Source organism: Pseudoalteromonas sp. T1lg122 (genome assembly GCF_002964825.1).
GTDB lineage: Bacteria > Pseudomonadota > Gammaproteobacteria > Enterobacterales > Alteromonadaceae > Pseudoalteromonas > Pseudoalteromonas gelatinilytica.
Map to the genome: position 1 here is coordinate 668,605 of NZ_PQCG01000007.1, position 43,863 is coordinate 712,467.

Annotated in this window: 36 protein-coding genes, 4 tRNA genes and 2 pseudogenes (1 of these 42 only partly in view); 10 read left to right on the forward strand and 32 right to left on the reverse strand. The window is 40.6% G+C overall.

The window, feature by feature from the left end:
• The 3 genes from C2M33_RS08470 to uspE form a co-directional block, all read left to right on the forward strand.
• Positions 1-103 carry the end of a sulfite exporter TauE/SafE family protein gene (locus tag C2M33_RS08470; RefSeq protein WP_105174249.1) on the forward strand. 569 nt of this gene lie to the left of the window's left edge, so the window shows 103 of its 672 coding nt (coding positions 570-672); the start codon falls outside the window, past its left edge; it ends in the stop codon at positions 101-103.
• 38 nt (positions 104-141) lie between these two features.
• The gene (locus C2M33_RS08475) at positions 142-876 is read left to right on the forward strand and encodes an FNR family transcription factor (RefSeq protein ID WP_063704804.1); all 735 of its coding nucleotides are present in this window, start codon (positions 142-144) and stop codon (positions 874-876) included.
• Positions 877-978: 102 nt separating this feature from the next.
• Positions 979-1,902, forward strand: a complete 924-nt coding sequence (gene uspE, locus C2M33_RS08480) for a universal stress protein UspE (RefSeq protein ID WP_105174250.1) — start codon at positions 979-981, stop codon at positions 1,900-1,902.
• 63 nt (positions 1,903-1,965) lie between these two features.
• Here uspE and ttcA read toward each other — a convergent pair whose 3' ends face one another.
• The 8 genes from ttcA to C2M33_RS08520 form a co-directional block, all read right to left on the reverse strand.
• Positions 1,966-2,859, reverse strand: a complete 894-nt coding sequence (gene ttcA, locus C2M33_RS08485) for a tRNA 2-thiocytidine(32) synthetase TtcA (RefSeq protein ID WP_054553048.1) — start codon at positions 2,857-2,859, stop codon at positions 1,966-1,968.
• 249 nt (positions 2,860-3,108) lie between these two features.
• Positions 3,109-3,522: a hypothetical protein gene (locus tag C2M33_RS08490; RefSeq protein ID WP_105174251.1), complete on the reverse strand. Its 414-nt coding sequence runs from the start codon at positions 3,520-3,522 to the stop codon at positions 3,109-3,111.
• Positions 3,523-3,543: 21 nt separating this feature from the next.
• The gene (locus tag C2M33_RS08495) at positions 3,544-4,059 is read right to left on the reverse strand and encodes a demethoxyubiquinone hydroxylase family protein (RefSeq protein WP_158685577.1); all 516 of its coding nucleotides are present in this window, start codon (positions 4,057-4,059) and stop codon (positions 3,544-3,546) included.
• A 1-nt stretch (position 4,060) separates the two neighbouring features.
• On the reverse strand, positions 4,061-4,483 hold the full coding sequence (locus C2M33_RS08500; protein WP_105174253.1) for a hypothetical protein: 423 nt from the start codon (positions 4,481-4,483) through the stop codon (positions 4,061-4,063).
• Between the two features lie 119 nt (positions 4,484-4,602).
• On the reverse strand, positions 4,603-4,914 hold the full coding sequence (locus C2M33_RS08505) for a hypothetical protein (protein WP_063704797.1): 312 nt from the start codon (positions 4,912-4,914) through the stop codon (positions 4,603-4,605).
• 11 nt (positions 4,915-4,925) lie between these two features.
• Positions 4,926-5,819, reverse strand: a complete 894-nt coding sequence (ppk2, locus tag C2M33_RS08510) for a polyphosphate kinase 2 (protein ID WP_082874071.1) — start codon at positions 5,817-5,819, stop codon at positions 4,926-4,928.
• A 496-nt stretch (positions 5,820-6,315) separates the two neighbouring features.
• Complete coding sequence (locus C2M33_RS08515; RefSeq protein WP_105174254.1) at positions 6,316-6,984, reverse strand: DUF2987 domain-containing protein; 669 nt, start codon at positions 6,982-6,984, stop codon at positions 6,316-6,318.
• Positions 6,977-7,795: a glucosaminidase domain-containing protein gene (locus C2M33_RS08520; RefSeq protein ID WP_063704793.1), complete on the reverse strand. Its 819-nt coding sequence runs from the start codon at positions 7,793-7,795 to the stop codon at positions 6,977-6,979. The genes C2M33_RS08515 and C2M33_RS08520 overlap by 8 nt, the downstream gene beginning before the upstream one ends.
• Before the next feature lie 214 nt (positions 7,796-8,009).
• Between C2M33_RS08520 and C2M33_RS08525 the strand changes: the two genes are divergently transcribed.
• Both C2M33_RS08525 and C2M33_RS08530 read left to right on the forward strand, forming a co-directional pair.
• Positions 8,010-9,305 (forward strand): anti-phage deoxyguanosine triphosphatase, encoded by a 1,296-nt coding sequence (locus C2M33_RS08525; RefSeq protein WP_105174255.1) that lies wholly within the window; start codon positions 8,010-8,012, stop codon positions 9,303-9,305.
• A 103-nt stretch (positions 9,306-9,408) separates the two neighbouring features.
• Positions 9,409-10,500 carry a DUF481 domain-containing protein gene (locus C2M33_RS08530; protein ID WP_082874070.1) on the forward strand — a complete coding sequence of 364 codons (1,092 nt, stop codon included), beginning with the start codon at positions 9,409-9,411 and terminating at the stop codon, positions 10,498-10,500.
• Positions 10,501-10,578: 78 nt separating this feature from the next.
• Here the strand turns inward: C2M33_RS08530 and C2M33_RS08535 are convergent, their stop codons facing one another.
• From C2M33_RS08535 to C2M33_RS08560, 6 genes and pseudogenes are all read right to left on the reverse strand, one after another.
• Positions 10,579-12,732 (reverse strand): prolyl oligopeptidase family serine peptidase, encoded by a 2,154-nt coding sequence (locus C2M33_RS08535; RefSeq protein ID WP_105174256.1) that lies wholly within the window; start codon positions 12,730-12,732, stop codon positions 10,579-10,581.
• 163 nt (positions 12,733-12,895) lie between these two features.
• Positions 12,896-13,897 (reverse strand): annotated as a pseudogene (locus tag C2M33_RS08540) (branched-chain amino acid aminotransferase); the annotation flags it as partial.
• Between the two features lie 178 nt (positions 13,898-14,075).
• Entirely contained in the window at positions 14,076-14,864 is a 789-nt protein-coding gene (locus C2M33_RS08545) for an SDR family oxidoreductase (protein WP_105174258.1), read from the reverse strand.
• Between the two features lie 21 nt (positions 14,865-14,885).
• On the reverse strand, positions 14,886-15,389 hold the full coding sequence (locus C2M33_RS08550; RefSeq protein WP_105174259.1) for an Mpo1 family 2-hydroxy fatty acid dioxygenase: 504 nt from the start codon (positions 15,387-15,389) through the stop codon (positions 14,886-14,888).
• A 104-nt stretch (positions 15,390-15,493) separates the two neighbouring features.
• Positions 15,494-15,898 carry a hypothetical protein gene (locus C2M33_RS08555; RefSeq protein WP_063704778.1) on the reverse strand — a complete coding sequence of 135 codons (405 nt, stop codon included), beginning with the start codon at positions 15,896-15,898 and terminating at the stop codon, positions 15,494-15,496.
• A 54-nt stretch (positions 15,899-15,952) separates the two neighbouring features.
• Positions 15,953-16,615 (reverse strand): Crp/Fnr family transcriptional regulator, encoded by a 663-nt coding sequence (locus tag C2M33_RS08560; protein ID WP_105174260.1) that lies wholly within the window; start codon positions 16,613-16,615, stop codon positions 15,953-15,955.
• Between the two features lie 56 nt (positions 16,616-16,671).
• Here C2M33_RS08560 and C2M33_RS08565 point away from each other — a divergent pair, with 56 nt between their 5' ends.
• Both C2M33_RS08565 and C2M33_RS08570 read left to right on the forward strand, forming a co-directional pair.
• Positions 16,672-17,961, forward strand: coding sequence for an amidohydrolase (locus C2M33_RS08565; RefSeq protein WP_105174261.1), 1,290 nt, complete (start codon positions 16,672-16,674; stop codon positions 17,959-17,961).
• Positions 17,962-18,087: 126 nt separating this feature from the next.
• Positions 18,088-18,717, forward strand: a complete 630-nt coding sequence (locus tag C2M33_RS08570; protein WP_063704772.1) for a trimeric intracellular cation channel family protein — start codon at positions 18,088-18,090, stop codon at positions 18,715-18,717.
• Here C2M33_RS08570 and C2M33_RS08575 read toward each other — a convergent pair.
• The 8 genes and pseudogenes from C2M33_RS08575 to C2M33_RS08610 all read right to left on the reverse strand — a co-directional run bounded on the left by C2M33_RS08575 (position 18,714) and on the right by C2M33_RS08610 (position 34,152).
• Complete coding sequence (locus tag C2M33_RS08575; protein ID WP_105174262.1) at positions 18,714-19,169, reverse strand: GNAT family N-acetyltransferase; 456 nt, start codon at positions 19,167-19,169, stop codon at positions 18,714-18,716. The two genes, C2M33_RS08570 and C2M33_RS08575, sit on opposite strands and share 4 nt — an antisense overlap.
• Positions 19,156-21,191, reverse strand: a pseudogene (recD, locus tag C2M33_RS08580) (exodeoxyribonuclease V subunit alpha). The gene C2M33_RS08575 and the pseudogene recD overlap by 14 nt, the downstream one beginning before the upstream one ends.
• Before the next feature lie 44 nt (positions 21,192-21,235).
• Positions 21,236-24,811 carry an exodeoxyribonuclease V subunit beta gene (recB, locus tag C2M33_RS08585; RefSeq protein WP_105174263.1) on the reverse strand — a complete coding sequence of 1,192 codons (3,576 nt, stop codon included), beginning with the start codon at positions 24,809-24,811 and terminating at the stop codon, positions 21,236-21,238.
• Positions 24,798-28,142, reverse strand: a complete 3,345-nt coding sequence (gene recC, locus C2M33_RS08590; protein ID WP_105174264.1) for an exodeoxyribonuclease V subunit gamma — start codon at positions 28,140-28,142, stop codon at positions 24,798-24,800. The genes recB and recC overlap by 14 nt, the downstream gene beginning before the upstream one ends.
• 153 nt (positions 28,143-28,295) lie before the next feature.
• Positions 28,296-29,357 (reverse strand): alkaline phosphatase D family protein, encoded by a 1,062-nt coding sequence (locus C2M33_RS08595; RefSeq protein WP_105174265.1) that lies wholly within the window; start codon positions 29,355-29,357, stop codon positions 28,296-28,298.
• On the reverse strand, positions 29,354-30,481 hold the full coding sequence (locus C2M33_RS08600; RefSeq protein ID WP_105174266.1) for an alkaline phosphatase family protein: 1,128 nt from the start codon (positions 30,479-30,481) through the stop codon (positions 29,354-29,356). Before C2M33_RS08600 ends, C2M33_RS08595 begins: the two co-directional genes overlap by 4 nt.
• A gap of 57 nt (positions 30,482-30,538) precedes the next feature.
• Positions 30,539-32,896: a TonB-dependent receptor domain-containing protein gene (locus C2M33_RS08605; protein WP_063704758.1), complete on the reverse strand. Its 2,358-nt coding sequence runs from the start codon at positions 32,894-32,896 to the stop codon at positions 30,539-30,541.
• Positions 32,897-33,108: 212 nt separating this feature from the next.
• Complete coding sequence (locus C2M33_RS08610) at positions 33,109-34,152, reverse strand: alkene reductase (RefSeq protein ID WP_105174267.1); 1,044 nt, start codon at positions 34,150-34,152, stop codon at positions 33,109-33,111.
• A gap of 331 nt (positions 34,153-34,483) precedes the next feature.
• Between C2M33_RS08610 and C2M33_RS08615 the strand changes: the two genes are divergently transcribed.
• Together C2M33_RS08615 and C2M33_RS08620 are read left to right on the forward strand one after the other, a co-directional pair.
• Positions 34,484-35,065, forward strand: a complete 582-nt coding sequence (locus C2M33_RS08615; protein WP_105174268.1) for a TetR/AcrR family transcriptional regulator — start codon at positions 34,484-34,486, stop codon at positions 35,063-35,065.
• Positions 35,066-35,150: 85 nt separating this feature from the next.
• Complete coding sequence (locus C2M33_RS08620; protein WP_063704751.1) at positions 35,151-35,549, forward strand: DUF2750 domain-containing protein; 399 nt, start codon at positions 35,151-35,153, stop codon at positions 35,547-35,549.
• A 28-nt stretch (positions 35,550-35,577) separates the two neighbouring features.
• On the opposite strand, the gene C2M33_RS08625 is transcribed toward C2M33_RS08620, so the two are convergent.
• Positions 35,578-36,462 (reverse strand): AraC family transcriptional regulator, encoded by an 885-nt coding sequence (locus C2M33_RS08625; RefSeq protein ID WP_105174269.1) that lies wholly within the window; start codon positions 36,460-36,462, stop codon positions 35,578-35,580.
• Positions 36,463-36,691: 229 nt separating this feature from the next.
• Between C2M33_RS08625 and C2M33_RS08630 the strand changes: the two genes are divergently transcribed.
• Entirely contained in the window at positions 36,692-37,216 is a 525-nt protein-coding gene (locus C2M33_RS08630; protein WP_063704746.1) for a carboxymuconolactone decarboxylase family protein, read from the forward strand.
• Between the two features lie 163 nt (positions 37,217-37,379).
• Here C2M33_RS08630 and C2M33_RS08635 read toward each other — a convergent pair whose 3' ends face one another.
• The 9 genes from C2M33_RS08635 to C2M33_RS08675 all read right to left on the reverse strand — a co-directional run bounded on the left by C2M33_RS08635 (position 37,380) and on the right by C2M33_RS08675 (position 43,851).
• Positions 37,380-37,952 (reverse strand): uracil phosphoribosyltransferase, encoded by a 573-nt coding sequence (locus C2M33_RS08635; RefSeq protein WP_105174270.1) that lies wholly within the window; start codon positions 37,950-37,952, stop codon positions 37,380-37,382.
• A 1-nt stretch (position 37,953) separates the two neighbouring features.
• Complete coding sequence (locus C2M33_RS08640) at positions 37,954-39,219, reverse strand: hypothetical protein (protein WP_105174271.1); 1,266 nt, start codon at positions 39,217-39,219, stop codon at positions 37,954-37,956.
• Positions 39,182-40,129: a radical SAM protein gene (locus C2M33_RS08645; RefSeq protein WP_105174272.1), complete on the reverse strand. Its 948-nt coding sequence runs from the start codon at positions 40,127-40,129 to the stop codon at positions 39,182-39,184. The genes C2M33_RS08640 and C2M33_RS08645 overlap by 38 nt, the downstream gene beginning before the upstream one ends.
• Positions 40,126-41,352 (reverse strand): ankyrin repeat domain-containing protein, encoded by a 1,227-nt coding sequence (locus C2M33_RS08650; RefSeq protein ID WP_105174273.1) that lies wholly within the window; start codon positions 41,350-41,352, stop codon positions 40,126-40,128. Before C2M33_RS08650 ends, C2M33_RS08645 begins: the two co-directional genes overlap by 4 nt.
• 758 nt (positions 41,353-42,110) lie before the next feature.
• A tRNA-Ser gene (locus C2M33_RS08655) sits at positions 42,111-42,198 on the reverse strand.
• A 146-nt stretch (positions 42,199-42,344) separates the two neighbouring features.
• Entirely contained in the window at positions 42,345-43,385 is a 1,041-nt protein-coding gene (gene nadA, locus C2M33_RS08660) for a quinolinate synthase NadA (RefSeq protein WP_054561293.1), read from the reverse strand.
• Between the two features lie 129 nt (positions 43,386-43,514).
• Positions 43,515-43,590, reverse strand: a tRNA-Lys gene (locus C2M33_RS08665).
• Positions 43,591-43,643: 53 nt separating this feature from the next.
• Positions 43,644-43,719, reverse strand: a tRNA-Lys gene (locus C2M33_RS08670).
• A 56-nt stretch (positions 43,720-43,775) separates the two neighbouring features.
• Positions 43,776-43,851: transfer RNA gene (locus C2M33_RS08675), tRNA-Lys, on the reverse strand.
• Between the last annotated feature and the right edge of the window lie 12 nt (positions 43,852-43,863).

The window sequence follows — 43,863 nt, forward strand, 5'->3', positions numbered from 1 at the left end:
CACTATTTTCAACCATGTTTGGACTAGGGTTATTCTAGGCAGCGTAATAATATGGTACGGTATATACTTATTAATTATAGCAACCGATAAGCTAGTTCATTAATCTTACGTGTTGTTAACTTATTTGAATGGATTTGATGTATGGACTTCTCACAAAACAAGTCAAAAGGCTTATGCACAATTAGCTGTAATAATTGCAGTATCAGCCAGCTATGTTTGCCATTTTCATTAAACGGTCAAGAAATGGATCGTCTCGATGAAATCATCGAACGTAAGAAACCACTGCATAAAGGTGATTATTTATTTGAGTCTGGCGAAAGCTTAAATGCTATTTATGCGGTACGCTCTGGTTCGTTTAAGTCTTATACTTTATCAGAACAAGGTGATGAACAAATAACTGGTTTTCATCTAGCGGGTGATTTAGTTGGTTTCGATGCTATTAACAAAATGGCTCATCAAAGTTTCTCACAAGCCCTTGAAACTTCAATGGTATGTGAAATTCCATTCGACACATTAGACGAATTAGCAGGTAAATTACCTAAGCTACGCCAACAAATTATGCGTTTAATGAGTAATGAAATTAACTATGACCAAGAAATGTTATTGTTACTCAATAAAAAGTCAGCTGAAGAGCGTCTAGCTAGTTTTATTTATAATCTTGCAGAGCGTTTTGGTGAACGTGGTTTTTCGCGTAAAGAATTCCGTTTAACCATGACACGTGGTGAAATAGGTAACTATTTAGGTCTGACAGTTGAAACAATTAGCCGCCTTTTAAGCCGCTTCCAAAAAGCAGGTTTAATCAAGGTAGAAGGTAAATTTATCACCATTTTGGACCAACAAGCGCTTGCTGCGACAGCGGCGATTAAATGTAAATAGAGTTTGATTTAACGCAACTTTCTATTGTTTGCCCCTTTAACTGTTCTAAATTTAGGTTACACTCAAAGTACTACTTTTTGCGGAACAGTTAAGGAGCAGCACATGGACGCAATTAAACGAATTTTAGCAGTTATAGACCCAACCAAAGAGCAGCAACATAGTTTAAGTCGCTCAATTGATCTAGCCAAAAAATCTGGCGCGACCATCACCGCTTTCCTCAGTATCTACGACTTCTCTTATGAAATGACCACAATGCTTTCTGCTGATGAGCGTGAAGCAATGCGAGAAGCCGTTATAAAAGACCGCCAAGAATGGTTAAATGAGCAAATTGCACTTTACCCAGAGCTTACCATTGATAGCTGCGTGGTTTGGCATAATCGCCCTTACGAAGCCATTATCAATACCGTGATCAACGATGGTTTTGACCTAGTTGTCAAAGGCACTCATCAACACGATACGCTTAAATCAGTTATTTTCACCCCTACTGACTGGCACCTCATTCGCAAGTGCCCTGCTCCAGTTTTACTTGTTAAAGAGAAAGAGTGGCCGGCAAAAGGGAATATTTTAGCTGCAGTAAACGCAGTGAGTGAGAATGAACAACACCTTGAACTTAACAAGCGTATTATTAATGACGCTCGCTTCATTTGTGACTTGGCCAACGCAACGCTTAACCTTGTGAATGCTTACCCAGCAACACCTGTTAATATCGCGATTGAAATCCCTGAATTTAACCCAGGTGTTTATAACGAATCAGTTAAGAAGCATCACTATGAATCAACGCTCTCGTTAGCTGAAGGCTTTGCTATTGACCAAGCTCATTGCCATATTGAAGAAGGCTTACCAGAAGATGTTATTCCTGATGTTGCAGCGCGCTTAAACAGCGAATTAGTTGTAATTGGTACAGTTGGCCGTACTGGCTTAAGTGCTGCGCTTGTCGGTAACACTGCAGAGCACGTCATTGATAGCCTTGACTGCGATGTGTTAGCGTTAAAACCAGATGGCTATGTAAGCCCACTTGCTAAGTAACCTATTGAATAGAGATTAAAAAGCCCCAGTTTGGGGCTTTTTTTATATACAGTTTGGGGGTTTTTATATATTTGTTACATCAATAAATAATGATTCATCAATGTTTGTAGAAGAGACCACCGCCTCGCTAAAATCATAGCTTTCACGATTGCCTTCTCTATCAAGTGGTAAGTTTTCAAAATCAAATAAGTTTCTGTCTGCAAGCTGGCTTGGGCTGACATTCTGTAAAGACTTAAAGATACTTTCAACACGACCAGGGGTTTTCTTATCCCACTCTGTCAGCATAGCTTTGATTGATTGACGCTGCAGGTTTTCTTGTGAACCACATAAATTACAAGGAATGATTGGGAAATCTTTGTGTTCGGCGTATTTAATTAAATCTTTTTCACGGCAATAAGACAACGGACGAATGACCACGTTACGTTCATCATCAGAGCGTAATTTCGGTGGCATCGCTTTTAGTCGTGAACCATGGAACATATTTAAGAACATTGTCTCAACGATATCATCCATGTGATGACCAAGTGCTAGTTTTGTAGCACCAATTTTTTCTGCAAATGAATAAAGTGTGCCGCGACGAAGTCGTGAACACAGACCACAGGTAGTTTTGCCCTCTGGTACTTTTTCTTTTACAACTGAGTAAGTATCTTTATCAACGATGTAATACGGGATATTTAGCGTTTCAAAGTAATCAGGCAAGATATGCTCTGGAAAACCTGGCTGCTTCTGATCAAGGTTTACCGCAATCACTTCAAATTTAATTGGCGCTGCTTTTTGTAAATTAAGCAAAATATCTAGCATTGCAAAAGAATCTTTACCACCACTGATACATGCCATAACAACATCACCGTCTTCGATCATGTTGTAATCAGTAATCGCGGTACCAACATGCCTTCTTAGACGCTTTTGAAGTTTATTAAATTCAAGAGTTTCTTTTCTAGTATCAGTTTGATTCATTTGCTCTGCTCATACAGGCTTTACTAAGCCATGTTTCATAGTAAAAAGTTCGGCGTGGATTATACGGACTTTTTGAGCGAGTTGAAATGATTAGCGTGGGATAATTAAAGCGCTTCACTGAAGAAGATAGCACGTAAAGCAAAGCGCTTTGGGAATAAAGGTATCGATTCAGGATATATATTTATAACAGGCTAAACGATATTTTCTGGATATACTTCATAATTTGTAGAAAACAACATTTAGTCCAAATTAATCTAAAACGTTTGAAGCTGCTACTTCCGCCTCGATTATGGCTCTATGCGCTTTTAAACCAATATTTGTTGAATAAAAATCTGCTGCTATTTTAAGCTCTTGTGGTGATAATAAACTAAGAATTTTAAGCTTAAAAGCCATCTTGGCGGCACTCATGTCTGATGGCTCTGCCAATACAGCAGTCCCCATCGCATTTATCAAAAATTGCTTTTGACTTTCCGGTAAATCTTTTAGTGTATCTGCTAATATTTGCTTTGTATCGACCTCTACATTACCACCAAGGCCATTGAAAATTTCATCCATTTTCAATGCATTATAGAATCGCTCAAACTCTAGTTCCGCATTTGGCTCAGACTGAGCCGAACACACCATAAATGGCAAAGAAAACAAAATCAGCAAACAAAATCTCATTTATTTATCCTTTTTTTAGTTTTACAACTTAGTAGAGAGCCAAATAGCAAATTTGGTAGAGTGCTTAACGACTAATCTGATTGGTGAATAGTAAAGTGAACTTGAACCGTTTACTTTACCTAAGTTCTGGTGTTCTCTTTCATCTTTTTGAATACTTAATACCGCTTGATATGCACTTTTATTATTTTTCTCTAAATAGCTTAATTGCCATTCTAGATGATGAAGAACAGTTGATTCAACGGCTTCTGTACATACCCAAATTGCTTTGCGACCAAATAAAGCGGTAATCAAACCTAGACAATAACCACCCAAAGACCAAAACCAGATTGCGTAGCAATGTCTTACTTTATGTTCTTTTAGCCAACAATCAAAAGTTTCAAAATGCTCGATTTCATGACTTAGCATTTCTTTCAGCTGTACAGTGATATCTCGATATAAAAACTTAGCGACAAGTAACTGCGCGTTATAAATGCTTATCGCCCCGAATTCACCAGCATGATCAACACGTACAATTCTTGCGACTTCTTTCGAGATCACCTTAATTGCTCACTGTGCATTTATAACGGGAAGCTGTACAAGATAGGTCAGGCCAATCATCTCTGCCCCAGCAGTATTTATCATTTCTAAGTGGCTTAAGATGCCAAACAACTGGGTTGCCTTTTTTATCTAAGCGAGTTTCATTTTCAAGTTGCACTCGAATTAAATTTCTCTCTGTCGAAAGAATAGTATAAACAAAGGTTTTTCTTGCTTCAGTCTCAGAAATAAACCCTTGTTCGTCATAAGAAATTTCTAATGTTTTGTTATTAAAGGTTATAGTATGAAAATTAGCTTCACAAACTGGGCTATTTGTAGACTGCCATGAGCCTTGTAACTTAGTTTGCATTTCTTGGTTGATAGGTGAATAACTGCTACAAGCTGAACATAGCAGTAAAATAACAAAAAATGCCGGTATGATTCTCATAAATATGCTTTTAAGTCCCTGAAAAGTTTACGTTTAGCATAACGAGAATCGGAAAAATGTCCAGCAATAAGCTTAATACAAAAATAAAGGGCACATTAGCCTTGTGCCCTTTATTAACTTTAAGCGTTTTTAGTATCAGCCTTATTCTTTGCCATTCGTTTAGCACGTTTTATTGCCGATTTTTTCGATGCATTTTTCTGCGCGATTTTTAACACTTTAGCCTCTTTCAACTGCTTTTTAGCAGCTTTCAATCGCTTTTTTGCATTATCAGCGAGACTCTCTGCTTCATTGGCACACTTTACAGCTGCTTGTGCTTTAAGTGCTGCATCTTTTGCAAGTTCAGTGGTTCTAGCCACTTCTTTTTTGCTTTTTTCGATAATTTTTTCGAGCTTAGCAAGGCGCTTCTCAAATACTGACTCTGAATTTTGCATTGTACTCTCCTTTACTGACGCGTCGACATACGGGTAGGTTCAGTGACAATAAGCGAATCGACCCGATTGACTATGTCGTGATCTTTTTCTGGGTAATCCAAACAGCTTAAGAAATGACGCATACAGTTTATACGCCCGCGTTTTTTATCATCAGAGCGAATTTGTGTCCAAGGCGCATCTTTAGTATGGGTATGAAACATCATGGCATCTTTAGCGTCACTATAATCATGCCATTTAGCTAGTGATGCCATATCAACCGGGCTCAATTTCCATTGTTTTAGTGGGTCGTTTTGGCGCGATTTAAAGCGTCTAAATTGCTCTTCTCTACTGACCGAAAACCAATATTTAAATAACTTAATACCGCTATTCACCAACATACGTTCAAGTTGGGGTGTTTGGCGCATAAACTCTAAATATTCGTGGTCATCACAAAACCCCATTACCTTTTCTACTCCTGCACGGTTATACCAAGAACGATCAAATAGTATAATTTCCCCTTTGGTGGGTAGGTGGTTAATGTAACGCTGAAAATACCACTGATCACGCTCTCTTGCAGATGGCTTCTCTAAAGCCACTACGTGCGCCCCACGAGGGTTTAAGTGCTCCATAAAGCGCTTTATAGTGCCACCTTTCCCTGCCGCATCTCGCCCCTCAAATAGAATCACAATTTGCTGGTTGGTCTCTTTTACCCAGCCTTGCATTTTTAAAAGCTCAATTTGTAATTCATGCTTATGGCGCTCGTACTCAACCACCTCCATTTTACGCTTGTATGGGTAATGGCCATCGGCATTCCATTTTAAACTTGGGTTTTTAACATTTAAGTCAAAAATAACATCTTGCTTAGCTTTCGCTTTTGATAACTTTTGCGACTTAATTGAAACGGCTTCGACATCGACTGTCTGCATAACGACTCCTTTTTTACTATAACTACCTATATTTAGATTTCTATAGTTTTACTTTAAGTCAGTTATTACTTATGAGATTGATCTATATCTATCTTTTAAACACTTAAAAAGTTGTTTAGAAATAATTAGATAACACTTTTCTCCTAATTAAAATCAAGGTCGCACAACCAAAATCAAGCCCTTTTTCTATAGTAAAAAACAACCAGTAAAAATTCATATATTCATACTGTTTTTACATTTAAATACAAGCCGCTCTTTAAACTGCGCAGCAATACAAATGCTTAGCAAAAACATGAATTGAGAAAATAATCTAGGCAAGAGAAGTTGCTATTTAGAACGTGCTATTTACATTGAATTTTACAAATTTAGGCTAAGCCCAAAATACTAAGCTAAATATTGAAAAAAGAGACGTCTTCACTACTAATTAAAAACGAAAAAGAGACCTAAAAGGTCCCTTTTGAATAGTTATCAAAGCTGCGGTCAGATTTTTTACGCGCTATTTTACAATCCACGGTGTGGCGCTAATAAGCTTACCATGGCTGGGTAAAACACTTTTATCATCTTGCCACTCATCACTGACCTTCACTGAGCAACGCAGCGCTTTACAGCTAACTGCATTTGCTGAAACAGCATCTTGAGTATCAAATTTCAGCACAACACCTTGTTGTTCTGGTAACAAGAACCACATGAGTTTGCTTACAAAAAAGCCCGACAAATCAGATAATAACTCTTCAAACTCTTGATTGAGTGTATATAAGTTTGCTTTGCTAAGTTCAAAATCTGCCAAATCAGTTGCTTCAATTTGTAACTTTAATTGGCAATCATGTTTTGGATTTTCAGGTTGAACAACAATTACGGCTTTATCAGTATCTAGTTGCTTATCAAAAGGTAAAAGTAACTGAGCCTTTTCTGTGTATGTTAAGTCAAACTCTTGTTTTTCTGTAATAATTTTACCAGACTTAATTGTACACACTTCGTTAGTAGCAATATCAGATAAGTAAAAATTAACTTGAGCGTATTGGAACTCGCCTTTATTAACGACTTTTAAACGATCGTAAAAGCCATCATAGGCAACAACAAATTCAGTTGCGGCTGCCTTAGTTGCAACCGCACTTAGCGCAACCGCAATGGTTGCGGCTTTAAACCATGGAAGGAGTTTATTCATCAAAGTAAGCTCTGTTTTGATTTATCATTTTATTTAATTCTTCAATGTACGCTTCACGGCGCTCAGAATACGACAACAAACCTTGTGTAAGAATGGTCGCTTCAATTGGCTTTTGCTGACGACGTAAATCGGCACGAATTGATCGTAAATCTTTATAGGCCGCATGGGTATTAATATTTTTAAAATAAGAGCTTACCGCAGCACGTACCGACTTAAAAGCGGTCACTTCATGGGCTGCTTCGTTGGCACGACGTTTTGGGATCATGCCGCAGCCTTTTTTATAACACCACTGGCCGAAGAAATTTAAACCAATGCGTGCAAAACGAGAGGTACCCCATGCTGATTCATTCGCCGCCTGCATAAGCGCAAGCTCTTTTGGAATGATATCAACACGACGCAGCGCTTGAGTAAGCGATAAAGTGTCAATGGTGGCTGGCAACTTATAGCTGGTTAAGATTTTTTTAATATCTGATTGCTGTTTGCTAGTCAGTGGCTCATTGTATTCAAGCATCATGCGCGCAATTTCTAAGGTTGCGCGTTGCTGTAAAATTTTCTTGTTTTCAGCCTCGACATGAGGGCGAATAAAATCAAAAAATGCATGTTTCTTTTCTTTCACATCCGTAAATGCTGCAAAATCCGGCAGTTTTACGTTATGCAATGGCTTTTCTTTTTTGATTACGCGCTGGGTTCCTTTTGGCGTTGTCTGTGTTTGTTCAGACTCTTCTACGACTACGTCTTCTTTCATAAATGGCGATAATATTGCCCATGCAAAAAAAGCGGTCAGTAAAACTCGAAAAACGTACTTAAGCATGTATTCTCTCAAATAAACTACTACTCATGTGCGGTAACGTCACGCACATACAAAGGCGGAGTATACCAAAGCTGTGGATTTTTGGCGAATTTGCCCGAAGCACTCTACCCAAAGTTTATACAGAACCGAGTAAGAAACGGCCAATTTGCTCGCAATTTTCAAGCGCTTGCGTATACTTAAAGGCAACCAAACGTGAAATAGGAAGGTTATTTTTATGTGCCAATCTTGGCAAGCTCGTATTATTGACCAGCAAAAATATCGTCCAAACGATAATCGCTCAGCTTGGCAAGTTGACCGCTCTCGAATTATTCACGCCGCTGCATTTAGGCGTTTGCAAGCTAAAACCCAAATTATGGGTATTGGCTTGAATGATTTTTACCGAACCCGTCTTACTCACTCATTAGAAGTGGCCCAAATTGGCAGTGGTTTATTACGCCACTTGAAAAAGCAACACCCTGAATTTACGAATTTTCCGAGCGGTAGCTTACTCGAAACCTTGTGTCTTGCTCATGATATTGGCCACCCTCCTTTTGGTCATGGTGGTGAAATAGCATTACATTACATGATGCGTGAGCACGGTGGTTTTGAAGGAAACGCGCAAACACTCAGGATTGTCTCTAAGCTTGAGCCCTATTCAAATGGCTATGGCATGAATTTGACCAGACGCACCTTGCTGGGTTTTATTAAATATCCTGCCTTTATTGATGATTTGTGGCACTGCATTCCACCTCTAAGTGAACAACGTAGCTTTATTAAAGCCGATCATTGGCGCCCAGCTAAAGGCTTGTATAAAGATGATAAAGATGTTTTCGACTGGATCATTGAGCCACTGTCTAATAATGATAAAGCACTGTTAAGTAGTCATTATAAGGTTGATGAATTTAGAGCCAAAACCCACTACAAATCGATAGACTCAGCAATTATGGAATTAGCTGACGATATTGCGTATGCCGTTCACGATTTAGAAGACGCTATCGCCACCGAGGTTTTAACGTTAGCAGATTGGCAAAACCATGCCCTTGAGCAGCTACAAGAGCTTGACTCAGCGTGGCTAACGACCCATTTAAGCTCGATAACCGCCAGACTCTTCTCCCATCACGAGTACGAACGAAAAGATGCCATTGGTGAATTGGTTAACACCTTTATTATCAACGCTCAGTTAGTTGTACAAAACGCAGATTTCGAATCTAAAATATTACAATACACGGTCAGCCTACCTGATGAATTTGCCGAAATTCTAAATGTGCTAAAGCATTTTGTTTTTAAACGTTTAATTCGTGAGCCAAAGATGCAGCAAGTTGAATTTAAAGGGCAAAATCTACTGATAGAATTATTTAGTGCCTTTGCCAGCGACCCTATGCGGTTACTGCCTGAAACAACGCAAGAAATGTGGCTTAATGCGCACCAGCAAGGCGATAACGCAATGCGTATAATTTGTGATTATTTATCAGGGATGAGTGATGAATATGCTTATAAGACCTATCAGCGATTGTTTTTGCCATCTGCCTAACTAATTTTTGAACAGCACAGTGAGTTGTTCTAGAATTAAACAAGTTATTAGTAATAATAATGACACTTCTTTGAATGCATTTTATTTAACATGGACTGAAATAATGCTCAAAAAATACTTGCTTATTAGTACTGTTGTAGCAAGCTCATTTGCTTGCTACGGCGCAGAAACACTTCCTGATCCGCTACTTGAAGAGCGTAGCATAATCATAAAAGATGCCACCCATTTTGATTGGATACGACTTAACTCTGGCGAATGGCTCAAAGGTGAACTTGTCTCTTTGTACGACAAAGAAGTCGAGTTCGACAGTGATATACTCGACACATTGATGATTGACCGTGCCGATATTTATATGATCATCTCAGACCGCCATCATACTGTTCGTTTTAATGATGGTTCAGAGCTCAGCGGCACGCTCAATATTTCAGGCGGTTATGTGAAAGTCGGTGAACAAGAAGCTAAATATCGTTACCGTGATTTAGTTTCTATCGCACCTTCTGTTGAAAGCGAATTAAGCGCGTGGACTGTCAAAATAGCGCTGGGCGCTGATATATCAAAAGGCAATACTGACCAAACCGAATATTCAGCGCGTGCTGATATCAAGCGCCGTACGGCGTCTAGCCGTTTTCTCGCAGAGTTTTTAGGCTATCGCACCACCAGCGATGAACAAGTAACTAAAAATAACATTCGTGCTAACGGTACCTTCGACTGGTTTCAGACCCAAAAAATGTATTACCGTCCTATCTTCTTCGAGTACTACCGTGATCCGTTTCAAAATATCGCCAACAAATACACTGTCGGTGCCGGTGTTGGTTACTATGTGATGGATACCGATAAAACCGAATGGGACTTCTCAACAGGCCCTGCTTATCAAAAAACTGAGTTTGATACCGTCGCTAGCGGAGAAGAAAAATCCAATTCATCTTGGTCATATTTTATTGGCACTAATTACGAGCTTGAAGTCACCAAAAAAATTGATTTTACCCTTAACTATCGCTACCTAACTGCAAACAGTGACGCCGGTGGTGATTCTCAATATGCAATGGCCGCATTTGAATTTGAAATCACAGATGACATCGACTTTGATATGTCATTAGTATGGGATTACTTAGCCGACCCAATTGCCGATGAAAACGGGGTAGTACCTGAAAAAGAAGATTACAAAATGATTTTCGCACTGGGTATAGATTTATAAACATCTCGATTATTCGATACAAAAACGCCGAGCTAAGCTCGGCGTTTTTAATTCTAGTTAAGTTATATATACATAACCTTATAGCGATTTAACACCCATGTTGTATAGGGTAAAGCCATAAATATCAGCGTATTGATCGATGATCTTACTTGTAGGTGTTCCTGCACCGTGACCAGCATTTGTTTCAATGCGAATCAGATACGGGTTTTGTTTTGCACCTTTTTCTTGCAGCTCGGCTGCAAACTTAAATGAATGCGCAGGCACAACACGGTCATCATGATCCCCAGTTGTCACTAAGGTTGCTGGATAGCTAACACCCACTTTTACATTGTGCACAGGTGAGTAGCCTTTTAAGTAATCGAACATTTCTTTACTTTGTTCACTGGTGCCGTAGTCATACGCCCAACCAGCACCCGCTGTAAAGGTGTGGTAACGCAGCATATCTAAAACACCTACAGCAGGAAGCGCAACTTTAAATAGCTCAGGGCGCTGTGTCATAACCGCACCAACTAATAAGCCACCATTTGAGCCGCCACGTACCGCTAGGTAATCAGGTGAACTGTATTGTTTTTCATTTAAGTACTCAGCTGCTGCAATAAAGTCATCAAAAACATTTTGCTTTTTAAGCTGCGTACCATTTACATGCCACGCTTTACCGTACTCGCCACCACCACGAATATTAGCAACAGCATACACGCCACCGTGCTCAAGCCAAGCCGCAATTGTAGGGCTATAGCTTGGGGTTAAGCTTACGTTAAAGCCACCATAGCCATATAAAATAGTCGGATTTTTAGCGTTAAGTTCGGTGCCCTTTTTGTACGAAATAATCATCGGAACTTTGGTGCCATCTTTTGATGTATAGAAGACTTGTTCAGAGATATATTCTTCGCTATTAAATTTAGCGCCCGACTTGCGATACACATCAGACTTTCCTGACTCAACATCAAACGAGTAGGTATTGCCTGGTGTAGTGTAATTCGTAAATGAGTAATACAGTGTTTGTGCATCGTGCTTACCACTAAAGCCATATGCAGTACCTACACCTGGCAGGCTGATGTCACGCACCAATTTACCTGATTTATCATATTGTTTTACTTGCGAAATCGCATCAACCATATACTTAGCAAAGAAGTAGTCACCGCCTTTCGAAATGCTAAGTACATTGTCAGTTTCAGGGATTAAATCTTGCCAATTTTCTGGGGTAGGATCAGTGGCATCCACTGTCACTACACGCATATTGGGTGCGTTTAAGTTAGTCACCAAATACAGTTTCGAGCCGTCATTATCAATAATTGATGTATCTGAGTCAGTGTTATCTAAAATCGTCACTAACGTGCTGTCAGGCTTAGTTAAATCTTTGATAAACAGTTTATTACCTGAAGTTGAAGTACTTGCAGCGATAATTAGATAACGATTATCACGGGTCACTTCAGCACCAATATAACGATGTTTCTGTGCCTCTGTGCCGCCATAAATTAATTGGTCGTCAGCTTGTGCTGTACCTAACTTATGGTAGTAAACTTTATGTTGATCTGTTTTTGCAGACAGCTCACTGCCCTTTGGCTTATCGTAGCTCGAATAATAGAATCCTTCGTTGCCAAGCCAAGAGATACCACTGAATTTTACATCGACTAATGCTTCTTCAATCGGCTGTTTAGTCGCAGTATCAATAATGATAATTTTACGCCAGTCACTGCCACCTTCAGAGATTTGATAAGCCGCTAAAGTGCCGTCTTCAGTAAATGTTAAACCCGACATTGAAGTTGTGCCGTCACTACTGAACGTATTTGGATCTAAAAACACTTCAGCTTCTGAGTCGCCTTTTTTACGATAAACCACATACTGATTTTGTAGACCATCGTTTTTATAAAAGTAGGTGTACTCACCCTCTTTAAACGGCGCTGTCACTTTTTCGTAGTTCATCAGCTTTTCGAGCGTGGTTTTAAGCTCATCGCGATAAGGAATATTTTTTAGATAAGAAAACGTAACGTCATTTTCGGCTTTCACCCATTGTGCGGTTTCGTCGCTCATATCGTCTTCTAACCAACGATATGGGTCTGCTACTTGCTCACCGAAATATTCGTCAACAACATTGCCTTTTTTAGTTTCTGGATAATTCACAGCAGCTTTAACCTCTGCAGTTTTTACAGTTTGTTCTGTGTTTGTTGGGGTTGATTCACCACACCCCGCCAGTGCAACTACAATTGCACATGCAAGCGTTTTCTTGATCATAATAATTTTACTTTTTAGTTATTGTTAACAAATTGAAAGTAAAGTTAATACAAAAGAATGTCTAGCAATTTGCGGTTAAACACAGGGTCTGCTGTAAACCAATGTAAAAACAAAAAAGCCACGTTATTACGTGGCTCTTTATAACGATGTAATCGCTCAGCAATTATACTTTTGTTAACCAGCCATGAGTATCTGCTGATTTACCCCATTGAATATCATTCAATGCTTGGCGTAATTTCGCGACTTTCTCACCTGGTTCACCCGACCCCACTTTAAACTCTTGGTCGTTATGAATAAGCGTGCCAACCGACGTCAGTACCGCAGCGGTACCCGATAAGGCAGCTTCAGTACCCGGCTTAGCAGCTCTTTCTAGTAACTCAGACACAGTAAAGTTGCGCTCAGATACAGTCATACCTAAATCTTTCGCAATCGTTAAAATACTATTACGCGTCACACCGTGTAAGAATGTGCTATCAAGTGCTTTTGTGATGATTTCATCACCATCAATTAGAATGAAGTTTGCAGCACCCGTTTCTTGTACATCGCCACCTGGGCAGAATAAGATTTGATCTGCTTTATGTTCAGAGCGAGCCTGTAAAATTGGGCCTAATGCACTTGCGTAGTTACCACCACTTTTAACCATTCCCATGTGAGGTGCACAGCGCATGCCATCTTCTTCAAGTAATACACGTAGTGCTGTAGCACCACCAGCAAAGTAATCACCCACTGGCGAAAGTAATACATACAGTAGTGAACTCATTGACGGTGCAGCCGCTTTACCGATAGCCGCTTCTGTACCAATGTGCGTAGGACGAATATACATAGACCCAGGTGGTGCGGGTGTTTCGTCTGCATACTCTTTAACAATGTCTTTGATCATTTGCTCAAGCATGCTTTCGTCAAAGTCAGGTAAGTTAAGTAACTTAGAGCTTTGTTTCATACGCGCAATGTTAGCATCCATACGAAAGATATAGACCGAGCCATCTTCGTGACGAAAAGCTTTTAATCCTTCAAAACAGGTGCTTGAGTAATGTAATACGTGAGCACCCGCATGTAATTCGATTTTATCAGATGGGACCAGCGCGCTTTCACTCCATGAGTTATCAGCAAAACGTGCTTGGATCATTTGTGGCATAAATACAGTACCAAATGCGGCCATTGTTGTTCTCTCTTGTTTGGACTACTTTTACCCCATTGTATGCTAATCCATCCCCGTTTAACCATAGCAAACTAGTGCCTTTTATCGATTAAAGTGATAATAATCCGACCATTTGGTACAAAAAATGCGCAACCCAAGTTGCGCATTGTTTACTGAGAATCATTCACTAACAAATGATAATAAATTATCTGTAGTTCATTTTTGCTGTGAGGCGATTAAAAAAGCCCGGGAAAAAACGCTTAATAGTTGGTGCTAAACCACTTATCCCTTCACCTATAACAACTTCATCTTTCTCGGCTTCAATGGCTTTAATCATTTTTGCAGCCGCTTTTGCCACATCCATACCGTTTTCGATTGATTGTTCTGGTTTATTTTGCGGTTTACCTTGGCCATCTAATGAATTATGCGCAATCGCTGTTTTAATTGAACCCGGGCAAATAGTCAGGCAATTCACATTTTTATCGGCTAATTCTGCTCTTAAGCAATCCATAAAGCCAACAACCGCATATTTAGAGCCCGAATAACCAGTTCTGAACTTTGAACCGACTTTACCCGCCACACTGCTAATTGAGACCACCATGCCCATACCTTGGTTAACCATCTGGGGTACGACCGCCTTGGTTAAGGCAATTAAACCAAAGTAGTTTACTTCCATCAGTTGGCGATACACAGTGAATTCATTTTCTAAAAATAAACTGCGCTGCGACACTCCACCGTTATTGATAAGCACATCAATGCGGCCAATTCGCTCAATCACTGCGGGCATATCTTCAAGTAAGGATTCAGGTTTCGCCAAATCTAGGGCAACCACGTGATGATTGCCACCGAGCCGTTTATTCAGCTTATTGAGCTTATCTTCATTGCGGGCAGATAGTATTAGCGTTGCCCCTTTAGCTGCTAGTTGCTCACAAAGTGCCTCACCAATCCCAGAAGATGCCCCTGTAACCCAGACTGTTTTGCCATTTAATTGCATGTGTGTTCCTTATTATTGTTGTTATGCTTTGTTAGGCCCTGCATGTTGTTCAATATGATCAGCAATATCTTTATAAAAACCAAGCATAATCAAGAACTCTGCTAATACAAATAAAGGCCCTATTACCAAACCAATTAAATCGTCAACAAAGGCTGGCTTTTTACCTTCAAAATAGTGACCAATAAACTGAAACACCCAACCCACCACGAAACTGCCAATACTCACAGCGAGCCATAACTCTATTGAAAGCGACACCACAGGCTCAGCAGCAATGCTTAACGCACTTAAGCATACAGCCATAATTAACCCCATAGATAAGCTAAGCATTAAGTAATAAAGACAAGTGAATACAATCACCACGGTTGCCAAGGAGATAACAGCAGGCTCTGAGATAAGCGTGACGCGTTGCAATAAACAAATAATCGCAAACACAATTAATGGAATGCCAATAAAGTGAGTGTAAATATTGCGTTTAGAACGGTGATAAAGGGCATAATTTGTCAGTTGTTGTTTTAATGTTTTCATTATTTTTCCTGCCAAAACTGTGTTCAAAACTCAGATTAGCAGATAATTCACCGCCAAGAATGTCAACTATCCGACATTTACAGTAGCTAGCTTAAACTCACACATTAAACCAACGCATCAATAACTTTGCCTTTTTCAGCTTCTGGCTGCATATCCATGCGTTCGCGTCCTTTTTGATACTCTTCATCAAGCATCGCTTGCAGCTCATTCATTTTTTCTTGCAGTGCTTTGGTGTCGGCACCTTGTTGCTGCATTTGTTCGGCAAGTTTTTCTATTTGCGCTTTTATTTCGTCAATTTTCTCTTTATCAACCCCGAGTCGCTGATAAACCAAGGCTTCTTGCGCCTGTGCTAAAAAAGAACTGGGCTCAGACTGCTTTTGTAAAAGTTGGTGTGCTGAAGATGCAGGCGTATGCATGGCTTTCACATCATCAATGCGTGTTATTTGCGACAACTTAGCAGCAGCCGAAGCGTGATAAGGGTTATATTGATTATGAAATGTAATTGCCACAAGTTGTCTTCCATTTAAGCTTGATTACAACTTTGTAGCAATTATAGTTCCAAACTAGCATTGAGATTGCAATTTATCGATATCAACAATTTCAATCGATTGATATTTAAGATTAATAATTGAATCAGCTTGCAGAGATTGTAATATTTGATTGATGGTTTGCCGTGTTAAATAGGTCATATCGGCAAGTTGTTGCTGGGTAAGCGGCAAACAGCTTTGGTGTGACGATTGATAAAGCATGCATAAACGCTTACTCACCTTTTGCTTTGCTGTAAGGAGTGCGTGATCTTCTAATGAGTCAAACAGGTTTCGTACTTTATTGGTAAGAAGCAGCCCAAAGTCATGCCAATAAGCAGGATGTTCTTGTAAAAACTGGCTTAATGCCCGCTCAGGAACGTGTAAAAGCCGTACCGCAGTTTGAGCATACACATCGTGGGTACGTTGACCACCATCAAACAGAGCCACTTCACCAAACCACATTGCACTGGTTACAAAACTGAGCACCGCTTCTTTGCCTTGGCTATTAACCCCAGAAACTCTAAGCACGCCATTAATAACACAATACAGACCGGTATTTTCATCACCACGCAAAAACAATGCATCACCCGCATTTAAGGTGATTAATTTAGCATTTTTTACTAGCTTGTCCCTAAATATTTGTGTGCGATTTTTAAACCATTTGTCTTGGTTAATTACCGAAAGGTCTTGTTCATTCAAGTGTTTATACTTTACATTGATTAAATAATTAGTAATTAATAATAAAAGGATACGGGATGTTAAACAAACTACTTTCGACCAGCCTACTTCTCAGTGCTATTTCTACCCCTGCATTTGCTAGTGATATTAATTCTGAACTTAAATCTGCAAATAAAAGTGTCAGCGAAAAAGTCATTAAATGGCGCCGTCATTTGCATCAAAACCCAGAGCTTAGTAACCGTGAGTTTGAAACAGCTAAATACGTGGCTAAGCATTTACGTTCTCTAGGCCTTGAGGTTCAAACAGGTGTGGCACATACCGGTGTAGTTGCCAAACTTAAGGGGGGCAAAAAAGGTCCGCTTATTGCGCTACGTGCTGATATGGATGCATTACCTGTTAAAGAGCAAGTAGACTTACCTTTCGCGTCAACTCAAACAACAGAGTACAAAGGCAATACCGTTGGCGTAATGCATGCCTGTGGTCATGATAACCATGTGGCTATTTTAATGGCAGCCGCTGAGTCTTTAGTAAAAATTAAAGAAGAGCTCGCGGGTGATATTCTGTTTGTCTTCCAACCTGCTGAAGAAGGTGCACCAGATGGCGAAGAAGGCGGAGCAGAGCTTATGCTTAAAGAAGGCTTATTTAAAGAAAAGCCAGAAGCCGTATTTGGTTTACACGTAACCAGCTCTCTTAATACCGGACAAATTGGTTTTCGTGAAGGGCCACTAATGGCCAGCGCCGACAAATTTACTATCACAGTAAAAGGTCGCCAAACTCACGGTTCTCGCCCTTGGAATGGGGTTGACCCAATTGTGGCGTCATCACAAATTATTATGGCAACACAAACCATCGCTTCTCGCCAAGTTGATGTGACCAAAGCGCCTTCTGTGGTTTCATTTGGTGCCATTAATGGCGGTGTGCGTAACAACATCATCCCTGATGAAGTTGAAATGGTGGGCACAATTCGTACCTTTGACCAAGAAATGCGTGCTGACATAAAAAAACGTTTAGCTAAAACCGCTGAGATGGTAGCTGAATCAGGTGGCGCAGAAGCACATGTTCACATTGACCATGGTTACCCAGTAACAGTGAACGATGTTGAATTAACCAAGAAAATGACACCAACACTTGCTGGTGTAGTTGGTAAAGAAAACCTGATCACAACGCCACTTATCACAGGTGCCGAAGACTTTAGTTACTACGCCTTAGAAACACCAGGCATGTTCTTTTTCTTAGGTGTAACACCAAAAGGTCAAGATGCAGTTACAGCACCAAGTAACCATTCACCACATTTTTTTGCAGACGAAAAAGCTTTACAGCTTGGCGTAAATGCAATGACGCAATTAGTGGTTGATTACCTAAAATAAGCGGATTGAGATAATCACTAATCCTACTGGCGGGTGACATCCATTACCCGCCCTATTTTCTTTGCTGTTCAGCATCAATAAAGCTCATTTTGCTAGGGTTAACTTACTAACAGGTAAGGAAGCCCCATGACATCAGAATACTTTCATTTTTTAAGCATTATCGGTGTAGCGTTTTTTGCTATTTCTGGCACTTTACTGGGTCATGAAAAAAGTGTTGGTGGTTTTGGTGTGGTGGTCGTTGCCACAGTCACCGCCTTGGGTGGTGGCACACTTCGAGACATATTACTTAACAAACCGGTATTTTGGATAGCTCAGCCCGATTATTTGTACGCAACTTACATAGCCATATTCGCGTCTATTCTATCAATTCGTCACTTACCCGATTTAAGTAACACCACCATGCTATTAATGGATGCCGTAGGGATGGCTATTTTCAACATTATTGGTATCGAAAAGGCACTGATTGGCGGCGCAGATATGATTGTTGCCATCACCATGGGTATGACCACGGGTATTTTTGGCGGCCTGATGCGTGATGTGATCTGCCGTGAAGTGCCTCTGGTCATGGGCGAAGAACTCTATTCAACCGCTTGCTTATCTGGCGGGTTAACTTACGCGGCTTTATTCACCCTTGAGGTGAGTTATATTTGGTGCATTATTGGTGCATTTACTGTGACGGTATGTTTACGATTAGGCGCCATACACTTTGGCTGGCAACCTAATCTGTTTCGTAAAAGCAGCTTTAAACGCTCTTAGCAAGTCATATAAATACAGCCATCGAGTGGCATGTCAGCGGGGTACTGGGTTTGTATAAACCCCAGTTTTTCATAGGCTGTTTTAGCAAGGGTATTGTGGCTATACACAAACAACGACAAGCTATCACACTGCAACTGCTGTTTGCCCTGCTCTCCTAGTAAATTTATCAACACTTTCGCAAGACCTTTGCCTCGCTCACTTGGCGCGATAACTAGCCGTCCTAAATGGCAACGACCTTCACGTAGATAGTATTGACCAAACCCTAACATCTGGCCTTCGTCATTAACCAACGCGAAGGAATTCAGCGCATCTAGGTTTAAATCGTTTTTAAAGCTTTGCTTATCAAATGGGTAATTAAAAAATGGCCCAGACCAAATACGCAGTTCGGCCTCTGTGTTAAACCAACCCATTAACTCGTTGAGTTGATCACTCGTTACTTTAACTAGCTTCATGTTTTAACCTATCGTATAAACCTGATGCACGAGTAACGGATTTATTCATTGCCATAAGCAATACATTTTTATCTGCCACCAGCTCAAATGTGGTTTTCGCGCGGGTGATACCCGTGTAAACCAATTGCCTGTTAATGCCCTGATTAGCCTGTTTTATTGGCGGTAAATCATTGCGGTATAAGCAAATTCAGAGCCTTGCGACTTATGAATTGTCATGGCATACACTTTATCATGAGCAGGTAAACGGGCGGGCGAAAAGGCGCGAATATTTTCTTGTTCATCAACAAACATGGCTTTTAACTGACCTTGCTCATCATTCATTAAAATACCTATGTCGCCATTAAACAGCTTTAACTGATAGTCATTTTGGCTGATCATAATTGGCATACCCACGTAATGCCTTTGATATGGCGAAATTAAACCTTGTTGAGCCAGTGCTTTTTCAATACGCTGATTAAGGCTATTTACACCGTAATCACCCTCTCTGACGGCAGCCAGTAACTGATAATGCGCAAATGCTTTATGCACATTGGCAACACTTGCCCCTTGCTGGATAAGCTGCAAATAATCGTGATATTGCAACGCCGCTTGTTGCACAAAATACTCAATCGGTTTACTGATCACGCTGTAATTAAGTTTAAGGTCTTTAAAGCCACCTTGATTAATCGTTTGCTCAACGTAGCCCAGTAAGCCTGTGTTATTGGTATTTACAGCTTGTGCTAATTGACCAATGCCGCTGCTGCCATCAAAACGATAACTTTGCTGTAAAAACGCAATACAATCGTTAAGTACAAAATGACTGCTCGCCGCAGGTATCTCGCTCTGATTATTAAAACAAACGCGATTAAGCTGCGCTGCTCTTTCACTGCTGTAATCTGGCATTTTGCCAAGCTCTAAGCCTTGGCAGAGGTCGCTAAGAATACTGCCCGTATCAACCGAGGCTAATTGGTCTTTATCACCCAGTAAAATAAGTCTTGCATGGCTTGGAAGTGCCTCGATTAGTTTTGCCATAAGCGATAAATCTACCATCGATGCCTCATCAATGATCAGTACATCTAAATGCAGCGGATTACGCTTGTTATGGCGAAACTTATTGGTATGCGGAATAACGCCCAGTAAACGGTGAATCGTTTGCGCGCTCTCAGGAATAAGTGGCGCGATATTATCAGGGATCATACTAAGCTTTTGCTTTGCCCCTAAAATCGACTCGGTTAAACGCGCTGCCGCTTTACCTGTCGGTGCAACCAGCTTTATTGTTAGCGGTGCACTGGCATACAAAGATTGTAATATTGCTAGTAGCTTAGTTACTGTGGTGGTTTTACCGGTACCTGGGCCGCCAGTGATCACACTAAAGCCTTTTGTTGCGGCAATCGCACAGGCTACTTTTTGCCAGTTTAATGTTTTAATAGGATCGCTTGGGTTGGGTGTATGTTCACTGCTAGGAAAATACACCTCAAGTAGTGCTGTTAATGCGGCTTCATCAAGGGAGAGTTCTTTCGTTGCTAAATGATGTAAACGCGATGCCAGTGTGGTTTCGTACTCTGCCAATCGGGCAAAGTAAAGTTTATTCGCAAACAATAGCAGTGGTTTGTCGTCCCCGACACACTCAGCATTCATTAGTTTATTAACAGCCTCATTAAGGCCAAATTCCATATCAAACGGGGTTAAAACCTCAGGGGCTGCAATGCTGGCATCAGCTAGGCTTTGCTGTTTAATTTCAAACGGATTTTGCCAGTTTATATTCACGAGCTCTAAACAGCTGTGCTGACTTTGCTGCGCAGCCGCAAGTAATAAAATCAGGTAAAAAACCTCACTGTGCGCTGCTTTGTTATTCTCTATCAGTGTTTGTGAACCGGTTACAGTCTCTGTGCCAGTCAATAGCTCTGCGAGTTTCACATCAACTAAGCGAATACGTTTTGCCTCAAGTAAATAACTCAGTAACGGCTGTGTTTTAAGTTCTGTGGCAGGCAACACTAAATCGCTTTGGGCATGTTGTGCTGGTTGTTCTGGCTGCTTATTCATTGGCTCGTTTGGCTCATGGTCATCAAAGCCGAATGTCATTTGACTCATAGCATGGCTCCTTGTGCGAATAAGCTATCAAGCTCAGTTATTTGCTGTTTCGTAAGCTGATTAAAATACACCCCTTGCCCTTCGCTCATGCCACGTAAGAAGGTGTAGTAAACACCGCCTAAATGCGTATCGCTATCGTAATCTTGAATACGTTGTTTTAATAAGCGGTGCAATGCCACGGTATATATCAAATACTGCAAATGATACTGGTGACTGGTCATGGCTTGCTCTAGTTGCTCATGTTGGTAGTCAGCCGCACTATTGCCTAAAAAGTTCGATTTATAATCAAGAATATAATACTTACCCTGCCAACAAAATATTAAATCTATAAAGCCTTTTAGTAAGCCTTGCACCTCACTAAAATCAAGCTGCCCGGGTAAATTAAAGTGCTTTACCAACACTTGGTTAAGCTTATCACTTGAGAGTGATAACAGGGGTAAGTTAAATTCCATTTCGACCAAACAGGTCTCAGGTTCAAGTACTGATAAACTAAGCCCTTTATCGTTTAATGGGCAATTCAGTGCAGCAAGGATCCACTGCTCGGTCATTTCCTGCCAGCTATCGTCAATATGGTATTTTTCGAATAACGTTTTGATCACTTTATCTAGGGCGTGGTCGTCTTGCTCCATGGCTGGACGCTTTAACGCATAAGGGTCGGTAAAGTCTAATTGCTCAAATATTTCATGCAAACAACTACCCGGCTTTGCCCCTTTTGGGAAGCTGTAAGGTGTTAAAGCATTGGCATTTTGGGCTAAAAACTCATCTTTTTCGTGGTCTTCATCACTGCGGCCAAGCTCAATATGATCAGTATGCTTTTTCAACGTTAAGCTACTAAAGCTGGTTGAGCGCCAATCACGCTGAATGTCTGCTTTAACAGTATTAACTTGGTAGGCTTGCTCACTGTCTGCACCAGCAAATGTTAACTTTTCAAGCTCATCCGCTTCGCTAAACGCCTCATAGTGCATGTGCGAAGAGCCTTCACAAAATTGTTGTAGCAACGTGCGCCATTCATCGCCCGATTTAATCTCTAACCCTGCAAATAATACGTGGCCGATACTGGTACTTTGAATTCCAGGGCGAGCACTACGACCTTGGGCAATGTTATACATACCCACAGAGCAAAAATGCACGGCACGAGTCAATGCCACATAGAGCAAGCGTAAATCTTCAGCCAAGCGCTCTTGCTCTGCTTTTTGCATTGCGTCGTCACTTTTAGCAAGGTCATAAATCAGCTTACCGTCTTTATGATAAAGGGCTTCTTTGCTTTCCCGATAGCCACAGGCAAACGGCATGAATACAATCGGGTACTCTAAGCCTTTTGAGGCGTGCATAGTGACAATTTTCACCAAGTTAGCATCGCTTTCTAGGCGTACTTGCACCGCTTCACCATCTTGTTGACTAACTTTTTGCGCAAACCAACGCAACAATCGATGGGTTCCCTCAAGCTCAATTTGCTTTTGCTGTAAGATTTCCCCTAAATGGCGGAAATCGGTGAGCCAGCGCTCAACGTTGTAACCTAAGCCCTGCCAACGTGCTGCGAGCTGATTATGGCTTAATAAACGCTCGAGCATCGCCATAGCGCCCTGTTTATGCCAAATATGAGCAAGCTGAGCAAAAAAGTTTAAATGTTCTTGCCATGCACTTTCATTTTCGTGAAGCTCATAAATACGGTTGTAGCTTAAACAAAACAATGGCCCTGCTAGTACACCACGCAGTAATGATTCATCATACTGTCCATGCAAGGCCGTTAAAAAGTTCAGTAAATGATGACTAAGCTCTTGGTTAAAAACACTATCTCGCGATAAATACACACTGGCAATGGCGGCTTCTGCTAGTGCGTTTTTCATCAGCTGTGCTTCGTTTCGGTCACGCACTAGCACGCAGATATCGGCGGCAGTGAGAGGCTTTCCTGCAATAGTTGCAGCGCCTGCATCGGCTTGCTTGAGTAGCTCAGTAATTTTTTTCGTATACTGCAAAGCCAATGCCTGTTGAGCCCCCCCTTTGCTGGTTGGCTTGTTGTTCGCTTCGGCGTATTCATCAACAAAAACCGAAAATTCAAACGCACTTGGCATTTCACCGTTCATTAAAAACGCTTTGTCTTGCTGTTTTCCCTTCGCATTAACCTTTTGAAATGGGATTGCGTCGTTATAAATAAAGCTATTGTCATTTTTAGCAAATAAACGGTTTACGCTATCAACAACCCCTTCACTTGAGCGGTAGTTGGTATCTAGGGTGTATTGCTTATCATCTGAAACAGCTTGTTTTGCGCCAATATAAGTAAAAATATCTGCACCACGGAAACCATAAATAGCCTGTTTTGGATCACCTATCATGGCAAGCGTGGTGTTTTTAATGCCATAAATGCGGCTAAAAATACCATATTGAACTGGGTCGGTATCTTGGAATTCGTCAATCATGGCAACCGGAAACAATGCGGCAATTTTTTCACTTAATGCTTGGCCTTGCTCACTTAAAAGTGCCTGATGCAAGTTACTCAGTAAATCATCTGGAGTAATAACGCCTTGCTCTTGCTTGCGTTTAACTAATGCACTTGCCACCCATTTAGCAGCGTATTGCACTATCGCAATATTCAAACCGTTATTGATTAGGCTACTGAGAGTGGCCATTTCATCAAACTGAGCCTGCATTGCATGACTAAGTAAGCTGCCGTTTTTCTTATAATTCGCAGGGTTGCTTAAATTCTCTGTGCTCCACACTTCAAACGAGTATTTACTGGTACCAAATACAAAAAACAATTCGTCATTGTTTAGGTATTCTTCAAGCGCTGCAAGGCTGTTTTTATGTGCAGGTGTTTTAGACTTGCTCAGATCAGATGCTTTTAAAGCATTAATAAATTCACTCTCAACGCACGCCTTTTTAAATGCAGGTACTTTTGCCACAAAGTTGTCGCGCGCTTGCCATATATCGTCAAGGTCATACTCAGGGGTAATTGTTGCCCCTTGTTTGTTGAGTAAACTCACCACCTGTGAATACAGTGACGCCGGCACGGGGAAAATATCTGTAATTGCTTGCGTGCGCTCTTTTGATTGTGGGTAAACAAAGGCACGCCAAAAGTCATTAAGGGTTTCTTGAATAAGCTCACGCTCATCTAAAATAAACTCTAAGTTAAACGCCACGCCAGATTCAAAAGCATGTTGTTTCAGCATTCGCTGACAAAAGCCATGAATGGTGAATATAGCGGCTTCATCCATCGACTTTGCCGCAGCGTCTAGCAAATCAAATGCGGCGTGTTTGTCAGTTACCTCATTAATTACTTGCTCAATCAGCTCATCATCTGGCTTTTTACCAAGCAGTGCATCTCTGGCATCGATTATACGCGCCCGCACACGGTCTTTAATTTCTTGGGTTGCAGCCTCGGTGAAAGTCACCACCAGTATTTGCTCAACACTTAGAGGCGTATTTAATGCTTCATCTTCACCGGTCGCTTTTTGTAAGCCCAACAAATACCGTAAATACAAACCTGTGATGGTGTAGGTTTTGCCTGTACCGGCACTGGCTTCGATAAGGCTTTGCCCACACAGCGCCATACTCATTGGATTAAGCGTTTGCATGATCGGCCTCCTGTGCTAATTCAACAATTGGCGATAACAGCAGTTCGCTCCATTTTATAAACTCTTCTTCACAGTCTTTAAGGCTTTTTATGGTTAAGCGAATGTATGGGTTTTCACCTTCACCTATGCCTATGTATTGCGGCGCGAATTTATTGTTTGCTTTAACCATGTCTCTATCTGTTTTTATGTACTCGTAACCACTGACCGGAAAAAACGCCACTGGGCGAGTTAAAAGCGTTTCATAAAGCGAGAACCAATCGTTTAAATACTTACGGGCATCGTCTTCTGACAAGGGTGAAAAACTAATTTGCTTGTCTAAACCAAGAATGAGGGTTTCAACAGGTTGCCCCATTATTTGCGCCGCTAAATGATGCACAAAGCCACGAATTACATCTTTTGCTTTAATACTGGCGGTGCGATAAAACACCTGTTTTTGACCATAAATATGATTTAACCAACCTTCTAGTGTGGTATTGGCTATTTTAATATTTACTTCAACGGGTAATGCTTCATCACCTTGAATATGCGCTTTCACTTGCCCTGCAAGCGCATCAACTCGGTGCTGCATACTTTCAAACACAAGGTCGCCAACATGGGCTTGGGGTAATTCACCGCGCTGCATAATTTGCGCTTTATTAAGCGGTAGCTCTTGAATGCTCGCTTCGAGAATTTCATCGAGGTAAAAGTAGCGGCGTAATGCGTCTAAACTAAATGGCTCTTCATCTTTAGCAATATCGTTAAATTGCGGTAAGCGTAAACCCAAACTTTGCTGATAAAAGCTCTCGTGCGGCTGGCAAATACTGCGAATAAACTGAGTTAACTCAACACTGCTTTCTGGCTGAACACTGAGCGCTTGCTGTGGCTCAGGATTAACAGGTTGAGCTGGCATCCACACGGGGTTATAGCTGTGTAATTGTGTGGCTAACGGTTTGTTTGCTTTTTGCTCGTCATCAGTTTGGCTTTTATTACCTTCTTTGTTAGTGGTCAGATAATAAGCTGGGTTAAATGGCTGTAAGTGCTGATAATTAATTAGCGCCTCTGGTAGCTTTAAGTGAGTGTCTTTGTCAGCAAATTCAAAACTACGGGCTATATATTCCAACAGCTCGCTCACTAAAGTTGAGGGCATTCTTGGTTGGTTATCAAAACAAGAACGGCCAATATAACTGATGTATAAATTCTCACGGGTACTTAAAATCGCTTCTAAAAACAGGTAACGGTCATCAAGTTTGCGAGAGCGGTCGCCTTTTTGGCGTTTTGAGAAAGGCACTAAGTCAAAACCGATTGGCTGAACGGTACGCGGATAATCCGCATCATTTAAACCTAGCATGCACACCACTTTAAATGGCACTGCACGCATTGGCATCAGCGTACAAAAGTTAACTTGCCCCACTAAAAAGCGCTGTCCTACGCCTTTTTCTTGAATACCTTGTTTTACAAGGTAACTAACAATGCGCTGCGAAACAGCTTGTTGGTAATCGCCATTGTCATAATGCTTAATCAGTGTATCGAGCACTTTTTGCAGTACTAATAAATCCCAGCTTTGTTCGCCTTCATCGCTGTACACATCGTTTAATAATTCTTTTAGAATTTCTGCCTTTTCGTTAAGCGGTGCATCGGCTTGAAGCTTAGCTTTATAACGGGCCAGTACATCAATAAATTCAATGAGTTTATTTAAAGTATTTAATGCCATGCCCTCAACTTCATCGGCACTGTAAATCCCCGAAAACGGCAATTGTTCATCACGTTGTGCAACACCTAATAACAAGCGGTTTAGGCCATGTTGCCAAGTGTTTAAATCTATTGCGGGTAAGCCAAAACTGTCTTTGTGGGCGGCATCTAAGCCCCATTTAACGCCAACGCGTTCAAGCCAAAAACCAATTTGCTCATATTCATGGGCTTCGAGGTTAAATTTTTCGGCAATTTGTGTGACTTGCAGTAAATCAAGAATGTCAGACACACCAAAGCGTGAGTAAGGTAAATCAGCTAAACTGGCAAACGAGCTAAGCACAGGTTTTTCTTGCTCTATCGCTAAATCGGCTAACGCATAAGGGATAAAGCGTCGCCCTTCGGCACCACCAAACACCGCCTCAATATACGGGCTGTATGTGCCAACATCCGGCATCATTACAATAATATCTTTCGGTGTTAGCGCTTTATTTTCATTGAATAAATTGAGTAAGTAATCATGTAGTCTTTCTACTTCACGAAGTGGCGTGTGACAATCGCTCAGCACAATGCTGGTATCATTTGCCTGAATTGGCAGTTTGCCTTCGTCATTAATGAACCATTCTTTATCAGGCGTTAATGACTCACCCTTGAAGGCTAATTGGTAAATTTCAGACTGAATTTGCGATAGCAAGCTTTGATCAAAATCGTTATCGAATCCGTCTAGCCACTGCGCATCTAGTTGTAGTAGCTGCTCAAAATAGTCTCGGCCTAATTTACCCCATGACGAGAGTAGCGGATTACCAATAAAAAAGTACTCGTGATCAGGGTTTTTAGCGCTGTCTTCAAGTGCTTGTAACTGCGGGCGTTTGGCATATTTAGCAGCAATTTTGGCTGCTGTTTTTTCATCGAGTGTGTCGCCCCAGTAATGCTCACTGGGGTTGAAGAAAAACAAAAATACCTGCGTTTTTTTCGCAATAGCCTGAAACACTTCAAGCTGGCTGCTCGCAATTGCAGAAATACCAAATAAACTAATACGCTCAGGTAATAAGCTTGCGTCCATTTTTTCAAGGGCTGCAAGGAGTTTGTCTTGCATGTTGGCGCGGTGATATTGGCTTTGCCCAAGCTCTTTACTGTGCGCCACCAGCTTGCGCCAAAGATCTGGCTGCCATGGCGCAATACCCACATCAACATCATCAAGCTCATCGATGCCCTGCTCCCAAGTGGCAATCCAATTAGGGCGATACATTAAATATTGGTCATAAACGTCGGCAATTTTCTCGCACAAGGCAAAGGTTTTTTGCCCCTCACTGTCACCATCTAAATAGGTTTTCAGTGGTAAATACAGCGGCTCATCAATGCAGTTTGGTAAAATCGCAAACAGCTTCCAAGCAAGGTTAGCTTTGTTATACGGTGATTCACTGGGTACATCAGGCAGCAATTGCTGATAAAGCTGCCATATAAAACTCGAAGGCAACGGAAAATCAACCTGAGCGGCAATCCCTAAGTGTTCACTTAAACCTATTTTTAGCCACTGCGACATGCCCGGTGACTGCACAAGCACAATTTCTTTTTTAAAGGGACTCGTTAATGGATTAACTTTAAGAAGAGCGTGAAACCGCGCTTGCAGTGCTTCCATGCGATTTGATTGAATTATATTCAGCACTTTACACTGTCCTTGCTTGAAACTAACTAATTGACACAGTGTAAGATATTTTAATTAGATGGGATAGAGAGAAATACCCGCAAACAAGGCTTAATCCATGTTTGCAGGCATGAGCTACGGGCATGTGTTAAGAATATGCGCAGCAGGCAATATTTACTGGTATGGGCTTATCGTCGATAACGCGAACTCGGTTTGCATTATCTCATCACCCTTAATACCTTTAAGCGCAATACGAATGGTAGGGTCTGCTTTTTGCCAATCGATTGTTAAGTCGCCGTAGTTAACTTCATGAGTGTAATCACCCACACGGTGTTTATTAGGGCTAACATCTTTCCACTTTTCTGTAAGCCCAGAACTAGTCATCTCATACAACGGGTAATCTAGGTTTTGTTGATACTTAGACAGCTCACCCCAGTGAGTATCACCACTGACAATCATCACACCGTTTACTTTATGTTTTTTAATAAGCGCAAATAAACGCTCACGATCAGCAGGATAATTTGCCCATGACTCCCAGCCTGTAAAATCAGCTAATAGCTGCAAGCTTGAGGCAATGATTTTTATCTTCTCATCTGACTTAAGCTCTTGCTCGAGCCATTGCCATTGGCTTTCACCAAGCATAGAGGCGTTTTTATCAGTTGCTGGGCTATAAGGCCCTTGTTTTGCGGGCTTACGTTCAAGTTGGTAGGTCATCGCCGATACATGATTCAGCGGTGCGCGATTAAAACGAAGATCAGGCATGATCACCTTTACTGTTTGCTCATTTTCACCGTACGTGTACGAAGTGTAAATACCATCTTCACGGGTCCTGCGAGCAGAATCCGCAGGCTCTTGCCAAAAGTCGAGCATGATTTTTCGTGATTGCTGTTTTTTGGGATATTCGCTGCCAGCGTCATTTTCGCCATAATCATGGTCATCCCACATGGCAATGATTGGCGTATTCGCACGTAATGTTTTAAAGCCCGGCTTTTGCCCTAAACGTTGATATTTATCAGCAAGTACCGACATATCTTCGGTATCACCATAAATGTTATCGCCAAGGAACATAAATAAATCGGCTTGCTCTTTGTTGATAGCATCAAAAATTGGAATAGCCTTGTCTTGATGACCACATGAGCCAAACAAAATTTTACTTGGCGCGGCAATCGCACTCACACTACTAACCAGCATTAACCCAGATAAGGCGCTTTTAAACAAACTAAAAGTTAAACTCATTTTAAAATCTCCTTAATTGGCGCGGCCATTTTCGGGTTAACTTGCTGACTGTTGACGCCTAAAATATTCAGCACAGTTGCCGCTACTTGCGCTTGTTTGAGCTCATTGCTTGGCTTAATTAAGCCTGTTGCTTTTATATCTGGGCCAATCGCTGCTAACCAAATATGCTCAGAGCCAACAATGCCGTTTGGAAAACGCTGCTTTCCTTGCTCCGAACGTGCCAAAGCACGCTTCGAACTATGATGCTGCCAATCATCAGCATGACTGCCACGGCCATGATCGGTCGTGATGATCAATGTGGTATTGTCTTTATAGCCCGGTGTTTGTTGAATTGTTTGCCAAAGGTCACGAATAAACGCATCGCTTTGTTTAGCCGATTTTAAATAGGCATCGTATTTACCGTTATGGGCAAAGTCATCGGTTTCACCCAAGCTAATAACCAGCAAACGCGGCTGTTTATTTAATAAATATTGTTTGGCAAATCGGTAGGTAAAGCTGTCGAGGCGAACATTGTGCCAAGGACTTGGGATCTCGCTTTGCATTTGGTTTAGCAGAGTCACTTCCTTTGACTTCACCGCATCAAAAGTTTCAAAGCCAGCATTAACATAAACCCCACTGCGCTCACGATTTACAATATAGGGAAACACATCCCAGCTACCAAAAAGCGCGGTTTTACCTTTAAATTCTGGCTGAGTATTTAAACTCTCTAAAATGGTTTTATTGGGGTTCGGCACTTTATCGTTACTATCGATATTTTCATCTACCATACCGGTTAAAATTTCACTGTAACCAGGGTATGAGAAATACCACGGGTTGCTTACCGACATGAATGAGCCTTGAGTTCTATCGCCAATCAAAACGCCTTGCTTTGCCAATGTTTCGCTAAAAAATGGCATTAACGCTTGAGTTCGTTTTGTTTGGTCATCTCGCCAAAAAAGCGCCGTTAGCTCATCTGTATCTGCAACAAAATCAGTGTTATCGATTAGGTTTTTATCTGCACCAGAGAACACTTCTTGCCAGCGAAGCCCATCAAGGGTCACGAGCACTACATTGTCGGCAGCTTTACTGTTTAAGCTTAATAGTGCTGCCGCTACCACCGCCGTGGCTAAAATTAATTTTTTCATATTTCACCTGCAAAAAAGCCCATCAACGATGGGCTATTTAAAACGTTAGCTTATTACTTAAAACTGCGCTGTCAGTGTTAAAGCTGCGGTACGTGGTGCACCAATAAAGTAGGTAGAGCCATTACCTGTACCACCTGCGAGATATGATTTATCAAACAGGTTATTCACCACAAATGCAAGGTCGAGTGATTTAAACACGCCTGAATCAAGACTCGTGTTATAACCTATGTTTAAATCAACCAAGGTATAACCATCAACTTTGTTACGTGAACGAGTTTGTTCATCAGTCCATGCACCTAAACGCTCACCTGTGTATTTAGCCGATAATCCAAAGCGGAAATCACCGCTGTAGTAGTCTGCCGATACCACAAATAAATCTTGTGCTGAGTCAATCACTTCATCACCCGCTTTAAAGCTGGCTGATGCATCTTCAAGTAACTCACCCTCGCTGTTGTAAGCACTTGGATCGTTCGATTGATACTCAGAGTTATTGTACGTATACGATGTGTAAAGGTTCCATTTGTCAGTCAGCATATAGCTTGCAGAAAGCTCAACACCCGTTGACTCAATACCACCTACGTTGATGTAAGAACCGTTCGTGCCAATCGTGTAGTCAATACCATCGGTATCACTGCCCGGAGCAATAAAGGTAATACGGTTATCAAATTCGATGCTGTAAGCGGTTGCCGTTAAACGTAAACGGTCATCACTGTAACGCACACCTAGGTCGATGTTTTCAGCTGTTTCAGGTTCAATTTCGGTCAGTGTTGATGAATCACGTTCAAGTACACCATCTTTAATTGCTGCAAAGTTTTCGCTGTAGCTGGTAAATAACTCTGTGCTTGCAGATAGCTGATACAGCACACCACCGCTGAATAGCACGTCTGAATCACTGTCGATTTTATCTGAGTATTCATCTTCAAAATGGTTATAACGCTGCAGCTCAACAAGATACTGTTTAGCACCTAAATTAAGCGTGAAATCACCTAAACTGATTGAATCTTGTACGTACCATTTGAATGTATCTGTTTCGAAAGTGTTCTTGTACTGTGTCCAATACGGCGTATGGTCAAAGTGATGATAGACACGGGCGTCAATAACTTTATGCCAGTCACGTGACTCATCGCGGTCTGTTTGTTCAAACCAAAAGCCGGCTTCAATATCATGATTAGCAAGGGTTACTTGGTATTCACCGGTCATACCTAAGCGGTCTTTTTTATAGTGAGTATGACGATACGACATAACTGGAATCGCATCATCTGGGTAACAGGCTGGGTTTAAGCCAGGGCCTGAAGACCATGGCCATTCTAAACTTGCCGTACAACCTGCAGCTGGTGCAAGTGGGTTGCCTTCGCTATCTGTAAAGCCATAGCTGCCAGCATTTTCGCCGCCAATCGTTGTTGGATTGCCATCGCCATCAACCGGCGACGTTAAATAAGGCGGGATCCAATCGCCACGACCTGAATTTTTATGATAGTAAGGAGACAAGCTTAAGTTTGAAGTGGCACTTAACGCGTAATCAAACTTTACATACGCAAGGGTATTTTCACGCAGTGTACCCCAGCCCTCAGCAAACATTTGATCAAAATGCGGCACGCCAGTCCAATTCCAAGTCAAACGATCCCAATCAGGGTTTTGTTCAAACTCACTAATGCTGATGCTGTTATAGTTAATTTCATGAACATCATCATACGAAACACGACCCGTTACGGTTAAGTCGCTAAAGTCTGATACAAACTTCGCTTCGATGTGCTGGTTGTCTTTACCACCATTGCTACCATCTCCAACCCAACGGCTGGTGTCTGTTTGCGAATAGCTGATATAAGCTTGCGTGTTATCAAACACAGTGCCAGTTTCGTGCTTAACAAAGTAACGGCTAGCGTTATGATCGCCCGTTGTGTAAGCAAACGTAGTGCTTTGCTCTGTGCTCGGTTGTGCACTCACAAAATTAAAAGTACCACCTAATGCTTCGAGTGATGCAGAGGCAATATCAGACGTACCTTGCCCTACTTCAACTGTTGCTAAGTTTTCGCTGTCTAAGTAACGGTTTGCTTTTGCACCGCCACCATAGTTAGAACCGCCATTAGGAATACCATCAATCGTCATACCTAATTGCTGTTGATTACCATCGATACTAAAGCCACGCATAGTAATGGTGGTTGACCAGTCGTCACCACCGAATGCATCACCTTCGTTGATGCTAATACCCGGTAGGTTATCAATCACGGCTAACACACTTGATACTGAACTTTGTTGCTCAAGCATGGCAGGTTCAATAACGTTATTTGCATAACTGGTTGGCTTTGCAACAACGGTAATTTCTTCAATTTCGTTAGTCGTGTTTGCATGTGCCGATGTTGCTAAAAGCGTTGCGATCACAAGGCTTAGCTTGGTTTTTTTTGCTACTGTGCTCATTGTTTTTCCAAGGTTACGTATTTAAAAGCGGGCACAGTATGCAGAGCGTGTATTACATTTAGGGTCAAAATTTTTGACACAACAGTTAAACAATTAATGCATTTTCATGGCAGATTTAAGACTTAACTGTTTAATATATAAGAAAGTATTAGAAAAAACGCCCAGTTAAATTAACTGAGCGCTTGTTGGTTGGACAATATTATTAAGTTTGCTTAAATCAATTCAGCCAGCATTTCGTCGCTGTATGGTGTTAATGCTTCACCATTTTTAACTTTACTGATGTAATCTGGGTTCGCAATGAATGGGCGACCAATCGCAATTAAATCAAATTGGTTGTTATCGATAGCTTGATTAGCCGTCTCAAAACTATAGCTACCTACCCCTACTAAGGTACCTTTGTACGCACCGCGCATATATTCAGACGCCGACTTATCACCTAAGCTTGCAAAGCGCATGCTGTCATCAAAAATACCCACATGTAAGTACGCAAGATTACGTGTTTCAAGGGCTGGTAATAGATAATCGAATACCGCTTTATCGCCGTCGCTTTCGGTCATATTAAAATACGCACCTGGCGATAAACGTAAAGCAGTTTTATCTGCACCAATTGCTGCCACGACAGCATCAACGACTTCAAGAGCAAATCGTGACATGTTTTCTGGTGTTTGACCGTATTGGTCTTCACGTTGGTTGGCAGCAAAGTGTAAGAATTGATCAATCAAGTAACCATTTGCACCATGAATTTCTACACCATCAAAACCCGCTTCAATTGCATTTTCAGCCGCTTTTGCGTAGTCGGCAATTAAAACTTGGATGTCTTCGATGGTTGCCGCTTTTGGAGTAACGTAAGTTAACTCACGCATTCTCGGTACCGAACCTTCTACACCAATTGCTGATGGTGCCAGAACATCACCACCAAAAAAGTGAGGGTGTGCAACACGACCTACGTGCCAAAGCTGAGCAAACATTTTGCCGCCTTTGGCGTGCACAGCATCGGTGACTTTTTTCCAGCCTTGAATTTGTTCACTGGTAAATAGACCCGGTGTATTTGGGTAACCTTGCGCATCTGGGCGAATAATCGTTGCTTCGCTAATAATTAAGCCCGCATCGGCACGGCGTGCATAATAATCAACCATTGCTTGGGTTGGTACGAGATTATCGTCGCTCATACAGCGTGTCAGTGGTGCCATTAGTACACGGTTTTGCAGCTCAATGCTGTCATTTAGTTTAAATGGAGAAAGTAAATCGGTTGTCATGGTTTTATCCTTATCTTGAACATACATTCAAGATAAGGGCGAAACAAACATACTTCAAGGTTTATTTTGAATAATCGTTCAAGATTACGTAAACTTCGTTTATACCAATTCGCTTAATTAAGTGGTCTATTTTGAGGCAAGAAAACCTCGTTGATAACAAGGCAAAAATTTCGTTATTTAGTTGTGCTCGGCAATTGCTCCTGCATTGCTCTACCTTCTGCATCCATGCAGTCGTAAATCAGAAATTTTTAACGCGGGTAGCGACAGGTTTAATCCCTCAAAATGACTAAGTATTATTGCGGATTGGTATTATATACCGTGAGGAGCCTTAATGAGAACTGCTGAATTTGATACTGAATTTGTACTACGCCAAGCAATGCATGCTTTTATGCAATATGGCTATGCGAAGACCAGTATGCAAAAATTAAAAGAAGTGACTCACCTTCATCCGGGCTCTATTTACGCGGCTTATGGCAACAAAAAAGGCTTATTCTTAGCCGCTACCGAGCAATATCAAAAAGACAGAAACCAACAATTTACTGCCCTTTTTAATGACCAACAATCAATTTTATCGACCCTCAAACATTACTTAACAGTGATTGTTGATGAATGTATTGAAGGTGAAGTTGCCAAGGTGTGCTTACTTACAAAGAGTATTTCTGAGGTTGAAGGCAATGACCCACAAATTTGTACAGTGCTACGTGGTAACCTTAATGCCTACGAAAATGCCCTCGCTGAGCAGCTTCAAAAAGCCCTAGATAACCACGAATTTAAAAGTAGCAAGTCAGCTCAACAGTTGGCGCGCTTTTTAGTGATGGGCATATACGGTATTCGTACCTATGCACTCACAAATCAAGATCCAAAATCTCTGCAACAACTTGCTGACGATCTATTCGCTGCATTAGTAAATTAATTTAGCTATTAACTTTACTTGTCATATTTATTTATCACCTTATGATTAAGGTGTAGCTGTGTATAACTAAAAGAGTGAGCCTATCATGAATAATGCAACTGCTAAACGTGTTGAAACTGAATTTGATACTGTTCTTGCCTTAGGGGCAAAGAAACGACTCGCTTATATGTTTGAAACGGTTCAAGAGTTTAAACAAGTGTGGATCCTCAATGACGAACATGGCTGTGTCATGCTCTCTAACGAAGACGACGACTGTGTACCTGTGTGGCCTAGCCGCGAATTTGCACAAAGCTGGGCAACCGGCGAATGGCAAGACTGCACACCAAAAGCCATTCCTGTAAAAGATTGGTTAAGCCGCTGGACACCTGGCCTTGAGCAAGATGATTTACTCATTGCGGTGTTCCCAACAGATCAAGACGACGGCACCATTTTATTCCCCGACGAGTTTGACTCACAGCTGAGAATGCCAAAGAAACGATTTTAAATATAAGGGAGCCATGTGCTCCCATTTTTTATGCGATTTGTTGTAACCGCAGTGCTGAAATATCTTTTATCGGTGACTTACCAAAAAAGCGATTGTATTCACGACTAAACTGCGATGGGCTTTCATAACCCACTTTTAAGGCTGCAGAGCCTACATCAATTCGCTCATTCAGCATTAATTGTCTTGCCGCCTGCAAGCGCAGATTTTTTACATATTGCAACGGGCTCATTTTTACTACATCACGAAAATGCAGCCTGAATGTCGAGGGGCTCATGTGTGCATCACGGGCCAAATCATCAATTGAAAATTGACTAGTGTAGTTTTCTTTTAACCAACATAAGGTCTTGGCGATTTTTTGATGGGCTGAGCCAGACATTACAATCTGCCTTAAATAAGGGCTATGCGGACTATTTAACAAGCGCAATATGATTTCTTTTTTAATAAGTGGCGCAAGATTAGCTTTTAAGTGTGGCTCATTGTCGAGTTGAATAAGCCTCAGTAAAGCATCAAGTAAGCCGTTATCAGTATCAACCACCGACATAGCTTGGTGCTTAGGAAACTTGTCTTGCCCTGCAAACTCCATTTCAGCAACAATGTGGCTGATTTCATGAGCATCTAAACGCAAGTAAAGTCCATAAAATGGCTGCTCTTTACTGGCACGAGTAATATGCGACGCAACAGGCACATCGACTGAGGTAACCAGAGATTGGCCGTCAGTGTAATCATAACTATGCTCACCCAGCACAACTCGCTTTGCACCTTGCAAGCTAATGCCCAGTCCTAATTCATACACGCAGGCCATCGGCAATGAGACTTCGCTTCGTCTGAATACCAATAACTCTGGAATCGCTGTTTCAAAACTACCATCTGCAATCGCTATTGCTTTCACTGCTTCTATTAATGCCTGACGCATTTAGATTACCTCACATAAATACTCAATTAAGTGTATCACCGTAATTTAAGGTTAGGACCATTAAAGGTAACAGTTCGTTGTTTTAGGCAAAAATTAAATCATTTATGGCAAGCAGAAACGGCCATTATCGACCATAATGTATTTTCATTTTTTCGATTGCATGCTCTATGCAATCAGCCACTGCTACAAAACCTCAATACATTCAATACCTAAAATCAAAAGAGAAATTATGAGCCATAACAACACGGATTTATTTGTGTTTGTCGCGATCGCTGCTTTGGTCACCGTTCATGACAAGCCTTTGTTAAAACGAGCATGTCAGCACGCATTGAATGATGGCGTTTCAATGCAAGAGTTGTGTGATATTTTACCGCATATCAGTGTGTATTCTGGGGTGCCAAAAGCATTGCTGGCGCTAGAGATTTTAAACTCACTTGATGATATTCAAGGTTCAAATACATTGCTTATCAAGCGCACAGAGCAGCAGCTAAAAACTGCACTCACATTTGGTCAGCTGCCGTTTGGCATAGAGCAGCAGAACAACACTGTATTTGAGCTTGCCTCTTTAGGCGCTTTATTTGCACTAGACGATGCCAGCAGCTTAGTTAGCGAGCAACTTAAACGCTGTGTATTACTTGGTTATAGCCGTGACCAACTTGAATTATTAGTGATAGAACTTGCAAGGAAAGTCAGTAGTCACATAGCCATGCGTGCTAAATGTAATCTTGAAAAGCACTTTGCTATGGTGGGTTAAATTTTTTGGTAACTTGCAAAAAATGAACACAGCTAATGCTGTGTCATTTTTTGACTCTTTCGAAAAATCGTCACGTACGGTTAACTACAAAGTCTCAAAAAACCGAAAGCTAATAGACACTTCCACTATCGACAAGAATATCAAATATGGCATGTAATAGTCGTTATAACGTTCCGAATAACCTATCTCCAGTATCAGGCCCGATATTCCCCTGTATTTTAGATACCTTTGCGCCAGTGTATTTATTATCTGACAACCTTACAGTAAATATTTTCAAGCCAGGTAATAACTCGACTGAACTAGAGGGCATCACCGTTGTAAAGAGCATACTTTTTTTCCTTTCAACTTCAGGCAATTGGTTAATAACACTGAGAATGCTTTTTCCTGAGTTTATAACCGCATCGACGATCAGAACTTGTTTTCCTTTGATTGACGTTAAAATATCATCAGTAACAAGATCATTATTTAGGAAATGAATATCCACCACTTTGCCCATTTTCTCTAACATATCGCTGATACCTAGAGCAAACTTTAAGCCTGCTCTCATCATGACAAGAACAGAAAAATGTTTCTGATTCAGATAATCAGTTTTTACTAAATTTTCAGCTGAAGCTTGTCCAAGATTATAATGAGCCTCTCTTAATTTATAACCTGTAGTTTTTGAGCTACTTTTACAATGCTCAATTAACGCTTTAATTTCTGGAGAAAGTTTAGTTTCTAATACAGTTACACTCATTCTAACTAACTCCAGAAATCTGTTTTACGGGGTAAAGCCAGTCTTTCGCAAACAACTGGGCAATACTTGATTGATTATTTTGTTTCAAATATTCCATTACAGCCTTATTTATTTTTCTGTGAGCTACTATAAGTCCAATATCAGAGCTTTCGAGCATTGGGACATCAATGATAGAGTCTCCAATCGAAGTGACTTTGATATTATGATTTCTTATTTCTTCAACAAAAAATTTCTTAAAAAGAGGTGTGACAAAATAAGGCGATTGAATATTAGATGTATTTCCATAGAGAGTATTTATCGAACCAAGCTCTTCGATTTTAGGTTGCCAAATTTCAGTTAATCCTGAAGTTAAAGCAATAACAAATGAATATTTCTGGTTTTCAACAACCCGCTCTATGTCAGCGCTAATTTTGATTTTTTCCTTTGCAAATAAAGACGCCTCTGTTCTCTTCTGCTTATTAAATTGAGTATACAATTTGTTAGCTTTAAAGAATTGATAACTTGAATAACGATCACCCACAAATATTTTTTTCAATATTTTTGCATCTATCTCTAGATAACTACAATAGTCATAAGTCGTATCATTAGTAGCAAAAGTATTATCGCAATCAATGGCTAAAACCTCAGATATATCTGTGATTTCAACTTCTGATAATAGCTTTCTTACTAGGTCTTTGGCTATGCTTTGATAGTCATAATTCTGTCTAAAGCATTTAACCCAAGATAACACGAACTCAACACAACTTTGAGTATCTTCATCCAATATAACCAACTCTTTTTTTAAGCTTGAACACATAGTTTGCATAGCGCTTATTTCAAAAGCCTTCCATGCTTCTATGTCCTTAGTTTGGATGTCTGTATTTTTTTTATCACCGACACTTTGTCTTGAGTTTTTAATAATTAACTCTGAATCCGTATCCAAATAAAAGAAGTGGTCATAACAATTTTTATCTGACTCAGTAAAAACAATATCAAAACCACCTTGCTTAACATCGCTAGGAAAAGCAAAGTGACCATCAACGAAAACTACTTCGTATTTAGCATCGAAATCGCTGATCAAATTAATAAACTCTTCACGCAAGTGATGCTTTTTATCATCGGACAGCTCTTTAAATTTACTTCCATATATCTCATCAGCAAGTTCATTTAATTTTGTCGAACCCGGAATATGAATTGCACTTACATCATTCTCATTAAGATGAGAAATGATATGACTGATTTGGTAATCTTTACCTGATCTCGACGTGCCATATATTGCTATTTTCATCAGCTTTTAATCCTACATACTTATCAAAGTAACACTCGCCATCTTTCAGAGGTTTCATTTTTTTCATCAATGCCTCTAACTCAGATAACTCCATATCAAATGGCCCATAATTGTAATCTTCATTACCATAAAATCTGCCACATGGATAAATCCCTCTTTTAGTGATAAAAATATTCGTTCGACCTACTCCACAAAGACTCCCATACATAGTGCAGTCATATTTTTTCTTCTTATTTTCATCCAGTTGCCTAACTTCAAACTGGCTTCCTTTAAAAAACTCTAGTAAGTCTTTATATTCTGGTTCAGTAACCACTAAACTTTGATCGTGAGAATCAAAAAGGCGAGAGAAAGTCACATCTTTAAAATTTTCATCAGTTAAAAACTCAAAAAGTTTCACCTGATTTTTGAGCGTCTCTTGATGGACGGTGCAATTTATGGGCGGTTTCTCTTTAAATTTTTCTTCATATTTTTTTACTCCTTTATAGACCTCATCGAACTTTTCTCGACCAACATTATGCAGCTCTTCATAACCGTCTACCGAAAAGCAAAGCTTGATCAAGCTCTGATTTCTATAGAAAAAATCAAGAATGTCTTTATTCAAAATTGTGCCATTCGTTATCGTATAAAACTGTAAGTTCTCAATTCCCTGCCGTAGTACATATTGAATAAGGTCTTTTATCTTACGGTACTGTAAAAGTGGTTCTCCTGACCCAACGATGCCTATTTTAAAAGTATCAATGCCACTTATTTTTGCATAACGATGAATAGCATCAATAATACTTTTCAACTCATCAGTATTAAACTCTTGAGGTAAACCACTTAACTTTCCATTATCTTCGTTGTGGAAGTGGCAATATGAACACTTTAAATTGCACCTTTCACCTAATGAAATGCATGCTCTATCAATCATTTCCTATCCTTAAAAAGTAATGTAACTGTTTGATGATTTATCTTCTTTGGATTAAGGTAATCTGCGGCTTGTTTATTTTTCCTACAACGAATAGCTAAATCAGTTAATGGAACTAGCTTACTGATAATTTTCTCGTAATTTTTAATACATGCTTTAAATAAGGCGGTATAGCCATTGCTATCTTGTTGATTAACGCAAGCACCATTATCTAAGAAAAAATCAACGCCTAAATTAAACCCGCTCCATGCTGAGATCATCAAAGGTGTATTTCCCGCATTTTTTGCGCCACTCCCCAGGTCAATATCAGCACCATGTTCAGCTAAGACTTTAATCATGGATAGATTTTTTAACTGGGTAGCATGATGAACAGGAGAAAAATTGTATTTATGCTTATCTTGCTTATCAACATCGATATTAGGTAATGACAAAATGTATTTCAGAATCTCCTGATTGCGACTTCTTACAGCTGTAATCAATGGAGTAAAACCATCATCTGGATTATGAAAATTAACATCGACACCTTCTAAGTCGTAAGTTTTTATGTCTTCTAACTTGCAGCTTTTAATGAGAGAAACAAACTCTATCGTTTTTACTGGATCAAATTCGGTATCAATATTTGCAAACTGCTGGGCATAAGTCTGAGGGGTTATTGACGATAAGTTTTTCACTCCCTTACACAAAAATTGAAAATATATATCATCCGATAGTAAATATACTTCATTGTTGGGCTTAGCTCTTGCTCGCCTTATCGCCACATCTGCAATTTTTTCGTCATTATTACCATCGTTCTTGTGGTTTTTAGAAATTGTTAGGCGATCTTTAATGTTATTAACCGAACTCATAACCAACCAAGCTTTCTGCTTTACTGCTGGTTTACCACGATCTTTCAAGTTATTTAGTTCTGAGATAACGATATCAGGCACGATTACTTCATCAAACGTTGTCAACAAATCCGATAAAAAATTTGGCCGTTTAATAAGGGCAGAAGTATCAACCACAACCAATCTTTGTGAATCTGTAGCGATTCCTAGTATTTCATCCGTGGACCTTTCGAACGTCTGTGCCAATTTTATTAATTGACTTGACGATGGTTCATTTTTACCATTTTCCCAATTTGATATTACGGGGCGTGCGACATTTATTTTATTGGCCAAATCCTTCTGGGACATTTTTCTTCCCTCTCTAAGTGATTTTATGTTTTTCCCTATTTGATCTGTAATCATTAGTTACAACTCCATTTAATTTTCAGTAGGTTGGCAGAAAGCCTGTATCGAATCATAGCCAACCAATAATAATCACTCAATGAAATAAACCGAGATGTATAAATCTATTACACAATGTATAAAATCATGACAATAATAAGCCACTGGTAATTCGTAATGGACAAATTAACTAGAGACTTTTTGGGGCTAGTAGCTTGAAAAAGCTTTTGCTTGAATAGAAAAGCAAACCAATATGTTAAAGTAAGAATTCCATCCCTAGTATTTCCCACTCACAGAAACTTCATCAGTTAATCACCATCTACTGGAAAGTGAAACTAAACATTCGATTAAATATTTGTGTGACTCTTTAAATCTTGGATTCCCAAAACATCCAGTTATGTTCTGGATGGTGCATCTTAGTGGGTAAGATTGAAACGCGAAAAGCTCTACAAATTATTGTGAAAGCTTTCGTGTACTGTTATCGCTTAAACTAAATTTTTAATAAAAAGTAAAAGGAAGTCTGCAATGAAAATTGGTTACGCCCGAGTTCACAGCAACGACTACGATCAGCAAATCGTGGTGCAGTTTTTCAGTACAAGTTATAAGGTGCTGCTAAAAAAGCAGTTATAAATCTGGGTTAGCTAAAACTAATAATGTTATTTCCTTGCAGAATTCCTTGGCCTTTTCTACTGAGTACATACACCTCATCCAATGATATGGTAAGCAATTGCTTTTATAATTAACAAATGATTTTAAAGCGTAAATGCTTTGAGCTAGGATGGCGGTGACGGAGAGATTCGAACTCTCGATACGTTGCCGTATACACACTTTCCAGGCGTGCTCCTTCAGCCACTCGGACACGTCACCTAAGGCGCTTAGAGTTTAGCGCGGCGTTATAGTATGAAAACAACCCTACAGACGCAAGGGCTTTTTAAAATAGTGCAGTTAAGTGATTAGTAATCAAACAAAAAAGGCAAGGTAAACACCTTGCCTTTTGTATAGACGATTCGTTCTTAGCGTTGAAGCGTTGCTGAAAAATCTAACATACGGTTAAGCGACTTTAATGCGCCTTCGCGTAAGTCCATATCAACAAACACTTCTTTACCTTCTGGGTCTGTCAGTGCTTCTTCAATCGCTTTTAAGCCATTCATTGCCATCCACGGGCAATGTGCGCAGCTTTTACATGTTGCGCCTTCACCCGCTGTTGGGGCTTCAAAGAATTCTTTCTCTGGGCATAACTGCTGCATTTTGTAGAAAATGCCTCGGTCAGTCGCTACGATGAACTTTTTGTTGTCCATAGTTTGCGCTGCTTTGATTAGTTGGCTTGTTGAGCCAACCGCATCAGCTAAGGCTACAATCTCCGCAGGAGACTCTGGGTGAACCAATACAGCCGCATCTGGGTGTAAGGCTTTCATATCCTTAAGTGCTTTGGTTTTAAACTCGTCATGAACGATACAGGCGCCATTCCACATGATCATGTCTGCACCTGTGTTCTTTTGAATGTAAGAACCTAAGTGTTTATCTGGACCCCAAATGATTTTTTCGCCTTGCTCATCAAGGTGCTCAACGATTTCTAGGGCACATGAAGAAGTCACAATCCAATCTGCACGCGCTTTAACAGCTGTTGATGTATTTGCATACACTACTACCTTGCGATCAGGGTGCTGATCACAAAACGCTGAGAATTCTTCAATTGGGCAACCTACGTCTAATGAACAAGTTGCAGCAAGTGTTGGCATAACAACTGTTTTATTTGGCGTTAGGATTTTTGCTGTTTCGCCCATAAAGCGAACACCGGCTACCACAATTACATCTGCGTCGTGCTTAGCGCCAAAACGCGCCATTTCTAGCGAGTCAGCAACACAACCGCCTGTTTCTTCAGCTAGTGCTTGAATTTCAGGATCAGTGTAATAATGGGCAACAAGAACCGCGTTCTTGTCTTTTAATAATTGTTTGATACGTGCCTTATACTCAGCTTGCTCGTCTTTTGATAACGGAGCTGGCTTTGGAGGGAAGATATAATCTTCAGGCATAATTTGTTCAGCTAGACTCATTTCTCGACCACTTAGTCCACAGTGCATTCATGGCGCGAATTATACGAGAATATGACGCTAAAGAACAGTATTGCTGTGCGCTGTTAAGATAAATAAAAGATAACTTAGAAAGAAATGATAAATAAGAAATGGTGGGTCATGATGGACTTGAACCATCGACCAATGGATTAAAAGTCCACTGCTCTACCAACTGAGCTAATGACCCGCTCTGGATATTTAGATGCGTAAATCCGCCGATGTGAGATACCATTTTAGAAATGGTGGGTCATGATGGACTTGAACCATCGACCAATGGATTAAAAGTCCACTGCTCTACCAACTGAGCTAATGACCCGCTCTGCTGCTTATTAAAAGCTACGTAAATCCGTCGATTTGAATAATACCATAAAATGGTGGGTCATGATGGACTTGAACCATCGACCAATGGATTAAAAGTCCACTGCTCTACCAACTGAGCTAATGACCCGCTCTGGTATTA

Coding starts and splice junctions, on each gene's coding strand:
- C2M33_RS08490 (WP_105174251.1), bottom strand. CDS start 3,522: ATGAGATTTTGTTTGCTGATTTTGTTTTCTTTGCCATTTATGGTGTGT.
- C2M33_RS08535 (WP_105174256.1), bottom strand. CDS start 12,732: ATGATCAAGAAAACGCTTGCATGTGCAATTGTAGTTGCACTGGCGGGG.
- C2M33_RS08615 (WP_105174268.1), top strand. CDS start 34,484: ATGAGAACTGCTGAATTTGATACTGAATTTGTACTACGCCAAGCAATG.
- C2M33_RS08515 (WP_105174254.1), bottom strand. CDS start 6,984: ATGAATAAACTCCTTCCATGGTTTAAAGCCGCAACCATTGCGGTTGCG.
- C2M33_RS08565 (WP_105174261.1), top strand. CDS start 16,672: ATGTTAAACAAACTACTTTCGACCAGCCTACTTCTCAGTGCTATTTCT.
- C2M33_RS08650 (WP_105174273.1), bottom strand. CDS start 41,352: ATGATTACAGATCAAATAGGGAAAAACATAAAATCACTTAGAGAGGGA.
- C2M33_RS08630 (WP_063704746.1), top strand. CDS start 36,692: ATGAGCCATAACAACACGGATTTATTTGTGTTTGTCGCGATCGCTGCT.
- C2M33_RS08625 (WP_105174269.1), bottom strand. CDS start 36,462: ATGCGTCAGGCATTAATAGAAGCAGTGAAAGCAATAGCGATTGCAGAT.
- C2M33_RS08500 (WP_105174253.1), bottom strand. CDS start 4,483: ATGAGAATCATACCGGCATTTTTTGTTATTTTACTGCTATGTTCAGCT.
- ppk2 (WP_082874071.1), bottom strand. CDS start 5,819: ATGCAGACAGTCGATGTCGAAGCCGTTTCAATTAAGTCGCAAAAGTTA.
- C2M33_RS08620 (WP_063704751.1), top strand. CDS start 35,151: ATGAATAATGCAACTGCTAAACGTGTTGAAACTGAATTTGATACTGTT.
- C2M33_RS08530 (WP_082874070.1), top strand. CDS start 9,409: ATGCTCAAAAAATACTTGCTTATTAGTACTGTTGTAGCAAGCTCATTT.
- C2M33_RS08605 (WP_063704758.1), bottom strand. CDS start 32,896: ATGAGCACAGTAGCAAAAAAAACCAAGCTAAGCCTTGTGATCGCAACG.
- C2M33_RS08545 (WP_105174258.1), bottom strand. CDS start 14,864: ATGCAATTAAATGGCAAAACAGTCTGGGTTACAGGGGCATCTTCTGGG.
- C2M33_RS08635 (WP_105174270.1), bottom strand. CDS start 37,952: ATGAGTGTAACTGTATTAGAAACTAAACTTTCTCCAGAAATTAAAGCG.
- C2M33_RS08475 (WP_063704804.1), top strand. CDS start 142: ATGGACTTCTCACAAAACAAGTCAAAAGGCTTATGCACAATTAGCTGT.
- C2M33_RS08525 (WP_105174255.1), top strand. CDS start 8,010: ATGTGCCAATCTTGGCAAGCTCGTATTATTGACCAGCAAAAATATCGT.
- C2M33_RS08640 (WP_105174271.1), bottom strand. CDS start 39,219: ATGAAAATAGCAATATATGGCACGTCGAGATCAGGTAAAGATTACCAA.
- C2M33_RS08595 (WP_105174265.1), bottom strand. CDS start 29,357: ATGAGTTTAACTTTTAGTTTGTTTAAAAGCGCCTTATCTGGGTTAATG.
- recB (WP_105174263.1), bottom strand. CDS start 24,811: ATGCAAACGCTTAATCCAATGAGTATGGCGCTGTGTGGGCAAAGCCTT.
- uspE (WP_105174250.1), top strand. CDS start 979: ATGGACGCAATTAAACGAATTTTAGCAGTTATAGACCCAACCAAAGAG.
- C2M33_RS08520 (WP_063704793.1), bottom strand. CDS start 7,795: ATGCTTAAGTACGTTTTTCGAGTTTTACTGACCGCTTTTTTTGCATGG.
- C2M33_RS08575 (WP_105174262.1), bottom strand. CDS start 19,169: ATGAAGCTAGTTAAAGTAACGAGTGATCAACTCAACGAGTTAATGGGT.
- nadA (WP_054561293.1), bottom strand. CDS start 43,385: ATGAGTCTAGCTGAACAAATTATGCCTGAAGATTATATCTTCCCTCCA.
- C2M33_RS08645 (WP_105174272.1), bottom strand. CDS start 40,129: ATGATTGATAGAGCATGCATTTCATTAGGTGAAAGGTGCAATTTAAAG.
- C2M33_RS08570 (WP_063704772.1), top strand. CDS start 18,088: ATGACATCAGAATACTTTCATTTTTTAAGCATTATCGGTGTAGCGTTT.
- C2M33_RS08610 (WP_105174267.1), bottom strand. CDS start 34,152: ATGACAACCGATTTACTTTCTCCATTTAAACTAAATGACAGCATTGAG.
- C2M33_RS08505 (WP_063704797.1), bottom strand. CDS start 4,914: ATGCAAAATTCAGAGTCAGTATTTGAGAAGCGCCTTGCTAAGCTCGAA.
- ttcA (WP_054553048.1), bottom strand. CDS start 2,859: ATGAATCAAACTGATACTAGAAAAGAAACTCTTGAATTTAATAAACTT.
- C2M33_RS08600 (WP_105174266.1), bottom strand. CDS start 30,481: ATGAAAAAATTAATTTTAGCCACGGCGGTGGTAGCGGCAGCACTATTA.
- C2M33_RS08550 (WP_105174259.1), bottom strand. CDS start 15,389: ATGAAAACATTAAAACAACAACTGACAAATTATGCCCTTTATCACCGT.